Below are 56,044 nucleotides of genomic sequence, written 5' to 3' on the forward strand. Positions count from 1 at the left end.
CGGCTGGATGCCGGCGACCCGGAACAGACGATGCAGCCAGAAACTGTCGAACGTCCAGGCATCGCAGAACACCTGATCCGGAAGCAGCTCGTTGAGGCCATGTGCCACCTCTGGGATCGGAGTTCCCTCGGCGTTCAGGGTCTCCCGGTCAATGCCGTGTATCCGCTCAGCACTTTCAGACCAGTCCTGCCACAGCACATGAGGACGAATCAACCAGCTGTGCAATTGCCCATCAGGCAGGCAGATACCCACTTCAATCGGGTAGCTGGCAATAAGGTCGAGGCTTGATGCCTCGAAATCGATAAATGCTGGCCTGGTCTCGGAGTTCATTTTCTCTGATTTTTTATTGATGCGCTGTGTTTTGAGTTTACCCGCCCCGTTGTCCAGACGCGAACCCATCGTGTCATTCCACTGTTACAATATGCTCATCGAATGTAAAACCCCGATGACAGCCAGGCGGTTGCTGCGGGGATAATTGGGAAACACTGATGTCTGAAACTGTTGTTGTGATCTACTCCGGAGGCATGGACTCGTTCACCTTGCTGCACCTGGCCCGTGCCCGTGGTTACCAGGTGCATGCCCTGTCCTTCGACTATGGCCAGCGTCACGTCCGCGAGCTGGAGTGTGCCCGTCATGTCTGTGAGGACGCGAGTATTCCCCACAAGGTGATCGACATCCGGGCCCTGGGAGAGGTTATGGCCGGGTCGGCCCTGACCGCCGATGTCGATGTGCCGGAGGGGCATTACGAAGAAGAGTCGATGAAGGCGACGGTGGTGCCCAATCGCAATATGATCCTGCTGTCCCTGGCTACCGGTTATGCCGTTACTGCCGGCGCCAGCGCGGTCTGGTATGGGGCTCATGGGGGAGATCACGCCATCTACCCCGACTGTCGCCCGGAGTTCGTGGAGAAAATGGATGCGGTATGCCGGGTGGCAAACTATGAGCCGGTGGCGATCGAGGCGCCGTTCATGGCCATGGACAAAGCGGAGATTCTGGCGGAAGGGCTGAAGCTGGACCTGGACTATCGGCAGACCTGGACCTGCTACAACGGCCGTGACAAGGCGTGCGGCCGCTGTGGCTCCTGTGTGGAGCGTCGTGAAGCCTTTGCCGCCCATGGCCTGGTGGATCCGCTGCCATACGAGGACACTGCCTGATGTACAAGGTCAAGGAAGCGTTTTATACCCTGCAGGGGGAAGGTGCCCAGGCTGGTCGTGCCGCGGTTTTTTGCCGGTTCAGCAAGTGCAACCTGTGGACTGGCCGGGAGAAGGATCGCGCCGGATCTGTCTGTGATTTCTGCGATACAGATTTCGTCGGGACCGATGGCCAGAATGGCGGAACGTTCGACACTGCCGACGCGTTAGCCGACCATATTCGCAGCCTGTGGCCGGATGCGCCCGGACGGCCCTATGTTGTGTGCACCGGGGGGGAGCCCCTGTTGCAACTGGATGCCGACCTGATCACCGCATTCCACCGTCGGGGCCTGGAAGTCGGTGTGGAAAGCAACGGCACCTTGCCGGCGCCGGAGGGCATTGACTGGCTGTGTGTCAGCCCGAAAGCCGATGCGCCCGTGGTTATTGAGCGGTGTGATGAACTGAAACTGGTCTACCCTCAGCCCAAGGCCATGCCTGAACGGTTTCTGCACATTCAGGCGCAGCATTACTTCCTCTCGCCCATGGCCTCCCCATCCGCGCCGGAAACCGGCGTCGATCCTCTAAAGCAAAGCAACACCCGCAAGGCAACCGAATATTGCCTGGCTCATCCCCAGTGGCGGCTGACATTGCAGATGCACAAGATTGTCGGCATCGACTGACGTCGACAGCTCCCTGTTCAGGCCGTGGCTCTCATGGACGGAGCCTGGGGTTTGACTGGTTGCAGGGTCTGGCTGCGATAGTGGCTGGGGCTGGTGCCGGTCCAGCGCTTGAAGGCGCGGGTGAAATTGGCGGCGTCGGCATAACCCAGCACATCCGCAATCTGGCTCAGGTTCATGCCGGTGTTTTTCAGCAGTTCTCCCGCACGCTCCAGGCGTACTTGATCCACCAGATTCTGAAAGCTGGCGTTCTCTTCCTGTAACCGCCGTTTCAACGTGCGCTCGGAAACAAACAGGGTGGCCGCTACCCTGGCCAGCTTGGGCGGGAACGGGTGGCTGGTTTCAATCACGCGCCGCACCCGGCAGGCAAATCCGGCATCCTTGGTCAGTTGCTTCAGTGCCTCTTCGCACTTGGCGCGGGAAGAAGCCGCAAGCTGGGCATCACTGAAACGTATTGGCAGGCTCAATTGGGCGCGGGGGATGAGCAGGGCGTCCTCGCGGGAATCATACTTTACCGGAACCTGAATGTGCTGGCGGAAGCGGTGGAAATAGGCCGGTTCCGGTCCGCGTCGGAGAATGGCAGCGCCGGCTACGGGCGCGCCGGTCAGCTGGGTGCCCATGGACACGCAACCGAAAAGCATGGCGTCCATGATGAAACCGTGTAAAGGCCCGAGGTCCATGCTGCAGGAGACGTTGAACAGTACGTTGTCACCTTCCTCCCGGCGAGACACCTCCAGATGGGGGGCCCGCAGGGTCAGATAGCGCGTCATCAGTTCCAGGGCTTCGTCCAGCGAGCGGCTGCTCATGACTGCTGTGCCAAGGGCGCCGTGCAAGGGCAGTTTCAGCTCCCTGGACAGCATGATACCCAGACCGGATTCGCCACTTTCAATGATCGCCCGGGTAACAAATTCACTGGCCTGGGCCTGGCTGACACGCAGATCTGTGGATTTCAAACGGGCCGGGTCGAGACCGACACGCAGCAGGAGGGCCCGTTCATCAACACCTATGGAGTTGAGGAGCTCTGCCAGCAGGTGCAGGTATATAGCCGGCATGCCCAGATCCTGAACAGTCGATACTGAGGCGCGCATGGTTTTTCCTCGTTTTGTGCTGTTTTTGTTATGTAAGGGAACGATATTTAGGCACGATTATGACCGTTACCCTGGCCCAGCCCCATGACTTCAGTGACGGGTCAAGAGGCCATACAGGCCAATCAGTGCTGATGGCGGTGAATAAATTCGACCAGAGTGGCTGCCGAGCGCCCGGGATTTTCCAGCATGGGTAGGTGGCCAACGCCCCGGAACATGTGGATTTCGGCTTCCGGCGTCACGGTACGGAACCAGTCCACGCAACAGGTGGGGGTGATAACGTCGCGGTCTCCCCATTGCACCTGCAGTGGCGGAGTGTCTTGACCCAGGTAACGGGCCGGTGCCAGTGCATCCGCCAGCATGTCATCGAAAATATGTCGCAGCGCATCGCTGCGTTGCAGCAGATCCGGGCCCAGCAGGCCGGTCATTGCGATCCCCATGGCTGTGGGCTTGCCATTGCCGACGCTGTTGAACATGCGATAAACGCCGGACCAGTTTTTGGGAATCAGGATGTCGTCCCGGTCGGACTCGAACGGCGCATCGATATCCACGTCGGCATGTTCCGGTATGCCGGCACTGTTGAGTAGTGTCACGGAGCGGGGAGCCGGTTCCATGCGGTGAGCGAGAATGGCGGCAATTGCGCCACCCATGGAGCTGCCAGCGATGTGGATATTGTCGGAGGGGAAGGCCGCCAGCCAGTCCCGTAACCTCAGTGCCTGGGCTTCGTAACGGTAACTGGCATCGGAGCGGTAGTCGCTTTCACCCAGTCCGGGAAGGTCGGGTGCCAGAATGTGCCAGTCCCGGGGCAGCTTCTGCAGCCAGAAAGCCCAATTCTCTTTCATCGCCGCGAAACCGTGGATCAACAGTACCGTGGGCCTGTCAGGCGCCGGTGTTCCGCGCTCCAGGTACACCATACGGTGACCATCGATCATGACGTGCTTGCGTTTCGCCTGCAGCATCCAGCGCTGGCTGGTGCGTGCGAGGGGCCAGAGATTCGGGGCAGGTACTTTCATTGTTGTATTCCGATGTCATGGGATGAAGTCAGTGTACCGTTATGACATGGATGGGCGATGGCCTTGCCGCCAGTATCTGGCGGCAGCCGAGCAATTGTGGTGCCGAGTTTCAGAGAGCGAGATCGATGATGACCGGGTTGTGATCGGATGAACGCCAGGGCGAGGCTTCGGGGACTGGCACGGAACCCTGGTAACCCAGAGCCCTTGGTTCATCGGCATTGGCCGGCCAGCTCCAGGCACCGGTGACTTTCGGTGCCAGGGCTGTCGAGGCCAGCGCGTAATCCAGACTGCCATGGCGGCCTTTGTAGCGATAGGTGGCATGGGGACAACCAGTGGGGGAGCAGGGATGGAAACGGTGAACCATGCTGGTGTAGCCGGCGTCACCAAAGATCGTCAGTGGCGCTTCCTGCGCGTAGCTGTTCAGGTCGCCGGTAATAAGTGTACCGACCAGGCTGGGGTTGTCGGGCAAGTCATCCACCCATTGTGTCAGCGCCCGGGCAGCCATGGTCCGACGATGGTTATAACAGCCCTGACCATCCCCCTGGTCACGTTCCGGGCCGCTGGCGCCGTGACAGGCCTTTGATTTCAGGTGAGGCACAATAATTCGCACACTGGCCGCCCGCCCCAGGGGCCGAAAGATCTGGGCCAGAGGGCGACGCCCCAGCCTGTTATAGGGGGCAGAGCTTAGTCTGTATGCCTGACCCAGCGGTTCCACGCGGTCCGAGCGGTAAAGTAACCCGGTGCGAATGGCGTCACTGCCGGAGGTCTCCCGCGACACCACGTGGCGCCAGTCGGGCCCCAGAGCCCTTGTCAGTGTCGCGATGGCGCTGTCTTCACCCTGTCCGTCGTTTTCCAGTTCCGCGACCGCAACGATATCCGGGCCGGGGGCGGTCAGGGTTGCCGCCAGACGACGGCTCTGCTGTGCGAACTGCTCGGGTGTTTCGGCGCCGCGTGGCGTGGGGAATCCGCCGCCGTCGCCATCGCCGTTAAAGTAGTTTTCCAGGTTCAGGGTCACCACTCTCAGGGTGGTTTCCGGTGTCCGATCAGGCACCTGCGGGCGGCGGTTGTCCGCGTGGAAGCGCGGCCGGGTAATCGGTTGCAGGCGCCAGGCGCCAAAACGGTAATCGAGCACGCCGTCCAGCTGGCTGACGGTATCACCGGCGCGAACGGTGTTATTTGCCGCCAGGGCGGGCGTCGGCCAGGGGGGTGGCTCCGGGTAACGACTGCCGTGATTGTCGTCCAGTAACAGCCGGTGTAACTGCTGGTGTTCCTGCAGCTGGACTGCTTCGGGGCCGGGGGGCAGGCTATCCGTCGGTACGTTCTGGGGCTCACGGGCCAGCGTCAGTTCGCCGTAGCGGGCAAGGTTGTAATTGTCGATGACAGTGAGGGCCCCTGCCACGGTGATGCGCATGTTTTCCAGGTGTTCCGGCGCGCGATTGCCGGGCCAGGGCAGGCGAACGGTAGTGGGGGCCGGCAGTGTGGCCCGGCCACAATCTTCCAGTAGCTGAATATTGGTCAGCTCCGTCAGACCATGGAATTCCTTGATCCTGCCGCGTACCCGCACCCGATGGCCAACCTGGCCGGTTGGGCGGTTGGTATAGACGAACAGAGCTTCGGAGGTGGCCGGGTCGTTATCCGTTTCCGCATCGGCCTGCTGCAGGTAAAAGCCCCGGAAACCGTCCTGCTGACGGGAATCCAGAGTAATGATGCCCTCCACCGAAATGTACTGGCCTGCTAACGGGGATTGGGCCTGCCGGCCCTGCACGTGTGAAATGGCAGTTGCAGGCGCACCACAGCTATTGGCAGCTGCGGCGGCAGGTAGCCCGAGCATCAGGGTGGTTAACAGGGCGGTCAGGCGAGCGGTATGTGAGGTCACCGGTCGATTCTAGCAAAGCCCCGCCACCGCTTTCACGGTTTTTTGCTGATGCGGGGTGCCCCGGCCTACTACCTCTTCCGGGTTGGCCAGCTGCAGTTGCTGGACCAGAGGGTCCGGATGAGGCGTCTCCACTGCTACTCCCAGCCGTGACAGTACGTAGGGCGCCAGGGCCGCACGGGTGGTCAGCTCCAGGCGGTGATTGGTCATGCCGTAGTCAGTGGCAATGATATCCTGGCGCTCCCTGGTCAGACGGCTGTCCGGTGTCAGCACCAGGGTCAGTTCGCGATTCCATTCGTCATCCTGGTGAACCGTGCGGCGAGACCGCAGGCGCACCGCTTCCGGCTTGCCCCGGAATCGGCTCAGTGCGAAATCACTGAACTCCCCGGTGGTTTCGCACCAGGCACGCAGGTGCCAGTTATGGCCAACGCAGACCAGTGTGTGAGGCTCCAGGGTACGCTGACTGATGCCGGGCTGGGCCAGCGAGGCGTAGCCGGTTTTTAGCTGACGTCCGTGCCGGGTCGCCGTGACGACGGCCCGCATGACATCCGGTTGAACCACCCGGTGGGGGCCCTGAACAACAGTGCTGTCCGGAAGGCTGATGTTCAGTGTCTCAAAGGTATCGCTCAGGTGTTCCTGGCGGGCCAGCAGGTCCAGGTACTCACTGGCGTGGCCACGAGTAACGACCGGGCTGAAGTTTTCAGCCGGTACATAACCTTTCAGGTGACGGTCGTAGACCAGGTTGTCGGGAGCGAGCTCCCGCAAATAGGTGTTGATATCCTTGGAGGCCTGCTGCCGCCCAATGCCAAAACTGTGACAGATGTGGTTGGTTGTCAGCCGTCCTTCCCACAGGGCAATAATTTCAATCAGGCGGTAGCGAAGCAGCAGATCCCACCGGATGGGCCAGTCCGTTTTTTTCATAACAGGCGCTCACGGGTTTAGTGAATAGCTCGGATAATGTTACCCGCTACGTGTTGGCAGTTCTGTTACGTCACCTTAATGTAAAACAATGTCAAAGGCCGCTATGGTGCGTGTCTGGAGGGTGCGATTGGCCGAAATGCCATGCTGTGAACGGTTGCGGGAAGTGCTTAGTAGCCACAGAGAACGCGGGCTGGTCTAATTCGCCCCGGCAAAAAACGGCCCTTGCTGCTATGTTTTGTCACATCCCATGACCCTAAGCCAGCAATGTCCGGAGTTAGCCTGATGACCCGTATGGTCACGTCCCTCTCTGCGTTGATACTCAGTATTATCCTGTTGGTCAGCGGTAACGCGTTTTTGATGACCCTGCTGGGCATCCGGCTGAGCATCGAATCGGTGGCTCCGAACGTTATTGGCTGGGTTCTGGTCTGCTATTCCATTGGTTTTGTTCTTGGCACTCTCTATGTCCAGAAGGTCATTGCCCGGGTCGGCCATATTCGGACCTTTGCCGTATTCGCCGCTGTTGCTGCAGTGGCGTCCCTGATGTATCCGATGGCCATTTCCATGATTTTCTGGGCGATCCTTCGGGTATTGTCGGGGTTCAGCATGGCGGGCGTACTGGTGGTGATCGAGAGCTGGTTCAGCAGTCGTGCCACCAATGCCAACCGGGGAGCCCTGTTTGCCGTTTACCAGTTTGTGTTTTACCTGTCTGCCGCCGGTGGCCAGCTGGTGGTGAACATCGGTGATCCGGCGAACTTCATGCCGTTCTCGCTGGCAGCGGTGTTGCTTGTGCTGGCACTGGTCCCCCTGTCCCTGACGACCATGGAGGCACCGATCGTCGAACAGGTCGAGCGGATGTCGTTTTTCAAACTTGCGCGGGAATCCTTCAGTGGTGTTGCCGGGGCCCTGATATGCGGCGTGCTGATCGGCTCGTTCTATGCGCTCGGTCCGGTATACGCGACCCTGGTGGGGCTGGATGTCGCCCGGACGTCCACCTTCATGGCCAGCGCGATCATTGCCGCGATGCTGCTGGCGTGGCCTCTTGGTCGTGTGTGTGACCGCTTTGACCGGCGACGGGTGATGTGCTGGGTGGCGCTGACCGCAGCCACGTCAGCGGTTCTGGTTGGAGTGCTGGGGGCAGACAGATTGTGGCTGCTGACCTTGCTGGTAGGCCTGTTTACCGGTTTGTCGGCTATGGTTTATCCAATTGCGGTGGCGATCACCAATGACCGGATGGACAGTCATCGCATTGTGGCCGCCAGTGCGACGCTGTTGCTCAGCTATGGCATTGGTAGCGTGATCGGGCCGATTGTCATGGCAGAGCTGGTCAGCGTGTTGGGGCCACGAGGGCTGTTCCTCGGCAACGCCGGGTTCCTGGTGTTGCTGGCTGTGGTGACCAGTTACCGGATTACCCATACCGACGATGTGCCTGTGGAGCAACAGGAGCATTTCGTACCGGCAATGCCGGAAACGTCTGTTGTCCTGACGGAAATAGATCCCCGCAACGAGGACTTCCACGAATCTCCCGAGGTCGTGGAGATGCAGGAAGAAGACCAGTTTCGCCAGACCGGGTAAGGTTGCAAGCGACTGTTCTGGCGGACCTTTTCGGTCCGCCTTTCGGTTTTCCCCAATACTGTTTCGATGTTCCCATCTGTTTTCATTTCAATGGTTAGCTTACTATTGGTAATATTCCACGATTATTTAGCACCTAACCGGAGTCCCGACCATGAGAGATCAATTTCCCTTTGCTGTAGCCCGGGTCACCCGTCGCTGGCGTAAGCTGCTGGATGAGCGCCTGAAAGACCTGGGTGTGACACAGGCGCGCTGGACCACCATGGTTTATCTCAGGGAAGGCGGTGAAGGCCTGACCCAGCGTGAGCTGGCCAGCCTGATGGCAATTGAAAACCCGACTCTGGTTCGCTTGCTGGACAGCCTTGAGCAACAGGGACTCATTGAACGCCGGCCCTGTCCCAATGATCGCCGTGCCCGGCGTCTGCACCTGACTGATAACGGGCGCGCCTTTATGGAAGATCTGACCGTGCGTGCCGCGAAGCTGCGGGAGGAAATGCTGGAGGGGATTCCCGACAAGGAAATCGAGTGCGCGATCAAAGTCTTCCACAAGATCATGGAAAACGCCGAAAAGCAGAAATAAACACACCGATCCTGTCTGGGGGGCGTGGGCTCTGAGTAATAATTCGGTTGAAGGCCTGAGGGCCCGGTATGGTGAGAGCTGGCGCTGGCTGGCCGTGTTCACGGTGATGCTTGGCACCATGGCAACGGTACTGAGTGCCACGGTGGTTAACGTAGCGCTGCACGATATCATGCTGGAGTTCGGCATTCGCCAGGGCCAGGTCCACTGGCTGGCAACCGGGTTCATCGCGGCCATGACCACCACCATGCTGACGTCCAGCTGGCTGCTTGATCACTTCGGCCTTCGCAAGACCCTGGCAACTGCCATGGCCCTGTTCAGCCTGATTTCCGTGGTGGGTGGTTTTGCTTCATCCCCGGAGCAATTGATTGCGGCCCGTATTGGTCAGGGGGCCATGGCCGGACTGATGCAGCCCATGGGGATGTACCTGGTGTTCCGGATTTTCCCGCAGGAGCGTCGTGGCCAGGCGATGGGAATATATGGCATGGGGGTCATCCTGGCACCTGCGCTGGGGCCGGTTCTGGGTGGTTTTCTGGTGGACCAGCTGGACTGGCGTTATGTGATGTTTGCTCCTGCGCCGGTCACCTTGCTGGGTGTTTTCATGGCCTGGCGCTTTCTGCCGCTGCCGGTGTCGCGGCCGGCTCCCTATCGTTTTGACCTGCCCGGCCTGATTTTGCTTGGTTCCACCATTGCGGTGTCCCTGGACGCGCTGAATCGGCTGCAAAATGCGGCCGAAAGTCGCTATTGGCTGGTGCTTGAAGGCCTGGTGGCTGTGACGACCCTGTTGCTTTTCGTTTGGCGTGAGCGCAGGACCAGCCATCCGCTGCTGAATCTCCGTCTGTTGCGCCGGCCGGTATTCCTGTATGCCAATCTTGGCGCGCTCGCTCTAGGGCTGGCGTTGTTTGGTTCCACCTATCTGGTGCCCCTGTTCGTACAGACCGCCCTGAATTTCTCAGCCACCGAGGCAGGGCTATTGATGCTGCCGGCGGGTATCGCCCTGGGCATGACGTTTCCCCTGGCGGGGCGGCTGGCGGATAAGCACAGCGCCCGCGCTCTGGTCGTCTTCGGCATGGCGCTGTTTGCAACATCCGCAGTGTTGTTCGCGCTGTCAGACCTGGATCTTGCGTTTGGCTGGTTGGCGTTGTGGACCATTCTCGGGCGGGTTGGCCTGGGTTTCATGTTGCCTGCGTTGTCGACTGGCGCCCTGAATCCGCTTGAGGCCCATGAACTGGGGGCAGGCTCCAGTACCATTAACTTTACGCGACAGCTTGGCGGTGCCTATGGCGTCAACATTGTTGCCCTGACCATTGAGTTCGGGGACCACGCCGGGGGTATCCCCACCATCGGCGCGTTCCATTCGGCCTGGTGGCTGGTGGCACTGTTTGTGGCGGTGGCGGCCCTACCGGTATGGCGGATGCGGGCGTAATTGAACTGGAAAATGGCGTAGGGTAATATAGCGCTTCCTTCAGGGGAGTAGCCTCCGCCCACTGCCAATACAGCGGGCCGGATGGTAGTCAACATACTTGGGGCCCAACCCCATGGCTATCGTGTCCCGCCCTAACTTCAAATAAAGTGGAGTAGTGGCGAGATTGGCAAGACCTGAGGCAGACACCTCCAAAGGGCGGAAGGTGGCTGTCTCATGTCTGAAATTCCGCCCTGAGGCAATTCATGGACGCTTTTCTTTCTTCTACCCTCGCTGTGGCTATTGCCGAAATTGGTGACAAGACCCAGCTGCTTTCTCTTTTCCTGGTGGCCCGCTACGCCCAGCGATTGCCCATTATTCTTGGTATTTTCGTCGCCACGGTTCTGAATCATGCGCTTTCGGCCATGCTGGGAGCCTGGGTCGCCGAGTGGATACCGGAGGCCTGGCTGCCGTGGATCCTGGCAGTAAGCTTTGTCGCCATTGCCCTGTGGTTGCTGATTCCGGACAAGGATGACAGTGACGATTCGAAGTTCCTGGGCATGGGGGCCTTCATGGCCACCACTGTGATGTTCTTTATCGCTGAGATCGGCGACAAGACACAGGTGGCAACCGTGGTGCTGGCGGCGCGATTCACAGAAACCGTCTGGGTTATTATCGGTACAACCGTCGGGATGCTGTTGGCCAACATTCCGGTTATTATGGCGGGGAAATGGTTAATGGATCGTCTGCCGTTGGCAACGGCCCGTATTGGTGCCAGTGTTCTTTTTGTTGTCCTGGCGATTGCAACGGTCTGGGCGACCCTGGCTTCGGCCTGAGTGTCCGATTAACGGGATTTCTTTGTGGTGTGGAAAAAAGCTATGTGGTGTAAGAGAGTTCTGGCGATGATGACCGTCGGCCTTGTGCTTTCCTGGAGTGGTGCTTATGGCGCGGAACAGGACAAGACCCGGGTCATCGATGCCTCTGAAACGCCGGATCGCAAACCGCGGGTGCCGACGTTTGCCATTGATGGGGATCTTGCCGGTTCGCTGTCCGTGTTTACGACAAAGTACGAGGACACCTTCGCAGCAATTGGTAACGACCTGAGCCTGGGCTATCTGGAGCTGGTGAAAGCCAATCCCGGGGTTGATCCCTGGCTGCCGGGCGATGGCACACGCATCACCCTGCCCCGTCAGTATGTCCTGCCCGACGTCCAGCGCAAGGGCATCGTCATCAATCTGGCGGAGTACCGCCTGTATTACTTTACCGATGGGGGTGTGCAGGTATACCCGGTCGGGGTCGGCACGGATGACAACCCATCACCGCTGACGGATGCCGAGGTCACCATGCCGCTGGAATCTCCGGCCTGGTATCCGCCGGCCAGTATCCGTGCGGAATACGCAGCTTCCGGTGACTATCTGCCACGAATGATCCCTCCGGGGCCCGGTAATCCGCTGGGCAGTCATGCCCTGATGCTCAGCGAGGAGGGCTACCTGATTCACGGAACCAACAAACAGTTTGGCGTCGGTATGCAGGTCAGTCACGGTTGTTTCCGCATGTACAACGAGGACATTTCACGCTTTGTGTATCAGGTCAGCAAGGGAACGCCGGTACGGGTGATCAAACAGCCCGTGAAGATTGGTCTGTCCGGCGGGGAAGTCTGGCTGGAAGTGCATCGTCCCCATGAGGAATACAGCGACCAGGACCGTGAGTGGTTGTGGCAGGAGGTCACTGAAGCGCTGGATGACTTTCTCCAGCGCCGGCCAGGGGTTGAGATCCAGCGTCGTGCCATTGAACTGGCCGTGGATCAGGCGGATGGCATTCCCACCATGGTGGGAGAGCGGGTCAGGGGCCGCCAGTTGGCATCCGGCGACAGTAATGCGGAAGAACCGGCAGGTGTTGACGACAAGGACAAAGAGCAACAACTCTGGTTCTGAATTCCGTCTCTCCAACCATTCAAGAATACCAAGGACAACCCATGGCCAGTTCCGGTCCTGGCGGAAGGCTTGCGGGTGGAACTGGTGAAACAAACGTCTCCAATTCGAGTCACAACCTTGTATCCGGGCTATATTGGTACTGAGATTAATGAGAAAGTGAAAAAAACGCCCTTCATTGTGGATGCGGAAAGAGGCTGCATGGCCATGGCTAAAGCCATCAGGTCCGAGTAACGCGAATGTTCTGACCCATCACTCTGATCCAGGGAGGAGTTAATGAACGCGAGTCGTCCCATGAGATCACCGTCCTCCAGAGGGTTCACCTGGTCCCTGTTTGTTTTTCTGCTTGGGACCCTGCTGGCCCTGGGTTCCCTGACTTATTCCGTGTATGCGCAGAATAAAACCGCCGATACCGCACTGGTGCTGACGTTCGAGGGCGCCATTGGCCCGGCAACCATGGATTACCTGGTGCGTGGCATACAACGTGCGGAATCGGAGGGTGCCGGGCTCGTCATTATCCGGATGGACACGCCGGGGGGCTTGATGGAATCCATGCGTGGCATCATCAAGGAAATTCTCGGCTCAACCGTGCCGGTCGCCACTTATGTCTCGCCCGAGGGAGCCCGTGCGGCCAGTGCTGGCACCTACATCCTGTATGGCAGTCATATTGCCGCCATGGCGCCGGCCACCAACCTGGGGTCTGCAACCCCGGTCCAGATGGGCGGGGTTCCAGGCATGGATGAACCCCCGGCCGAAGAGCCTGACGAGCAAACCGGGGATGATAAGGACGCCGGGACGGCGGATAGCGAATCCGAGAAAGAGGCCAGTGAGAGTGAGAGCGACAGCAAGCGCCGTGGCGGGACAGCCATGGAGCGCAAGGTGCTGGAAGACGCTGTCAGCTATATCCGCGGCCTGGCGAAGCGTCACGGTCGCAATGCCGACTGGGCGGAAGAAGCCGTGCGCGAAGCGGTCAACCTGGGCGCCACAGAAGCCCTGGAAAAGAACGTGGTGGACGTGGTCGCCAGCACCCTACCCGACCTGCTGCGACAGATTGACGGTCGCACAGTAAGGATGGCGGGCGGTGAGCTCACCCTGTCGACGTCCAATCTCGAACTGGTGTACTCGGCGCCGGACTGGCGTACCCGATTACTGTCCGTCCTCACCAATCCCAATGTTGCTTATTTCCTGATGATCATCGGGTTCTACGGCATTATTTTCGAACTCTCCAATCCCGGCGCCATTTTCCCCGGAGTTATCGGCGCCATCTGCCTGATCCTGGCCCTGTTCGCTTTCCAGGTACTGTCGGTGAACTATGCCGGTCTGGCGTTGATCATGCTGGGGCTGGCCTTCATTGTCGGCGAGGCTTTCATGCCCAGTTTCGGCATATTGGGGATTGGAGGAATCATTGCCTTTGTTATTGGCTCGGTGATTTTGATGGACGGCAGTCACCGGGATATTTCACTACCGATGATTGGCGGAACCGCGGCCGTTGCCGGCGGGTTTATCCTGTGGACCGCAATGCGGTTAATCGGTCTGCGGAAGCGCCATCCGGTCACTGGTCCGGAACAGATACCCCATGAGCAAGCGCTGGCCCTGGATGATTTCAAGCCCGTGGAAGGTCACTATCGTGGCCATGTTCGGATGAGCAGCGAACGCTGGAACGCCACCAGCAGTTCACCGGTCAAGACCGGTGATGAGCTGAACGTCACGGCAATAGAAGGGCTGACGGTAGTTGTGGAGCCGGAAGAAACAACGAAGAAATAAATAAACGAAGGAGGCAGTATGATATTTGGAGATCTGATTCCTTATCTGGCACCCACTGTGGTGCTGCTTCTGATCCTCGGGTCAGCGATCAAGATCCTGCCGGAATACCAGCGTGGCGTGGTGTTCTTCCTGGGTCGCTTTCAGGGCGTCAAAGGCCCGGGCCTGATCATCGTTATCCCCGGCATTCAACAGATTGTCCGGGTGGATCTTCGGGTCATCACCCTGGATGTTCCGAGCCAGGATGTCATTTCCAAGGACAACGTTACCGTGCGGGTGAACGCCGTGCTGTATTTCCGGGTGGTGGATCCCGAGAGGGCGATCATCCGGGTGGAGGATTTTGCCGCGGCAACCAGCCAGCTGGCACAGACAACCCTGCGTTCAGTATTGGGCAAACACGATCTGGACGAGATGCTGTCGGAACGTGACAAGCTCAATAACGATATTCAGGAGATCATTGATGCGCAGACCGAGGAGTGGGGCATCAAGGTGGCCAACGTGGAAATCAAGCATGTTGATCTGAATGAGAACATGATCCGCGCCATTGCCCGTCAGGCAGAAGCGGAACGTGAACGGCGGGCCAAGGTGATCCATGCCGAGGGTGAATTGCAGGCGTCGAAAAAACTGGTGGAGGCGGCTGAGGTCATGTCCGCCAATTCAGGTGCCATGCAGCTTCGCTATTTGCAGACCCTCGCGGATATGAGTACCAGCAACTCATCGACCATTGTATTCCCGCTGCCCATGGACATGCTGAAATCGTTTATGGAAAAGCAGAAGCAGGGGCTTAACAAGCCGAAGGATTCGGAGCCCGAAGAATAATTACCGGTTCACAGACATGAAAAAGGCCGGAACATTCCGGCCTTTTTCATGTCGTATCAGCCTTACTTCTGGCTGGCACGCTCGAGCATACGCTTGGCACGCTCGTTTGCTTCGTCAGCAGCACGCTGTGCAGCTTTCGCAGCGGCCAGTGCTTCATCTGCAGTCTGCTGGGCAGAACGTGCAGCGCTGGAAGCGCTGTTGGCAGTGTTCAGAGCATTTTCAGCAGTCTGCTCGGCGGAGCTTGCGTTTGCATTAGCTTCGTCGATGGCTGCCTGGTTAGAGGCACAACCTGCTGTCAGTGCGGTGGCCAGTGCAAACCCTGCGATCGTCAGTTTACGCATATCTTTTTCCCCTTATTGGTCGTTTTATTTCCTGTGATCCAGAAGCCAGTCAGATGACATCCTGTCAAACCAGGCCCGATAGGCTTTGACTACCGGAGTCGTCAAACAGTGTAAAACACTCTGCAGGAAAATGTTAACTAAGGATACGTAAAAGTTCTGCCCTTATGACAACAACTTAATAAAAAGGAAAGCTGAATCCCGTGATAAAGGGCATTCTGAACGTGTCACGGAAGGATACGGATCGGGGTGCCATCGGACACCAGCCTCCAGATCTCATCCATTTCCTCGTTGGTGACGGCAATGCACCCGTTGGTCCAGTCCAGGCCGGTGTATGCAAACGCCATATCCCCTGCCTCGTTTGGCAAGCCGTGAATCATGATGCTGCCGCCGGGGTCGAGCCCCCAGGCTTGCGCCAGTTCCTGGTCCCGCTCGTTAGGGTAGGAAATATGAATCGACTTGTAGAAGTCGCTGTCGGCATTGCGCCAATCGAGCTGATAGTCGCCCTCAGGAGTGCGTTCGTCGCCCTCGTACAGCTTGTGGCCCTCCGGGTTTTCTCCCAGTGAGATCCGGTAGCTGCGGACGACCTCCTGATCATCCATCAGGTACAAACGGCGTTCACTCTTACGAACCAGTACTTTATTGATGACCAGGGCCTGATCCAGTGATGGATTATCGTCAGGCATCCGTGTTTCCGCACGTGCCAGCATTTCGGTCGCCGATGCACCGGAAAACGGCGCCACAAGGCAAACGACAAACATGAACAAAAAAAGCGACATCCGGACAGTCATGGGCATACGTTACTAATGATTAATATTGGTTTGGCACAGTTTATAGCATAGCCGAACGCAAGATTGTTAAGGGGTTTTGTTAACTTTTTTGGTTAGGCATTAACCTAGCCGCCGGTTTTCCGAGCTGTCCATCTTCAGGCCGACCTTGGTCACACGGTCGGCCTGGGTTGCACGAGCCACCAGGGTGACCGGCCCGAGAATCACTTTGTCACCGACAACCGGGTGTCCCTTGGTGCGTCGTGCGAAACACTCGGCCAGTGACAGTTCGGGCGGCAGTTCGTCAAACTCGATACCGTACACCTGCTCCACGTCTCCCAACAACGCGTCGCCATTGAGTACAAAGTCACCAAAGAAGGCACGTTCGGCCAGATGTTTGGGCGCCTGGCGGCCACTGAGGGCCTTGCCGAGTTCCGAAAGGTCCGACGGCGTTGCAAACATGGCGATGACATCGCCACTGAAGACCTCCATTTCCGGGCTTGGCTGGTAACACTCGCGCTTGCGGAACACGCCGGCAATCGCCGTATTGGGCGGAAGACGAAGCTGGCCCAGGGGGCGGGGGGTTTTCCAGCTATCACCCCGTAACGGAAACAGCATGAGTTCATGATCACCGGTGGCGGGCACATCCAGGGGTAGGCGACGATAGGGATCCTCCCCGGCGGGGACTTCCAGGCCGAGCTTGCGAGCCAGGGGGGCCATGGTAGTGCCCTGCACGACCAGTGACACCAGAACGATGAAGAAGGCCGCGTGGAAGATCAACTGGGCATCGGGCAGACCGGCGATGACAGGAAACAGCGCCAGCACGATTGGAACGGCCCCGCGCAAGCCGACCCAACTGATAAAGCCCAGCTCCCGGCGGTTGAAGCCGAAAGGCCAGAGAGTAATCAGCACCGTCAGCGGGCGGATCAGCAGTATGAGCGCCAAAGCCAGAATCAATCCGGCCCCGGCGAGCTGCCAGAGATCGGATGGTGTGACCAGCAAACCGAGGATCAGGAACAGGCTGATCTGTGATAGCCAGGCCAGGCCGTCGTGGACCTGAAGTATCATCGGCATCATTCGTACCGGACGGTTGCCGATGATCACGCCGGTCAGATAAATGGCGAGGAACCCGCTGCCGCCAATGGCGTTGGTGCCGGCAAACACGACAATGCCTGCCGCTGCCACCAGCAGTGGATACAGGGAGGGGGTCAGACGAATACGGTTGGCCAGTTGCACCACCACATGGCCGCCAATCAGGCCGGCGACGGCACCGATGCCGAACTGCTTGATCAGCATGACAAGCGCTGTCCAGCCGCTGTCGTGGCTGTCACTGGCAATCATGGTGACCAGCATCAGGGTCAGGAAGATGGCCATCGGATCGTTACTGCCGGACTCAATTTCCAGGGTCGCGCTGACCCGCTCATTGAGGTGCAGCCCCCGGCCCTGGAGTAACGAAAACACGGCGGCCGCATCGGTGGAAGAAATGATCGCGCCAATCAGCAGGGCCGTGAGCCAGTGCAGGTCGAAGACCCACCAGGCCACCAGGCCTGCGCCGCCGGCGGTCAGGAACACACCGAAGGTAGCCAGCATCAGCGCCGGCCGCAGACCCACACGGAAGGTTTCCGCCCGGGTGCGCATGCCGCCATCCAGCAGGATTACCCCCAGTGCCAGGTTGGCAATCACAAAGGCGAGCTCGAAATTGTCGAAGCTGATGCCGCCAGGCCCGTCTTCGCCCATCATCATCCCGACGATCAGGAAAATCAGCAGTACAGGCATGCCGACCCGGCTTGAAAGCGGGCTCAGTACGATGCTGATAACCAGCATCAAGGCGCCAATCAGGGTAAAGGTGGGGTCCATCAAATCTCCGTCCGTCAGTGTGTGAGCATAGCAGGACCGCCCCGTGGCCGGCGACGGAAAAATACCGTCACGGGGACTTGCCGGGCCGTGGCAAGTCCGCTTATATTGCCGTAGCGGAAGGTATTTTGCGGGTGTAGTTCAATGGTAGAACGGCAGCTTCCCAAGCTGCATACGAGGGTTCGATTCCCTTCACCCGCTCCACTCCACGCTTTCCGCACTCACTGATCCTTCCATGTTCGCTTTCCCTTGTAAAAACAAATGATTATAACATTTTGGCGTCATTGTAAGCTGTTGTCGTCCATTTTGTAACGACCCGTTTTGTGTACCAGGCGGGCACCCGGCCATGTTTGTGCAATCCGGAGGCTGTTGCTAGGTTTTATAAGAAGTGTTGAAAAAATAGCCGCTGTCTGCCTGTTGAGAGGGAAGCACATGTTGGAAAACGTGGTGAATGGCATTGCCGAATACTGGGCCACGGGGTTTTTCATCGTTGCGGTGGCTGGCCTTTGCGCCTTTATGGTGGGAGCGTCGAGTGTTCTTGGCGGGCGCAGCCGCGGCATAAGCAAATCCATTCCGTTTGAGTCCGGTATTGTCGGTGCCGGCAGCGCGCGCCAGCGTTTTTCCGTCAAGTTCTATCTGGTTGCCATGCTGTTTGTGATCTTCGATATCGAAGCGGTATTCCTGTTTGCCTGGGCCATTGTCATCCGTGATGTCGGCTGGACCGGGTTCTGGGGTGCTGCCGTGTTCATCTTTATCTTGCTGGCCGGTCTCATCTACGACAGCCGCACCGGCGCCCTGGACTGGGCCCCGCAAGCCGGGCCGGCAGACAGAATCGGCGATTAGCCACGTATCCGCTGAAGCGCCTGGCCTTTTGGGTGTCAGGTCGTGATGGCGGTGTGAACATCAATGGAGGCATCCATGGCCTATACCCTGACCCGGGCTGAGGATCCGACCGGAGGCGACGCCCGTTACCCGGTTGATCGTCGGGAAAAAGCCGAGGATCCAGTGAAACAGCAACTCGAGCGCAATGTGTTTACCGGCAAGCTCAGTGAGGTGCTTAACTCAGCGGTGAACTGGGGCCGGAAAAACTCTTTATGGCCCTACAACTTTGGGCTGTCCTGTTGCTACGTGGAGATGACCACCGCGTTTACTTCGCCCCACGATATTGCCCGGTTCGGCTCGGAGGTGATCCGGGCGTCGCCGAGGCAGGCGGATTTCATGGTGATTGCCGGCACCTGCTTCATCAAGATGGCCCCGGTTATCCAGCAGCTCTACGACCAGATGCTGGAGCCGAAATGGGTGATATCCATGGGCTCGTGCGCCAACTCCGGCGGCATGTATGACATCTACTCGGTGGTTCAGGGGGTGGATAAGTTCCTGCCCGTTGATGTGTATGTGCCCGGGTGTCCGCCCCGTCCGGAAGCGTTTCTGCAAGGGTTGCAGCTGCTGCAGGACTCCATTCAGGAGGAGCGGCGGCCCCTTTCCTGGGTGGTGGGTGACCAGGGCGTTTACCGGGCCGAGATGCCTTCGCAGCGGGAAAAATGGCGGGATCAGCGTATCCAGGCCACGGAATTGAGGAGCCCCGACAAGCTTTAAAGCCGCTTGCCGTCGTTTACAACTGATTGTCAGGAGTCAAACCACGAGCATGAGCAGTAGCGCAGAAAATGCCGACATTGAGCTGGTCGAATCCCTGCAGCGGGACTTTGGCGAGGGTGTGCTGCACTGTCAGCAGACCCGCACCGGCATGCCTGTGCTCTGGGTGATGCGGGCGGCACTGACCGATATCCTGGGCTATCTGAAGAGCCTGGATGCTCCTTTCGATCTGCTTTACGACCTGTCGGCGACCGACGAACGCCTCCGCGGCCACCGCCAGGGCCTGCCGGAAGCGGATTTCACGGTGTTCTATCAGTTGATGTCCATAGCCCGGAACCGCGACATCATGCTCAAGGTGGCCCTGAACGAGGAGGACCCGAGTCTGCCCACCGCTACCGGGGTGTTTCCGTCCGCCAACTGGTACGAGCGGGAAGTGTGGGACATGTTCGGTATCCACTTTGCCGACCATCCGCACCTGGAGCGAATTCTGATGCCGCCGACCTGGACGGGGCACCCGCTGCGCAAGGATTACCCCGCCCGGGCCACGGAGTTTGATCCCTACACCTTGACGGTGGAAGGCCAGCAGACGGAGCAGGAAGCGCTCCAGTTTGTGCCCGAGGCCTGGGGCATGGCGCGGGAGCGGGACGGGGTCGAGTTCATGTTCCTGAACCTCGGGCCCAACCATCCGTCCGCCCACGGTGCCTTTCGCATCGTGCTGCAACTGGACGGCGAGGAAATCGTCGACTGCGTGCCGGACATCGGCTACCACCACCGGGGCGCGGAGAAAATGGCCGAGCGCCAGTCCTGGCACAGTTTCATTCCCTACACCGACCGCATCGATTACACCGGCGGGGTCATGAATAACCTGCCCTACGTGCTGGCGGTGGAAAAGCTGGCTGGCATCGAGGTGCCGGACCGGGTGAAAACCATCCGGGTGATGATGGCGGAAATGTTCCGTATCACCAGCCACCTCCTGTTCCTCGGTACCTACCTGCAGGACCTTGGCGCCATGACGCCGGTGTTCTTCACCTTCAGTGACCGCCAGCGGGGCTACAAGGTGATTGAGGGTATCACCGGTTTTCGTATGCACCCGGCCTGGTATCGCATTGGCGGGGTGATGCAGGATCTGCCTCAGGGCTGGGAAAAGCTCGTCCAGGAGTTTCTGGACTGGATGCCGGCCCGCCTGCGGGAATACGAACGGGCCATGATGGAGAATGCTCTGGTCCGGGACAGGACGCGGAATATCGCTGCTTTTGACACGGCCGAGGCGTTGGCCTGGGGCGTCACCGGCCCGAACCTTCGGGCCACCGGCTGCAATTTCGATTTGCGCAAACAGCGCCCCTACTCCGGCTACGACAACTTCGAATTCGAGGTGCCCCTGGGCGACCGCGGCGATGTCTTCGACCGTGGTCAGCTCCGGATTGAGGAGATGCGCCAGAGCCTGCGGATCATCCAGCAGTGCGTGAATCACATGCCGGCGGGGGACTTCAAGGCGGACCACCCGCTGACCACACCGCCGCCCCGTGAACGCATGCTGGAACATATTGAAACCCTGATCACCCACTTCCTGCAGGTGTCCTGGGGGCCGGTGCTCAAACCCCAGGAATCGATGCAAATGGTGGAGGCCACCAAGGGCATCAACAGCTATTACCTGACCAGTGATGGCAACACCATGAGTTACCGGACCCGGATCCGAACGCCCAGTTTTCCGCACCTTCAGCAGATCCCCAGTGTGATGCGCGGCGGCTTCGTGCCGGACCTGATTGCTCACCTGGGCAGTATCGATTTTGTTATGGCCGACGTGGACCGTTGATGATGGAACCGACTCCGACCCCACAGACCATCACTACTGACGGCTTCCGGCTGCACCCGGAGGATGAGGCCGCCATGCGCGCCGAGGCCAGTCACTACGAGCAGCCCCAGGCGGCCTGCATTGAGGCGCTGAAGATAGTTCAGCGCCGCCATGGCTGGGTGCCGGATGACGCGATTCCGGCCATTGCCCGGATATTGGGTGTGGGGCCAGCCAGCGTTGAGGGCGTGGCCACCTTTTACAGCCTGATTTTCCGGCAGCCGGTGGGTCGCCATGTAATCCTGGTGTGCGACAGCAGTTCCTGTTTTCTCACCGGATCTGACCAGCTCCGTGAGGCGCTAAGTGAGCGTCTTGGTATCGGCCTGGGCCAGACCACGGCCGATGGCCGCTTCACCCTGTTGCCGGTGTGTTGTCTGGGCGCCTGTGACGGCGGGCCAGCCCTGATGATTGATGATGACGTCTACGGGCCGGTTGGGGCCGAGGAGCTTGCGGGTCTACTGGAGGGCTATCCGTGAACAGTCAGCGCCAGTCTCCGGTCTATCGCAGCCGCTTGCTACAGCCTGCCTCGGAACGCACGCCGGACAGCCACCCGCTGACCTGGCGGCTTCGGGACGACGGCCAGGTGGTGGACCTGAAAGACTACGAATCGAAGCAAGGCTACGAGGCCGTTCGGCTGGTACTGGATGAAGGGGATCCCCAGGCGGTCATTGCAGCCGTAAAAGAGGCCAATGTGCGTGGCCGCGGTGGCGCGGGGTTCTCCGCCGGCCTGAAATGGAGCCTCACCCTGCAGGGGGGCGACATACCCCGGGGGTATATCGTCTGCAATGCCGATGAGATGGAGCCGGGCACCTTCAAGGATCGCCTGCTGATGGAACAGCAGCCTCATCTGTTAATTGAAGGCATGATCCTGGCAGCCTTCGCCAACAACGCCCGCTTTGGCTACATCTTCTTGCGCGGGGAGTACGTGGAATCGGCCCGGGTTCTGACGGCGGCCCTTGCCGAAGCCCGGGAAGCCGGCTGGCTCGGTCCGGACATCGCCGGCAGCGGCTTTGATTTTGATATTGCCCTGCACACCGGAGCCGGGCGCTACATCTGTGGCGAGGAAACCGCCCTGCTCAACTCGCTGGAAGGCCATCGGGCCAATCCCCGAGCCAAGCCTCCGTTTCCCGGCCAGTCCGGGGCCTGGGGTAAACCCACGGTAGTGAACAACGTCGAAACCCTGTGCAACGTGCCGGCAGTGATGCTGCGGGGAGCTGATTGGTTTCAGGCACTGTCCGGGGATCGCACCGATGACGGCGGAACCAAGCTGTATGGCGCCTCCGGGCTGGTGAACCGGCCCGGTCTCTGGGAGTTACCCATCGGCACCACGGGCCGGGAGCTCCTGGAGCTGGCCGGGGGGGTGCGGGACGGCAGGGAGCTCAAGGCCTGGTTGCCCGGTGGCGCCAGTACCGGGTTCCTGTTGCCGGAGCACCTGGACCTGCCGCTGGATTTCGACACCGTGGGCAAGGAAGGCAGCCGCCTCGGTACCGGCCTGATCACCGTGGTGACCGAGGATCAGAGCATGGTCGCGCTGATGCGCAATCTGGAAGAATTCTTCGCCCGGGAGTCCTGCGGCTGGTGCACGCCCTGCCGGGAGGGACTGCCCTGGACCGTGAAGCTGTTGCTGGCCCTGGAGCGGGGCGAGGGTGAAGCCGGCGATGTGGAGCTGCTGGACAAGCTGGCGGCAGACTGCGGCCCCGGCCTGACCTTCTGTGCCCATGCGCCGGGTGCGGCCATGCCCCTTCAGAGCGCGTTGCGGCATTTCCGGCATGAATTCGAACAGGGCGTGCGCTATCCGAAGGGGAAGCCCCATGCCGATCCTATACCGGCGGGGGAAGTATGAAACGATCACTGACGGCCAACAGGGAGTAAACCGGCACCATGGCAACCATCCACGTGGACGGCCAGAGCTATCAGGTGAACGGGGCAGATAACCTGCTTCAGGCCTGCCTGTCCCTGGGCCTGGACATACCCTATTTCTGCTGGCACCCGGCCATGGGCAGTGTCGGCGCCTGCCGTCAGTGCGCCGTGCGCCAGTACAAGGACAACGAGGACAGCAAGGGCATGTTGGTGATGTCCTGCATGACCCCGGCCGCTGACGGCACCCGCATTGATATCGAGGATGAGGAAGCCCGGGCTTTTCGCGCCAGCGTGGTGGAATGGCTGATGATCAACCATCCCCACGATTGCCCGGTGTGCGAGGAAGGCGGCCACTGCCACCTTCAGGACATGACCGTGATGACCGGTCACGACCGGCGCCGCTACCGGTTCCGCAAGCGCACCCGTCGCAACCAGTATCTGGGCCCGTTCATCGCCCACGAGATGAACCGCTGCATCACCTGCTACCGCTGCGTGCGCTTCTACAACGACTATGCTGGCGGGACGGACCTGGGCGCGTTCGGGGCCAAGGACAACATCTATTTCGGTCGCCATGAGGAAGGCACTCTGGAAAGCCGCTTTGCCGGCAACCTGACCGAAGTCTGTCCCACCGGTGTCTTCACCGACCAGAGCCATTCCGATCAATACACCCGCAAGTGGGACCTGCAGTTCGCGCCGGGTATCTGCCACCAGTGCGCGGTAGGGTGCAACATCAGCCCCGGTGAACGCTATGGCGATATCCGGCGAATCGAGAACCGCTATCACGGAGCGGTGAACGGTTTTTTCCTGTGCGACCTGGGCCGCTTCGGCTACGGCTATGTGAACCGGCAGGACCGACCCAGAGTGCCGGAATTCCGGTCAGCCCGGGAGCGGGAACAGGAACCAGAGGCGCTGGGGGTGGATACGGCGCTGGCCCGGATAACGGAGGCCCTGCGCCACGCCAGCCGGGTTATCGGCATTGGCTCGCCCCGGGCCAGCCTGGAAAGCAATCACCAGCTACGGGAACTGGTGGGGGAGGCCAACTTTTCCACAGGCATCAACGAGAACGAACAGGTCTGCCTCGACCTGATGGGTGACCTGGGCCGCAGTTGCGGACTGCCAGCGCCCACGTTGCGGGAGGTGGAAGGGCATGATGCCGTACTCCTGCTCGGCGAGGACCCCATGGAAAGCGCGGCGCGGCTTGGTCTTGCCATCCGCCAGGCGATCACCGCACCTCCGGCTGAGTATGCAGCCAGGCTGGGGATTCCCCGGTGGAATGCCGAAGGCATGAAAACCCTGGCCCAGGATCATCGCCAGCCGCTATTCATTGCCTATCCGGCCGAAACCGAGCTGGATGCCCTTGCGCGGAAACGGCTGGCGCTTGCGCCTGAAGACATCGCCCGGCTCGGATTTGCGGTGGCCCACGCCATCGATCCGACCGCCCCCGACGTGCCCGATCTCGAGGAGACGCTGCGGTCCCGTGCCTCCGAGATTGCCCGCACACTGCTGGCCGCTGAACGGCCGCTGGTGGTCAGCGGTGGGGCGCTGGATTCCCCGGCCGTCATCAGGGCCGCCGGCAACATTGCCCGGGCGCTCTCCCGACGGGCCAGCCGTGGCAGTTTGCTCTTCGTCCGCCGGGAGGTGAACAGCACCGGTCTGGCGCTGCTGGGCGGCCAGCCCCTGGAGTGGGCACTGGATCAGTTGGCAGACGGAAGCGCCGATGCGGCGGTTATCCTGGAGAATGACCTTTATCAGCGCCTGCCGGAAACCCGCGTCGACGATGCCCTGACCAACGTCCAGACGCTGGTGGTGCTGGACCATCAGCGCACCCGCACGCTGAATCGCGCAACCTTCTCGCTGCCGGCGGCCAGCTTTGCCGAGGGCGATGGCACCCTGGTCAGCCTGGAAGGGCGGGCCCAGCGCTTCTTCCAGGTGTTCGAGCCGGGCTATCTCCGCCCGGAAGCCCGGATCCACGAAAGCTGGCGTTGGCTGCACGGTCTGTCGGCCAAACTGAACGGCGATACCCCGGGGGACATTACCCTGGATCAGGTAACGGCGGCCTGCAGCCAGGCCTGCCCGGACCTCATGAAGATTCCCGCTGCCGCCCCTGGTGCCGCGTTCCGGATCGAGGGGCTACGGCTGGCCCGGGAGCCCCATCGATACAGTGGCCGGACGTCCATGCGGGCAAACCGCAGCGTCAGTGAGCCCCGGGTGCCCCAGGACCCGGACACCGCCTTCGCCTTTTCCATGGAGGGCTACAGCGGCTTCCGCCATCCCCATCAGCAGGTGCCCTTTGCCTGGGCGCCGGGCTGGAATTCGCCCCAGGCCTGGAACAAATTCACTGATGAAGTTGGCGGCCATTTGCGCGGGGGCGACCCGGGCATCCGGATACTCGATCCCCGGCCAGGCCAGTATCACTACGAATGTGACATTCCGGCGGCCTTTCAGCCGTCCGACACGGATTACCGGGCCATCGTTCTGCCCCGCCTGTTCGGCGGCGAGGAGACCTCCGTCCGGGCGGAGCCCATTCGTCAGCGGATGGAGCCACCGATGTTGCTGCTTTCGGAAGCCGATGCCACGGCACTGGGTGCCGAGCCGGGTGGGCTGGTTGCAGTCACCGGTGAGCAGGCCTGCGTGACGCTGCCGGCCCGTATGCAGGCGGACTGGCCAAGGGGGCTGGTGGGCCTGCCGGCCGGCAGCGTTCCGGCGGGCATCGCTAATGGTCCGGTCATGCTCACCGCCGGCCCGGGTTCCCCGCCGACAGCCGGTGAGGAGGTGCGCCCATGAGCTGGTTGACGCCGGAATGGCAGGCGATTCTTTGGGCCATGTTCCAGGCCCTGGTGATTCTGCTGGGTGCGGTCCTGCTGGGCGCCGCCCTGACCATTGTCGAGCGTCGGCTGCTGGGGCTCTGGCAGGATCGGTACGGGCCTAACCGGGTAGGTCCGTTTGGCGGCCTGCAACTGGTGGCCGACATGATCAAGATTTTCTTCAAGGAAGACTGGATTCCACCGTTTGCGGACCGGTCGCTGTTCCTGTTGGCACCGGTAATTGCCTTTGCCTCCCTGCTGCTGTCGTTCATCGTCATTCCGATAACGCCCGAATGGGGCATTGCGGACTTGCACATCGGGTTGCTGTTTTTCCTGGCAATGGCGGGAATCAACGTCTACGCCGTGCTGCTGGGGGGCTGGGCCAGTGGCAACAAGTACGCGTTGCTGGGCGCTTTACGCTCGTCGGCCCAGACCATTTCCTACGAGGTGTTCATGGGTCTGTCGCTGATGGGGGTGGTGGCTCTGGCCGGTTCCTTCAACATGCGCGAGATTGTCGCCGCCCAGGAAGGACTCTGGTTCGTCATTCCCCAGTTCTTTGGCTTCTGCACCTTTTTGGTTGCCGGTATTGCCGTGACTCACCGCCACCCCTTTGACCAGCCCGAAGCGGAACAGGAGCTGGCGGACGGGTACCACATTGAATACTCCGGCATGAAGTTCGGCCTGTTCTTTATCGGTGAGTATGTGGGCATGGTGCTGGTGTCCGCCCTCATCGTCACCCTGTTCTTCGGCGGCTGGCACGGCCCCTGGTTACCACCGGTGCTCTGGTTTGCGATCAAAACCGGCTTCTTCCTGATGCTTTTCATCCTGTTACGGGCCTCATTGCCGCGGCCCCGCTATGACCGGGTGATGAGCTTTGGCTGGAAGATTTGTCTGCCCCTGACCCTGATCAATCTGCTGGCAACCGGCGCGGTGATGCTGCTGGTTGCACCCCAAAGTTGAGGAGGACCCAGTAATGGAGAAAGAAAAGGTCCCGTTCATCAAATCCGTGTTGTGGCTGGTACCGGCGACCTGGACCCAGCTGCGGACCCTGGGAATGGTGTTCATGCACAGCTTCCGCAAACGGGAGACCGTGAACTACCCGGAAGAGGCGGTCTATCTGCCGCCCCGCTACCGTGGCCGGATCGTGCTGACCCGCGATCCCGACGGCGAGGAACGCTGCGTTGCCTGCAACCTGTGCGCGGTGGCCTGCCCGGTGGACTGCATTTCCCTGCAGAAGGGGGAGCAGGAGGACGGCCGCTGGTACCCGGAATTCTTCCGGATCAATTTCTCCCGCTGCATTTTCTGCGGCATGTGCGAGGAAGCCTGTCCCACCTCGGCGATCCAGCTGACCCCTGACTTCGAGATGGGCGAGTACGACCGGCAGGAACTGGTTTACGAGAAAGAAGACCTGCTGATCAACGGGCCGGGCAAGGATCACGACTACCACTTTTATAAGGTGGCGGGCATGGCCATCGGAGGCAAGGACAAGGGCCAGGCCCTGAATGAGGAGGAACCGGTGGACGTAAGGTCTTTGCTGCCATAACCCGGGAGGCGAGAATCCATGGAACTGGCATTTTATCTGAGTGGGCTGGTGGCGGTACTGGCCACCGTGGGTGTGATCACCGGCAAGAACCCGGTGCATGCGGTGGTGTACCTCATTGTGTCGCTGATTGCCGTGGCGCTGGTGTTTTTTGCACTGGGCGCACCGTTTGCCGGGGCCCTGGAAATCATTGTCTATGCCGGCGCCATCATGGTCCTGTTCGTGTTTGTGGTGATGATGCTCAATCTGGGCCCGGACGAAGACAGCGCGGGCTGGCGTCACCCACGCCACTGGGTTGGCCCCTCAATACTGGCAGGAATCCTCCTGGCTGTGCTGGTGACCCTGCTGATACGGGGTGACCTGGTACAGGTCATCGAGGGCGACCTGCTGACCGCCCGGTCGGTGGCCCTGACCCTGTTCGGGCCCTGGCTCATGGTGGTTGAGCTGTCGGGGCTGCTGCTACTGGGGGCTCTGATTACAGCTTCTCACGTCGGGCGTCGTTCAAATCCGTCACGGAACAGGAGTGGTCACTGATGTCGGGCATCCCGGTGGAACACGGCCTGATCCTGGCCGCTATTCTCTTTGTGTTGGGCCTGGCGGGGCTGATGCTGAGGCGGAACATGCTGTTCGTACTGATGAGCCTGGAGGTCATGCTGAATGCGGCGGCCCTTGCCTTTGTGGTGGGTGCCACGGCCTGGAAACAGCCCGAAGGTCAGGCCATGTTTCTGCTGGTAATCACCCTGGCGGCCGCTGAAGCCGCGGTGGGGCTGGCACTGATGATTCAGCTCTTCCAGCGTGCGCGTTCCCTGAACCTGGACCTGACCAGCAGGATGCGCGGATGATGGAGTTGGCCGTTACCCTGTCGTTTGCGTTGCCCCTGATCGGTACCCTGCTGCTGGCGTTTTCCGGTGGTCGTCTGGGGCCCCGTCTGGCCTCCGCGATCGGTGTTGCCAGCATCGGACTGGCGGCGCTGGCGACGGCCTGGGCGATTGCTCTTCATGCCGGCGGCGACGAAACCCTGCGCTTTACGCTCTGGACCTGGATCGAGGCGGGTGCGTTCAGGCCGACCATCGGTCTGGCGGTGGATGGCCTGGCCCTGGTAATGATGGCGGTTATTACCGGCGTGGGTTTTTTCATCCACCTGTTCGCCGCCTGGTACATGGCGGGGGATGCGGGGGTCACTCGCTTCTATGCCTGGATGAACCTGTTCGTCTTCAGCATGCTGATCCTGGTGCTGGGGGATAACCTCTTGTTGCTGTTCCTGGGCTGGGAAGGCGTGGGGCTGTGCAGTTACCTGCTGATCGGCTACTACTTCCAGGACAGCGCCAACGGCCGCGCCGCGTTCAAGGCATTTGTGGTGACCCGGATCGGGGATGTCTTCCTGGCCCTGGGTTTGTTCCTGATCTTCCGGGACCTGGGAACCCTGGATATTCAGCAGGTGATGGTCCGGGCCTCCGAGGTCTGGTCGGTCGGCGACCCCACGGCGAGCCTGGTGGCGCTGCTGGTGCTCGGCGGGGCCCTGGGCAAGTCGGCACAGTTGCCGCTGCATACCTGGTTACCGGACGCCATGGCGGGCCCGACCCCGGTGTCGGCGCTGATCCACGCGGCCACCATGGTAACCGCCGGGGTCTACCTGATCGCGCGGCTGAACGGCATTTTCCTGCTGGCGCCGGACGTGCTCTGGCTGGTCGGTGTGATTGGTGCGGTCTCGCTGCTGCTGGCGGCGTTTGCCGCTCTCGCCCAGACCGACATCAAGCGGATCCTGGCCTATTCCACCATGAGCCAGATCGGCTACATGTTTCTGGCGCTCGGCGTCGGCGCTTTTGATGCGGCCATTTTCCACCTGGTTACTCACGCCTTCTTCAAGGCGCTGTTGTTCCTGTCGGCCGGCGCCGTGATCATCAGTTGTCACCACGAGCAGGATATGGGGAGACTGGGCGGACTGCGAAAGCGGCTGCCGGTGGCCTATGGCGGTTTCCTGGTGGGCGGCGCGGCCCTGGTGGCGCTGCCTCTGGTGACGGCGGGCTTCTACAGCAAGGATGAAATCCTCTGGCAAGCGGTGGCTGCCGGCCACCAGGGGCTTTTGCTGGCGGGCCTTATAGGCGCGTTTCTGACCTGTATTTACACGGTGCGTTTGATTCTCGGGACCTTCCACGGGGACTGTGGCAGCGACAACGCCCGTAATGCCGAGCCGGGTACCAACCCGTTGACCCATCACCTGCCCTTGGTGGTGCTGGCGGTATTATCCACTGCCCTGGGCGCCTGGCTTTACCCGCATCTCGGCGGCCTGTTCCCGGCGCCGCCCGGCGCCAGCACCGACGCCGGACACACCCTGCTCCAGATACTGGCCATCAGCACCGTGATCGCGGGTCTGGCAACGGCGGGCTGGCTGTTTCTGGCCCGTCCCCAGTGGCTGCGGCGACAGGCCGGGCATGGCCTGGGCGCCCTGTTGTGGTCGCTGTGGCACCGGGCCTGGGGATTTGATGCCCTGTATGACCGGCTTCTGGTCAGGCCCTGGCAGTATCTGGTCCGGATGCTGAGGTACGACCTGGTGAACATGACGATGAATCTTCCTGCCCTGTTGGCCAAACTCCTCAATGGTGGACTGGTGCGAACCCAGAACGGCCGGATCCGGAGCTACGCGACAGCGATGATTCTGGGCGCCACGGTAATGCTTCTGGCGCTGGTGCTGCTCCCGGGGGGTGTCGCATGATCCTGGTCTGGCTGATTCTGATTCCCTTTCTCGGCGGTCTCTTGTGCTGGCAGGCGGATCGTTGGGGCGAGCAGGCGCCGCGGTGGATTGCCCTGGCGACCATGCTGTTTGTGCTGGTGATCAGCCTCTGGTTGTGGGTTACCGGGGACTTTGCTTTTCCCCAGGGGGCCCAGAACCAGTGGCTACTGGAATGGCGGACGTCCTGGATTCCCCGCTTCGGCGTTGAGGTGCACCTGGCCATAGACGGCCTGTCGATGATTCTGGTGGCCCTCACCGGTTTCCTCGGCGCGCTGGCGGTGCTGTGTTCCTGGCACGAGATCACCCACCGCATCGGTTTCTTTCACCTCAACCTGTTGTGGATACTCGGTGGTGTCGTGGGGGTCTTCCTGGCGCTGGACCTGTTTCTGTTTTTCCTGTTCTGGGAAATGATGCTGGTGCCCATGTATTTCCTGATTGCGCTCTGGGGCCACAGTGGCTCGCCGGGTCAAACCCGCATTCGTGCCGCCACCCGCTTCTTCATTTACACCCAGGCCAGCGGACTGTTGATGCTGGTGGCGATCCTGTCGCTGGTGTTTATCCACTTCGGTAACAGCGGCGAATGGTCGTTCAGCTATGACGTCCTGCGCCGGGCGGACGTGCCGGAGGCGATGGCGCCCTGGCTGATGCTGGGCTTTTTCGTCGCATTTGCGGTCAAACTGCCAGTGGTGCCCTTCCATGGCTGGTTGCCAGACGCCCACGCCCAGGCTCCGACCGCCGGCAGTGTCGATCTGGCCGGCATCCTGCTGAAAACCGCAGCTTACGGCATGCTTCGGTTCGGTCTGCCGCTGTTCCCGGAAGAATCCCGGGCCTTTGCGCCGGTGGCCATGACACTGGGGCTGATCGGTATCATCTATGGCGCGGTGCTGGCGTGCGGCCAGCAGGACATCAAGCGGCTAATTGCCTACACCAGTATTTCCCATATGGGCTTCGTGCTGATTGCCATCTACTCCGGCTCGGAACTGGCCATTCAGGGGGCGGTGGTGCTGATGGTAGCGCACGCGTTCTCATCAGCCGGTCTGTTTATCCTGAGCGGGCAGCTGTATGAACGCATCCATACCCGTGATATGACCATCATGGGTGGCCTCTGGGGTCGGATACCGGCGCTGCCGGGCTTTACCCTGTGCTTTGTCGCGGCCTCCCTGGGCATGCCCGCCACCGCCAACTTCGTGGGCGAATTCATGATTCTGTTCGGCACTTTCCCGACGGCGCCGGTGGTTGTGGTGATTGCCAGTGCCGGTCTGGTGCTTGCGGCTATCTATTCCCTGATCCTGATGCAGCGGGTGCATTTCGGGCCCGTGTACCGACAGGGCGCGCTGGCGGGACCGGACTGGCGGGAGTACATCATGATGCTGAGTCTGTTGGCGCTGGTCATTCTGGTCGGACTGTATCCCCAGCCTCTGCTGGATATCACTGCTGGCCTGTCTGCTTCCATTGCCGAGCTGTTCGCCGAAGGCAGTCTGGCCGACGTTGCCGGAGAGGTGCGCTGATGCTGACGACCGCGGACCTTGTCACGGTATTGCCCCTGATCATTGTCGCTTCGACGGCGGTGATCGTCATGCTCGGGGTTGCCTGGCGGCGAAATCATGCGGTTACCGCGCTGGTCTCGGCGGCGGGCCTGGTTCTTGGTCTGTTGGCGCTGCCGCTGACCTTTCCCGCGACCAGCTCCCCGCCTCTGATGCAGGTGGATGGCTTGGCGGTCATGGCGGGCACTCTGGTCCTGGTCTCGGCGCTGGTGACGGTGATCCTGAGCCATCATTACCTGACCGGCTACATCGGACCGAAGGAAGAGTTTTATCTGCTGCTGTTGTGCGCCACTGCCGGCGCCCTGGCGCTGGTGGCCAGCGACCACCTGGCAATGCTGTTTATCAGCCTGGAGCTTTTGTCCATGCCTTTGTACGGCATGTTGGCTTACAGCTTTCGCGCGGAGCGCTCTCTGGAAGCGGGTATCAAGTATCTGCTGTTGTCGGCTGCGGCAACGGCGTTCCTGCTGTTTGGTATGGCGCTGATCTACGCCCGCACCGGTTACCTGGATCTGGCCGGTGTGGCTGGAGCGCTGGTACAGGCACCGGATGCCTGGATGCTCGCCGGCGCTGCCCTGATCGTGGTGGGGTTGGGTTTCAAGCTGTCCGTGGTGCCCTTCCACCTGTGGACACCCGACGTATATCAGGGTGGCCCGGCGCCCGCCACCATCTTCCTGGCCACCGTCAGCAAGCTGGCTGTGTTCGTGGTGCTGTTAAGGCTGGTGCTGGCGGCACCGTTCTTCAGCAGTGAGTGGCTGCAGACCCTGATTACGGTACTGGCCCTGCTGACCATGTTGGGGGGGAATCTTCTGGCCCTGTTCCAGGCCAATCTCAAACGCCTGCTGGGTTATTCCTCCATCGCCCATTTCGGTTATCTGCTGGTGGCGATTGTCGTCGGCAACGCCCTGGCCACGGAAACCACCGGGGTGTACCTGATCACCTATCTGGTCACTACCCTGGCGGCTTTCGGCGTGGTCACCCTGGTCTCAAGTCCGTTTGGTGGTGAAGATGCTGACGGGTTGCCGGTATACCGGGGTCTGTTCTGGCGCCGGCCTTACCTGGCGGCGGTGATGACAGTCAGCTTCCTGTCACTGGCGGGCATTCCGTTAACCGCTGGCTTTATCGGGAAGTTCTACGTGATTGCCCTGGGCGTTGCCGACAGTCGCTGGTGGCTGGTGGGCGGGGTTGTCGCAGGCAGTGCCATCGGCCTGTACTACTACCTGCGAGTGATGGTGACCCTGTACCTGCCGGAGCCCGGTATGCGTCGCCGGGATGTCACCAATGACTGGGGCAGTCGCATTGGCGGCCTGACCCTGATGGCCCTGGCTGTGGTCATTCTCGTGCTTGGTATCTACCCCGCCCCGATGATCGACTGGGTCCAAGGACTCAGCGGATTAACGAATTAGACTAGTGCAGTTTGAGCCGCGGATGCATGGCCCGGTTGATCCTGTCCATCAGCCAGATCACGCCGGTCCTCAGGAATCCGTGCAGGGCGACCTGGTGCATGCGGTACAGGGAAACATAGAACAGGCGGGCCACCTTGCCTTCAATGTACATGCTGCGCCCGGACAGGTTGCCCATCAGGTTGCCGACGGTGGTGTAGTGACTGAAGTTGATCAATGAGCCGTAATCATTGTAGACAAAGGGCACGGCCTCTTTGTCCTCAAGTCGGTTACAGAGCGTCTTGAACAACGCATCCGCCTGCTGGTGCGCGGCCTGGGCCCTTGGCGGTACGGGTCTTTCGGAATCCGGCTGGGGGCAGGCGGCACAATCACCCAGCGCAAAAATGCTGTTGTCACGGGTGGTTTGCAGAGTCTGCTCCACCACCAGCTGGTTGCCCCGGTTCACTTCGAGGCCATCCAGTTCCGCCAGGAAGCCGGGTGCCTTGATTCCGGCGGCCCAGATGGTCATTTCCGAAGGCAGTTCGGTGCCGTCCTTCATCACAATGCTTTGCGCGCGTACTTCGCTCACCGGTTGTCCGGTCATGACCTTGACGCTTTGCCGTTCCAGTTCCCGGGTGGCGGCTGCGGACAGGCGTTCGGGCAATGCCGGCAGGATACGGTCAGCCGCCTCGATGACAGAGATCGATACATCCGATGCCTGCAGATGACTCATGCCAAAGACCGGTAACTCCCGTGAGGCCAGGCGTAGCTCCGCTGCCAGTTCCACGCCTGTGGCCCCGGCGCCGATGATGGTGATGGGCAGTTCGTGGGTCTGACCCTGGTTCGCATCGTGGTTCTTGCGCAGGAAAGCATTGAGCAACAGGTTATGGAAACGGCGTGCCTGCATCAGGCTGTCCAGGAACAGGCAGTGCTCCTGGGCGCCGGGTGTGCCGAAATCATTGGCGGTACTGCCGACAGCCACCACCAGGGTGTCATAACTGATGCGACGCTCCGGAACCACTTCCACGCCCTCTTCATCGTGAAAGGGCGCGATCACCAGCTGTTTGGCGTCACGATCCAGTCCGCTCATGCAACCAAGCTGGAACTCATAATGGTGCTTTTGGGCGTGTGCGCGGTAGTTGATCTCGTTGGCACTGGCATCGAGTGACCCGGAGGCCACTTCGTGGAGCAGGGGTTTCCAGACATGGGTCAGGCCGGCATCCACCAGGGTAATGCGCGCCCTGCGCTTCCTGCCAAGTTTGTTGCCCAGGCTGGTGACGAGCTCAAGACCGCCGGCACCACCGCCGACTACGACAATGTGATGAAGTTTATCCATGACAATCAGACCTTTAAGTGAAGAGAGCCAAGCGCTCTTCGGGCAAAAGCGCTTGGCTGTCCTCACTGGAAACGAATGAAAGGTAGGGTGCTAATACTGGCGCGATAATACTAACGCGGAGAGGACAGCAGGTACAATTGGACCAATGTCCCGCTTTCCCTCAACTCTTACGGACGGGGTCAGTGGTGGGTGCGGTATCCATCCAGGATGGCTGCCATGTCGTCCCCGAGAGCCTGTAGTTGCTCACTCGTCAGGCCTCTCTCGGCCATGGCCCGCAGCGCCATGATCTGGGCCTGGATTAGCCTGGCCAGACGGCTGCAATCCGCTGTTGAGAGCAGTTCTCCCCGACCCTTTGCCTGCTCCAGTGCTGCTTTCAGGGCATGCTCAATCGCTGCAAGAATGCTGTTGGCCTGGGCTGCCAGTTCACTGTGTGTGTTGCTGGATTCCAGCAGGGTTTTGACGATCATGCAGGCCCGCGATGGCGCCTCTGTATCGGGGCCACAGCTGGCGGCAATGGTGCGCAGGTAATCCTGAAGGCCGTCCACGATGGAATCGTATTGTTCCAGGTGCGCGGCCATTTCCCGACCGCCCCGTTCGGCGTAGGAGGCCAGTGCTTCGGAAAACAGCCCATCCTTGCTGCCGAATGTGGCGTAAATACTACCGGGGCGCATATCCAGGGCGTGCTCGATTTGTTTCATCGAGCTGCCATGGTAGCCCTTCTCCCAGAACAGGCCAACGGCCTTCTCCAGGGCGACTTTTCGGTCATAGCGTGCGTGTCTGGCCATATCAGCAGTCCACCAACATTCTGTTTGAATGACTGCTCAATTATATCTTGAACGTCTGCTCAATAACAGATAGGGTTGAGTGGTAGTTGAATGGTCGCTCAAAAAAAGGGGATGGTTATGACTGATTTCACTCTTCACGATATGGATTCTGCCCCGGAACACGCCAAACCCCTGCTGGAAAACTCACTCAAGGGCTTTGGCATGATTCCCAGCCTCCATGCCGTGATGGCGGAAGCACCGGGTGTTCTGGAGGCCTACCAGAAGCTTCATCAACTGGTGCTGGACAGCAGCTTCGATAACGATGAGAAGACCGTGGTCTGGCAGACCATCAACGTCGAAAATGCCTGCCACTACTGCGTGCCGGCCCACACCGGCATTGCCAAGATGATGGAAGTGTCGGACGAGATCACCAACGCTCTTCGTGATGAAACCCCGCTACCGACCGAAAAACTGGAGGCGCTACGCACCTTCACTCTGGCAGTGATGAATAAGCGGGGTAACGTCAGCAAGGAAGATCTGGAAGCGTTTTACGGTGCAGGCTACAAGCGTCGCCAGGTTCTCGAAGTGATTCTGGTGCTCTCACAGAAAACCATGAGTAACTACATCAACCATATCGCCGAGACGCCGGTTGATGAGCCATTCAAAAAATTCGAGTGGCAGAAAAATCAGTAGGCCCGCAGTGGCATGAGTACGGATGTGGGCTCAGCCCGCATCCGTGGCCAGTATATTCGCCTGCCTTTCACGCTTCTTGTTCTGGATCCGCTTGTCCACGCACTGATCCTCGTCCCGCAGAATGACCACACACTCCAGACACTGGATGCATTCATCGTAATCCACCCGACCGTCCTTGCGGATAGCGTCAATCCCGCATTCGTTCTTGCAATGCTGGCAGGGATTGCCGCACAGCTCGACCCGATCCAGCCAGCTGAACAACCGGAACCGCCCCAGCACCGCCAACCCGGCGCCCAAAGGGCAGAGATACCGACAGTAGAATTTGTGGATAAACATACCGATCACCAGCAGTCCCACTGCATAAACAACAAACGGCCAGTAACGTACAAACAGCAGGGTAATGCTGGTCTTGAATGGTTCCACCTCCGCCAGTTGTTCCGCCAGAGTCAGTGAATAGAACGCCGTGCCCACCAGACTCAGGAGAATGGGATACTTGAGGAGGATGAGTCTACGGTGCCAGCGTTCCGGCACCCTGACTTGCCTGAACTTCAGCTTTTCGCCCAGCCAGGCGGCCATCTCCTGCAACGCACCGAACGGGCACAGCCAGCCACAGAACAGCCCCCGGCCCCAGATGAAGAGAGTGATGAAGGTGTAGGTCCAGAGAATGAAGATCACCGGGTCCAACAGGAAGACATCCAGTGAGAAGCCGTCCCAGATCGCCAGGAACAGGGTGTAGATATTCACCACCGAGAGCTGGCCCTGGGCATAGAATCCGATGAAGAACAGGGTAAAGAACAGGAAGCCCCAGCGGAAACGGCGCACCAGCCTGGGGTAGCGGCTGAGGGTCTTCTGTTTGGCGAAAAAAACCGTAAGAACCGCCAGGCCAATCACCAGAAGAGAGATTTGCCACCAGCGTTCCTTCCACAAACCGACCCACACCGGCTCCCGCGTGTCCTCCGGGGACGCGGCGATTTCAACGGTTTCGAACAGGTCGTTGTTGAACTGCACGGGGATGTCGAAGGTGGTGCGATCCACCATCAGGTGATTGCGCGCGAGGGTGACGTTCAGTTTAAGGTTCGCCTCTGCCCCTGGATTGAAGCCGAGGCTGCCGCCGACACGGAACAGGTGGCTGGCGTCGAAGGCCGGCATACCCTCCAGCTGCAGCTGGAGGGTCGGGCCCAGCAGGTTGAGATCCCGCATTTCCACGGCAAGGTTGTTCTGGGTCAGCCCAATGCGATCGGGTGTGCTGCCGGGCACAAAATCTTCTGCGACATGAAGGAAGCTGCCCCGGGAAAACACCGCCAATACCTGGGCGCCGCCTTCGTATCGCTCCATGAGTTGCTGATAGCCCTCGTCACCCAGCAGGTTGCGACCGACCATGGGAGCATTGATATAACCAAAGAACAGCTCACTGAAAGGTTCCCCCTCGGACGGCTGGATATCCATGGGGTAATCGGACAGCGGGCGACCGATGGCGTCTTCAACCGTTGCTGCATCCACCCGCCAATGGCCGATGTAGCCCCGGTCTAACAACTGATGCCAGGACAAAGGCTCATAGAAATCCGGTTTTGCCCGCGTTGGCGCGGCCTGGGCAAAGCCCTCCAGTTTCTGTCGCGCAACCTGCAATGCGGAGGACAGGACGGTGTCGTTCAGAATCAGGACCGATACCGTTGCCTTGCTGACCCCGTCAAAGTACACCACATTGCCGCCGGCATCCCGACCGGACCGGGTGGAATTCGAGGTGCCAACAATGATCTGCTCCCGCAGTGAACGGTTCTCGTACTGGTCGGTAAACTGAAACAGGGGCTCTTCGCCCAGGCCATGCAGAAAAACCGGTTCATGGTGATTCAGGACTTTCACGCCGGTAAACCGGCCACGGGTATCGAGTCCGATCAGCAGTTTGATCGGTTTACCGGCAAAACCCTGGAGACGGGTGAAGTCGGTAGACACGTAGGCGTAGCCGAGCAGTTCCTGTAACTGGTATACCGGATACACGGGGAAGTCCGGCAACTTGTCCTTGATGACGGTTGCTGAGGGGAACAGCTCCTGGATCAATGCCCGCCTCTCCCCGGAAAGCTCCGCGTGGGCCGTGGTCAACCAGAACAGACAGGCAAGAAGGAGCAAGATACGCCCGGCCATAGGGGACTCCTGCAGTTCTTGTTATTGAAACTTCCATGCTAGAGTTTTCGGCGGTTGGCTCAATGCGACCTCGGAGCCACCTGCCTGCTACTTTGTGAGGAGATTTGATGAAAATCGCTGTTTATTGCGGCTCCAGGAGTGGAAATGATCCGGTCTATGCTGACAGGGTCAGGGAGCTGGGTGCGTTCTTCGGAAGCCACGGTGCCGATATCGTATTTGGTGGCGGTCATGTCGGGTTGATGGGGATTGTGGCGGATTCCGTGCTGGCGTCCGGGGGGAAAGTCTACGGCGTGATTCCGGAACACCTGCGTGCCCGTGAGCTGGCTCACGGTAGCCTGACGGAACTGCATGTGGTGAAAGACATGCACGAGCGCAAGGCCAAAATGGCGGAGTTGGCGGATGGCTTCGTTGCCCTGCCGGGCGGTATCGGTACCCTGGAGGAGATCTTCGAGGCCTGGACCTGGGGGCAACTGGGCTTTCATCAAAAACCCTGCGCTTTGTTCAACGTCAACGGTTTCTACGATCCCCTGCTGACGATGGTGTCAGCCATGGAACGCGCGGGCTTCCTGAAGCAGGAATACATCGACATGCTCATCAAGTCGGAGGACCCCGAAACCCTGCTGAAGCAGATGCGGCAGTACCAACCTCCCCGGGAAAAGTGGACCTGAACAGCCTGGCTACAGCCGGTTAACCTTGGTCATCAGCTTGCGCCAATCGATGGGCAGACGATTTTCCAGCTCCGTCAGCAATGGATCTTTTGAATGCAGGGCATCGAAAGGATGCTTGCTGGCGTATATCACGGTGTTGTTGCTCTTGCTTCGGAACATCAGTAACACCGCAAAGTGCTTCTTGAGCTGGCGGAAATAAGGGCCTTCCGGATCCGGTGTGCGGTGATAGTTGAGCACCAGCCAGCCCCTGTCCGTCAGCGCCCGGCTGCACTCATCGACAAACTGACGCTGGGCCTGGGCGGGACTCATGCGGTCGGCGTTATAGAGGTCCGCCAGGATCATGTCGGTACTGGCATCGGGCACGGCTGCCAGGGCATTGCGTGCGTCAGCGATGGTGACGGCCAGGCGATCGTTATCCGGCAGGTCGAAAAACTCCAGGGCCACATCCAGCACGGCCTGTCTCAGTTCCACAGCATGAATGCGGCAGTCCGGGTACAGATGGTGGAACGCATTCACCATCACACCGCCGCCGAGTCCCAGGATGGTGACATGCCGGGGCCTGGCAAAGGCCGCAGGCAACATCATCGCGCGGTTGTATTCGTGCACCGGGAGATAAGGAAAACGACGGTCAATCTTGCTTTGCTCAAACACCGAATTGAAGGTCAGGACCCGGTGCTTGCGGTAATCGATCACCAGGATACTCCCCAGGGCATCGCGGGTGTGATGGATGATCTCGCCTTTGTTGAACATGCGGGATGACTGGCTCTCGGCTGGTTGCGGTGGCGTCTGCTAATCTGGACATAGCGACACCACCATTGTTAAAACCTTTTTATCACAGAACAGACGATATCCGGATAGAGTTACCGAGATAAAGGCCAACCAACAACAGGAGGCAGCACCGTGAAACTAGAGGTTCGAGGCATCGACGAGGGGAAACCCATCCCGGAAAAGTTCGCGTTTGGGGTCTACAGCCAGGAAGACCACATGAGTTTCGGTCCCAACCGCAACCCGGAAATCAGCTGGGAGGGCGCGCCGGAAGGCACCCGCAGTTTCGTGGTCATGATGTTTGATCCGGATGTGCCCAGTGTGGCAGATGATGTGAATCAGGAAGGGAAAACTGTTTCAAAGGACATCCCGAGGGTGGATTTCTTCCACTGGCTACTGGTGGATGTACCCGCCCACATCAGCCGGATTCCCGAAGGTGAGGACAGTGACGGCGTCATTCCCAAAGGCAAGGATCCGGGTCCCGGGCCAATCGGTATTCGTGGCGTGAATAACTACACCCAGTTCCTGGCCGGTAACCCGGACATGGCGGGTACTTACGCAGGTTATGATGGTCCATGCCCGCCCTGGAACGATGAAATCATCCATCACTATCATTTTGAAGTGCACGCGCTGGACAGGGAGAGCCTGGGGCTGGAGGGCGAGTTCGATGGTAATGATGTGCGAGAGGCCATGGCCGGGCATGTTCTGGCGAGTGCCAGGATAACGGGCACATACACCCTGAACCCGGAACTCCGTTAGTAGTTCTGCCAGACGAGGCATGCACACCTGCCGGACAGGAGGCCCATGGCAAACACCGCCTGATACAACGCAGAGAGCCCGCATGGTTAGTGGCGATACCCGTTTCAAACTCAGTATTGTGGCTGTAGTCGCCATCGTTATGGCCCTTCTGTGGCTACTCTTGCGCCAGTTAGGCATGCCCGCAAGCCTGGCGCCGGCAGAAATCTCGCTGTGGCTGAACAGTCAGGGTCCGCTGGGCCCGTTATTGCTCATGCTGATGATGGTCATGGGGGTTGTGGTCGGCCCGATTCCGACCCTGCCAATCAGCGCAGCTTCCGGTCTGGCCTATGGCATGTTGCAGGGCACACTGATTGCCGTGACCGGCGCTCTGGCAGGCGCAATGATCGCCTTCTGGCTGGCCCGGCTTCTGGGGCGTGACGTGGTTGCCCGTAAATTCGGCAACAACCCCGTGTTCTCTTCCGAAGGCTCCCAGAGGTTTCTGTTCATTGCGGTCATGCTTACCCGGCTGATTCCCCTGTTTTCCTATGCCCTGGTCAGTTATGCCGCCGGCGTGACAGCGATCCACGCATGGCGTTTTGCGGTGGCATCGCTTATCGGCATGCTACCTATGACGTTCGTGTTTGCCGGACTCGGGCATACCTTTGAGCTGAATCCGGTGCTGACGGTTCTGGCAGCTGTCGTCATCCTGGTTATCATGAGCGTGCTGCCCCTGTACCTGAGCAGAAAACCGGAATCTGCGCTGGCGCGCTGGTTGCACCTGTATCGAGGACCCGGGGACCAAAGGTGATCCGTCACCAGATTGTCGTCTTCCTGTCACCTTCCCGTCACCGCCTTTTGCAAAGGTGGCTGTATCCGGAATGGCTGAAAGGTGGGAGACGAAATGCGGAACTACCGGAGTGTGTTCATTTCCGATGTGCACCTGGGGACGGCGGATTGTCAGGCAGACTATCTGCTGGATTTCCTCAACAACGTCCGCTGCGAGACCCTCTATCTGGTAGGGGATATCGTCGACCTGATTGCGATGCAGCGGCGGGTACATTTCCCGCAGTCCCATCAGGCGGTCGTCCACAAACTTATGGACCTTGCCGCAACCGGTACCCGGGTGGTGTATGTGCCGGGCAACCACGATGAATTTGTCCGTCGCTTCTGTGGCCAGACCATCTCCGGTATCGACATCCGCTACAAGGCCATCCACACCACCGCCGATGGCCGGCGATTCCTGGTCTGCCACGGTGACCAGTTTGATCAGGTGGTGCGCTGCAGCCCGCTGATGCTGTTGGTGGGGGACCGTGCCCACGGCCTTCTGTTGCGCCTCAATCGTTGGTTTAACGCCTGGCGGCGGCTCAACGGCAAGCCCTACTGGTCATTGGCGGCCTGGGTCAAAAGCCGTATCGGTAAGGCACGTACCTTCATCCGCCGCTTTGAGCTGGCCGCCCTCACTGCGGCAGAGCGCGGCCACTATGACGGCTTCATTTGTGGTCACATTCACTCCGCCGGTTTCCTCAGAAGTGCCGAAGGCCTGTATTGCAACGACGGGGATTGGGTGGAGCACTGTACCGCATTGGTGGAGCAGGCCGATGGCGAGCTGCAGCTGCTGCACTGGTCGGAGAATCCGTCCATCATTGCCTCGGAACCGCAAACGCCGGCTCCGGAAATGAGCGGCGACCAGCGTCCGGTGATTGATGTGTTGCCCGCGGCGTTCGTGGAGCAGGTAAACCGGGTGATGAACTGATGCTTGTGATGTATTGGTTTGATCATGAGAATGGGAGGTAATACTATCAGGCCATCTCAGAAAGCGACGCCAATATGCCCTCCGATCGACATTCCGCCAGCCAACGATTCTGCTCTGTTGAAGGCCTGCGGGCTGGTGACCCACTGGCCGGCACCGGAACCCACGCGGTCAGCAATCTGTTAATCAGCTGGCCCCGTCCGAAATGGTCCCGCAGCCTGCGGCTGGCCCATGATATGGGTGAGGAGCTGACCCAGCGGTTAGAGCGTATTGCTGCCAGTGGTCGGCGGGTGAACATGATCGATCAGCGCGGCAGGTCGGCCTGTAGCCACAGAATCTATCTGCTGCCAGAAGGTCGATATTTCGATGTGGAGCGAAGCGAGCTTGCTGATTTTCTGGCAGCGGTGGAATCCGGCAGTGATCTGGCCAACTGGTCAGGTGAACCGATGAGCGAAGCGCTATTGCTTTGCTGTACTCATGGAAAGAAAGACAAGTGCTGCGCCAAGTTTGGCTATGCCGCCTATCGTGAGCTTGCGGCAACGGTCAAGAACCGTCGTTTACCCTTTGACGTCTGGGAGAGCTCACATCTGGGTGGATGCCGGTTTTCAGCCAGCGTCATGATCTTCCCGACCATGCGTAAGTACGGTCGCGTTGCGCCGGAACACGTATTGCCCCTCCTTGAGCATGAGGTTGAAGGGGTGCCCTATTTACCCTGCTATCGCGGCAATTCACGACTAAGCCAACCTCAGCAGTGCGCCGAAATTGCGGCACTGGAGTGGTTGTCGGAGCGGAACGTGACGGCGAGCCTTTCGGTCGAGGTTGAATCCATGTCCGGCAATGATGAAGCCTCTGTGCGAGTGAACTGGACGGCGGCTAACACATCCGGAACGCTGATCGTTGAATGCGGGGTTATCGAGGTGATGCGGGTGGATACCTGTGCCGACTTTGATGAGGGCCCCACGCCGTCCCGTTGCTGGGTCGCGAACGACATCAGGTCGCTCATCGGGTGACAACGTCGTGGGCCTTTGGTGCCCATGTGCGGTTCACCAGTGACTCGATATCCCTGAGGATTGCAGAGGCATCGGTCACCCGCGCCAGCCAGCTCAGGGGAATGCCTCGCTCACCCCCCACGCCGTGAATTGCGGCCATGGCCGGCCCGATGATCCAGGCCCGGCCGCAGGAGTCGCCCCCACACTGGATATTGGCGCGAACGGCGTCGGTAAAGCTGTTGGCATGGTGCAGGATGTGAAAGATCACCGGCATGGCTTCATGCAGATAACAGGTGCGGCCATAGGTATCGCCGGCGCCCGTTGCATCGAGAACGGAGCCGGAGCGGGCTTTGTTGAGGGTATCCGCGTCTGGCGCTTCATTGGTTGCGACATCCAGAGCTGTTGATATGGGGTCACCCCTGTAAATATGGTCCAGAAGTTGTGCAGCGCATTTTGCCCAGGCCACGGCGTCGTCATTGTGATTGGTCACCCGTACAGCGGCTTCTGTGATCGCCATCAGCCTGACGCTGCCGCAATAACTGGCCACCAGAGGCGGCAGTTTGGAGACAGCTGGTAACTGCATATCGTCGGCGCCGCTCTCGGGCAGCAGGTGTTGATCGATGGTCTCAGCCAGGTGCACACCGGCTTCCTGAATCTCCGGTTCCTGGTAGGTAAGGCTGATGGCCTTGCGGACCGGAGCAGCCAACTGATCGCCGCTCAGGCGCCGGGTGTAGGGCAAAACCTTCTGTACCAGAATGCGCTTCTGTTTATCGGTCAGTTCGGCCGTGGTAGTTGATAGCGCCTGTTCAATGGCATTCTGCTCGATGGTGCCCAGGTTGTTCAGGGTCACCCGGGTGGGGTTGTCGATGTAGCCCCGCCAATGACCGCCGGGGCCAAAGAAGGTACGAAAACGCCGCTGGTAATCGCGGACATCCAGGATGCCCTCACTGGCCAGCAGGCTGTCGGTCAGAACCCCGGTCGCGGCGCCATAATGACTGACATCACCGATCCGCTTGCCCTCGTGGGCGAAATAGCCAAGCCCGCCTTTGAAGTAATCGGCTGTCACGGGCAGGAATTCCGGGGACTGGCCGCCAACCTCGATGATGCGTTGGCTATCGTACAGCCAGTGCAGTCCGAGACTTGCGGCATCCGCGACCCATCCCCCGGCAATTGCATCGATAATGCGAGTGACTTGGCTGGCTGGGACATGGTTAGTCATGGAAGAGCCTCCAGATTCGGTGGCTGGCCGTCATACCGGATTAGTGGCCAGAATTTTTTTCAGAAAGTCCTTGGTTCGGGGATCCTGCGGATGGAAGAAGATCTCGCTGGGTGGCCCCTGTTCCACAATACGACCGCCGTCGATAAAGATCACCCGGTCGGCCACGTCCCGTGCGAAAGACATTTCATGGGTGACCACCATCATGGTCTGGCGCTCTGAGGCCAGCTGCTTCATAAGCCCCAGCACTTCCTCCACCCACTCGGGGTCCAGGGAAGACGTCGGTTCATCAAACAGGATGACTTCGGCGCCGGCGGCCATCGCGCGGCCAATACCGACCCGCTGCTGCTGGCCACCGGACATGGAGGCGGGGTAGGCGTCCGCCTTATCGGCCAGACCGATCTGTTCCAGTATTTCCCGGGCTCGCTGATACGCTTTTTCCTTCGGCCAGCGGTCCACCACCAGCAGACGTTCGGCGATGTTCTGCCGCGCGGTCTTGTTGGCAAACAATGCGTAGTTCTGGAATACGAACGCTGTCTGCCGGCGCATGGCGAGGACTTCCGCCCGGCTGGCACTGTCCGCATCTACGGTCAGGTCGCCGACGGTGATCGTGCCGGCGGTCGGTTGTTCCAGGAAGTTGATGCAACGCAGCAGGGTGGACTTGCCGGTGCCCGAAGGGCCGATGATCACCACGATTTCGCCCTTCTCAATGGTGAGGTCGATGCCATCGAGGACCACGGCCTTGCCAAAATGCTTGCTCAGTGACTGCAGTTTGATCATCGGCTATAGGCCTTGTTCAGACGGATTTCCAGGTAGTGCTGAAGCTTGGACAGCAGCTCCACCACGATCCAGTACATGATGGCGGCGACAATGAAGGCCTCGAAGTACAGGAAGCTACCGGAGGCTTCTTTCTGAGTGGCGCCCATCAGTTCGGTGACCCCCAGGGTGAATGCCAGGGAGGTGGCCTTGATCATGTCGATGAAGTAGTTCATCAGCGTGGGCAACGCGACCCGGGTGGCCTGGGGCAGCACGATACGTCGCATCAGCTGGCCATTGGTCATGCCGATCGACAGCGCGGCTTCGGTCTGGCTGCGATCAACTCCGACAATGGCGGCGCGGATGGATTCGGCCATGTAGGCGGAAAAGTGCATGGTCAGGCCCATGATGGTCGCGGTGATACCGTCGATGACCGTCAGTGCACTGACCAGCTGCGGCAACCCGTAATAGAACAGGAATAGCTGGACCAGCAGCGGAGTGCCCCGGAAGAAGGAAATGAATACGATGGTCAGTTGGTTGAGTACCGGGATAGCGAGTACCCGGACGACGGCAAACAGGCAGGCGAGAATCAGTGCCAGTACCATCCCGACAGTCGCCAGTTGCAGGGTAAGCGGCAGGTACCTGAGCAGCACAGGTACCAGCCCGAGCATGTAGTCGACGTTCAACACGTCCATAGGAAATCAGCCCTCGGTGTGCCCCTCAGGGCTGAGTGATGTCCGTGCCGAACCACTTCTCTGAAATGGAGGTCAGGGTTCCGTTTTCCCGCAGGGTCGCCAGGGCCTGGTTGACCTCGTCCCGCAGGGCCCGTCCGGCCTCGGTGTCGCGGAACGGGTAGGCATTGGTGATCTGGGAAAACGTTGGGCCCGCGAGTGCCAGCGGCAGCGGTTTTTCCTTGATGATCTGGCTGGCGCTGACACGGTCCATTACGAAGGCGTCAACACGACCGAGCGCCGTATCCCGCTCCAGGTTACTGTCATAGGTCTTGATGTTGATTTCATCGGCGTAGGGCAGCTCCCGCAGCAGGGCCTCGAAATTCGAGCCCAGGTTCACCGCGACGGTTTTGCCCTTCAGGTCTTCCACGCCCTGAATCTCGGTGTTGCCCGTCTTGACCACCACCTGGGCGCCGTCATAGACGTAGGGATCGCTGAAAATATAGGCTTTCTGTCGTTCCTCGGTGATGGTGATCTGGTTGGCGACGGTATCGATGCGCCCGGATTCCAGCATGCCAAACAGGCCTGAGAAGTTGGCGGTTTCGTACTTGATGTCACGCCCCATTTCCTTGCCCAGGGCATTCATGATGTCGACATCAAAGCCTTTGAGCTCATCCTGCTCGACAAAGGTAAACGGGAAATACTGGCCGGACATCCCGACTCTTAACGGGTTATCCTGCGCGAGCAAAGCTGTGCTTGCGGACAGGGAGATGATCATTAGCATTGTGGTCAATAGCGTTTTCATAATGCCTCCTTCCGACGTGTATCGTATCTAAAGCATAGACTGGGGTTAAAATTGGGCAATGACACTAAGGAGTTGTGCAGAGGCAAGGCCCCTTGAACACGTTTTCATAACTTGACGACAAAGCGAGGAATACCATGGTCCATGATCAGGTGAAGGACTATTACGGGAAAGTACTGCAGAAATCGGATGACCTGCAAACCAATGCCTGCTGCACTGACGATGCCATGCCCAGTCATCTGAAGCCCATTATTGGCAAGATCCACGATGAAGTGCTCACGAAGTATTACGGCTGTGGTCTGGTGGCACCGGAACAGTTGGAAGGTATGCGAATTCTTGACCTTGGCAGCGGCTCGGGTCGGGACGTATACGCACTGGCGGCCCTGGTCGGGGAATCCGGGGAAGTGGTCGGCGTTGACATGACCGATGAACAGCTGGAGGTGGCCCGTCGTCATGTGGATTACCATGCCGATGTGTTCGGTTTTGCCAAGCCCAATGTCCGTTTCCTCAAGGGCTATATCGAGAAACTGGACGAGCTGGATCTCGAGCCGGGCAGCTTCGACATCATCGTCTCCAACTGTGTGATCAACCTCTCTCCGGACAAGCCGGCGGTATTGCGAGAAGCCTATCGTCTGCTGAAACCCGGTGGCGAAATGTATTTCTCGGACGTCTACGCGGATCGCCGAATCCCCGAATCACTGGTCAACGACCCGGTGCTTTATGGCGAGTGTCTCAGTGGCGCGCTCTACTGGAACGATTTCGAGAATATGGCGAAAGCCTCCGGCTTTGCGGACCCGCGTCTGGTGACAGACAGCCCGATTACCATCAATAACAGCGCCCAAAAGGAGAAAACCGGCCCCATCCGCTTCTTCTCGGCCACCTACCGATTGTTCAAGCTGGAAGGGCTGGAGCCGGCCTGCGAGGATTATGGTCAGGCGGTGATCTATCGCGGCACCATCGCGCACCACCCGCATCAGTTCGATCTCGACAAGCACCACGCCATTCCGGCGGGAAAAGTGTTCCCGGTGTGCGGCAACACGCACCGTATGCTGAAAGACACCCGTTTTGCGGAGCATTTCGAGTTTATTGGTGAGGGTGACACTCACTTTGGCATTTTCAAGGATTGCGGTACCGATTTGCCCTTTGGGAATGGTGATGATCAGGGCGATGATGAAGGTACCGGTCAGGGAGGGTGTTGTTAAGCTCTACGTATCAGGGTTTTCGGGAGCGTCGCTGAGGTCGGTGTAGAGCGAGTGAATCATCGGGCACCGCTGAGGGTCCCGGCTGCAGCGACAACGTCCCACCAGATCATCCAGAGTGGCCTCCATTTTCTGCAGGCCGGCAATCTTGCTGCGCACATCGCCCAGCTTGTGTTCGGCCAGGGTCCGGGCTTCGTCGCAATGGGTGCCATCCTCCAGCTTCAGCAGTTCGCCGACCTCCTCCAGGCTGAAGCCCAGCCACTGGGCCGAGCGAATAAAGTGCAGGCGGGCCACCGCCTTCTCATCGTAACGCCGGATCCCACCAAAGGGTTTATCCGGTACCTCCACCAAACCCCGGCGTTGGTAATAACGGATGGTTTCCACATGGGTGTCTGCCATCTTCGCCAGGGTGCCAATGGTCATGGATTTTGTTGCTTCAGGCATGTGTTTGACTCCGTAGTCAGGTACGGAAGTAAGCTTAGATCATAGACCCACGAAGTGATACGGAGTGCCCTCATGAAGAACCCAAGTACGCTATTACGTGTCAGCGTAATCGGCACCGTCATCGTTGCACTGTGCTGTTTCACTCCGATCCTGGTGATCTTGTTTGGTGCCATGGGTCTGGCTGCTCTGATTGGCTATCTGGACTATGTGCTACTTCCGGCCCTGGCTATGTTCACTGGCTTGACCCTCTACGCTCTGTGGCGCAAGAAACAATACGACGCGCTTACCAACGAGGGTAACGGTAAATCCCCTGTCAGGGAGCCACACTCATGAGCGAAAAAAGTCCACATCTTGCCATTATCGGAAGCGGTGGCGCCGCCATGGCAGCTGCTCTGAAAGCCGCTGAGCGTGGTGCCGTCATTACCCTGATTGAGCGGGGAACCATCGGCGGCACCTGTGTGAATAGCGGCTGCGTGCCTTCGAAGATTCTGATTCGTGCGGCCCATATCGCGCACCTGCGCAGTGAAAGCCCATTTGATGCTGGTCTGAGCGCCCGGACGTCGGAGGTAAACCGCCCGGCCCTGCTCGCCCAACAACAGAGCCGTGTCGAGGAACTGCGCGATGCCAAGTACGAGGGCATTTTGCGTGACCACCCAGACATTACGGTATTGCAGGGCGAGGCCCGGTTTATTGATTCCAAAAGTCTGTCCGTCAGGCTGAATGACGGCGATGAGCAAATCGTTCACTTCGACCGGGCCCTGATCGGCACCGGCGCGCGCCCAGCGATACCGCCGGTGCCCGGCCTTGCGGATACGCCCTACCTGACGTCGACCAGCGCGTTGGTTCTGGAGGAGATTCCCCGGAGGATGATTGTTATCGGTGCCTCGGTAGTGGCCGTGGAACTGGCCCAGGCCTTTGCCCGCCTGGGCAGCCAGGTCACGGTGCTGGCCCGAAGCCGTCTGCTATCGCGGGAAGATCCGGCGGTCGGGGAGGCCGTGGAAGCGGCGTTTCGCCGCGAGGGCATCGAGGTGCTCAAACAGACCGAGGCAAGCCGCGTGAATTATCTCGATAATGAATTTTTAGTAGACACCGGTGCTGGCACTTTGCGGGCGGATCAGTTGCTGGTCGCTACCGGTCGCACTCCAAATACCGACAGCCTGAATCTGGAATCGATCGGCGTGGAAACCCGGGGCAGCAGCGTTGTCACGGACGATCACATGCAGACCACTGTGCCCGGAATCTATGCCGCAGGCGACTGCACCGACCAGCCCCAATTTGTCTACGTTGCCGCAGCAGGAGGCAGCCGGGCTGCCGTGAATATGACCGGTGGTGATGCCACCCTCGACCTCAGCGCCATGCCGGCGGTGGTCTTTACCGATCCCCAGGTGGCCACGGTTGGTCTGACGGAAGCAGAGGCCACAAATCAGGGCTTCAAAGTGGACACCCGCTCACTCGATCTGGAAAACGTGCCGCGCGCCCTGGTGAACTTCGAAATCAACGGCTTTATCAAGATGGTGGCGGAACAGGGTTCGGGGCGATTACTGGGCGTGCAGGCAGTCACCGGCGAGGCGGGTGAACTGATCCAGACAGCAGTGATGGCAATGCGGGCAGGCATGACGGTGCAGGAAATTGGCGACGAGCTGTTTCCGTACCTCACCATGGTGGAAGGTTTGAAGCTCTGTGCCCAGACCTTCAGCAAGGATGTCAGCAAGCTGTCCTGTTGTGCTGCCTAGAAGAAGGGAGTGCAGATTGACCTTGGAGCAGGTAAAGGGTTCTACACTGTTTATATACTCATAAGGACATTGCCATGATCAGAAAACTTACCCTGCTGCTGGCGGCTCTGATTACCAGTATTACTGTGCTGGCGGCCGATAATCAGTATGTTCTGGGCGTGGACGGCCTGGCCTGCCCGTTCTGTGGCTACGGCATCGAAAAACGTCTGAACAAGGTAGACGGCGTTACTGACGTGCAGGTCGATGTGGGCGAGAGTGTGGTCCATGTCACCATGCAGGAAGGTAAAGTGCTCACCGAGGATCGGGCGCGTCAGGCGGTTGATGAAGCGGGCTTTACGCTTCGATCCTACTCGGTAGCCGAGGGCAGGACAGGTGGTGGCAATGGGCAGTAGCCGTTATCCCGTCAGGGCGTCCTTGCTGGTTGGCGCCTTGCTGCTGGCCAGTGTGTATACGGTGCAGTCTGCCCCCAACACCTTCAACACCGCCCTGCCGGTAGCGGAGGGGCAGTACCTCTGGCGCGAACAGCTTGTACTGAGGGAGCGTTCCGATAACGGACCGATGGATCGCGACGTCTCGGTACAGGCTCTCGGCAGCGTCCTGGGGTACGGCGTCACTTCGAAGTTGGCCGTGTTTGGCGTGGTCCCCTACTTTTTCAACAAGGAACTCGATGTCACCACGCCCATGGGCCGGATTGAGCGTAACACCGGTGGTTTTGGCGACATTTCGCTGTTTGGCCGCTATACGCTGTACAAGAAGGATTTCACCGGAAGCACCTTTCGCATAGCGCCAGTGTTCGGCCTTACCGCCCCGACGGGTGATGATAATGACCGGGATCGGCTCGGCGAACTGCCACGCCCGCTGCAGACTGGCGATGGCGCCTGGGACGGTTTCGGTGGTGTGGTCACCACTTATCAGACACTGCAGTACCAGGTGGATGGGCAACTGCTCTACCGCGAAAACGGCCGTCACGACGGTTTCGCACGAGGCGACGAGACCCGCTTCGACACTTCACTGCAATACCGGATCTGGCCGCGAAGCATGAAGGGGGTGCCTGGCTCGCCGAGCTTCATCTATGCCCTGCTGGAATCCAATGTCATCCATCGCGAGCGCGACGAGCTGCGGAGCGGGACCGATGCCGATTCCGGTGGTACCCAGTGGCTGCTGGCGCCGGGACTGCAATACGTCAGCCGGAGGTGGATCGTCGAAGGCACGGTACAGCTGCCCGTGGCCGAAGACTTCAATGGCGATGCCCTTGAGGACGATTACATTGTGCGCGTCGGTTTCCGCCGCAGTTTCTAGTTTGCAGGACCGAACATGACAAGAATCGGTAAATGGTCGGGCTACAGTATTCTCGGTCTTGTGGTAGTGCTCGCCTTGCTCGGTTGCGCAGGCGGGGCCATCAACTGGAATCAGGAGCCGCCGTATGCTCTTGTTCACAGCTGGGGTGAAAAAGGCAGCGGCCCGGGGCAGCTAAGCGATCCCACCGGCATTGCCGTAACGGACACTGAAGTCTTTGTATCCGATGCCCGCAACGGGCGGATCCAGGTTTTTGATCACGAAGGGCAGTTCAAGCGGGCATTTGGTACCGTCGGTGATGGCTTCGGCGAGCTTGGGCGACCGATGAACCTGACCATCCACGGCGACATGCTCTACGTTCCCGAGTACATGAATGACCGTATTCAGGTGTTTAGCCTGGCTGGCGATCCCCTGGAAACCATTGGTGGCCCCGGTGAAAGGCCAGGTCAGTTCGATGCCCCGGGAGGGGTTGCCGTTGCTGGCAATGGCGATCTGTTCGTGACCGACTTCTACAATCAGCGCGTACAGCACTTGCGGGCCGATGGCTCTTTTGTCCGGCAGTGGGGAACCACCGGGGAGACGGGAAGGGGCGCCGGCGAATTTACTTACCCTACTGATGTAACGTTCGCCGATGATGGAACTCTCTATGTGGCAGATGGCTATGGAAATCGTGTCCAGGCTTTCAATGCCGGCGGCGATTTCCTGGACAAATGGGGAGGGCCGTTTGCCCTGGGGCTCTACGGGCCGTTCAAGGGCTGGTTCACCACCGCGACGTCCATTGCCGTTGGTCCCGACGGCAATGTCTTTGTAGCCGATTTTTATAACGATCGTATACAGAAGTTCGCGGCGGATGGGGACTACCTCACCGCATTCGGCAGCGAGCCGGAAAACCCCGGCCACACGGCCATGGCCGTCGCCATCGGGAGTGACGGCGCCGTGTGGAGCGTGAACTTTGCCGACAACCGGGTCGAGAAGTGGGAACCCGTAAAGTAAGCTGGCAAAGAGGGGATCAGAAGACAGATGCTTCACTTACGAAGAAGATCGAGGAGAGTCACCATGGGTAAAACCTATCAATCAATTGTGGTCAACGCACCGGCTGAGACAGTCTGGGCAAAGCTTCGAGACTTTCATGACGTGAGCTGGGCGCCGGATGTGGTAACCAATGTTGATGTTGTCGGGGACAAGAAGGGCGACCAGCCGGGCGCCAAACGGGTGCTCAACGGGGCATTTCACGAGACCCTGAATGCGCTCGACGACGACAACCGGGAGCTCACCTACAGCATCGACGAGGGCCCTTCTCCGGTTTCTTCAAATGACGTCAGCAGCTATGAGGGGCATGTTCGGGTTCGTCCGGTCACGGAAGGCGACGGTGGCACCTTTGTGGAGTGGTATTCACACTGGAAAGGGAATGATGAGTCGGCCGCTGAATTCTGTCACGGCATCTATGCCGGACTGCTGGAGCAGCTCAAGAAGACGCTGGAGGGTTGAAGGGCTCAGTTTGGTGGCAGCCGGGCGGGGTGCCCGGTGTTGACCATGCTGATTTGCCGTGGTGACCCTGGTGCTAGCCGATCTCTAGCTCTGACCGAGCCGACTTGTCCGACAGTGCAAAGGCAGAACCGACAAGGTAGGCAACGGCTAGTGGGCACAATCGTCCCACGAACATCAGAGCCATGATGATTGCCTGACCGGCGCCGGATAGTTCGGCGGTCAGGCCGCGGGTCAGTCCTACCGTGCCGATTGCGGAGGTAGCTTCAAAGGCTATGGCCAGCAGGTCGGCGTCCTCGGTTATGGACAGGGCGAGAGTGCCCATAAAGATCCCGGTAACGGCCATGACCGTTACCGCCATGGCCTTGAGTAGACTGGTCATCGTCAACGGCTGTGAGAACAGCGTGGGAGTGTGCCGCTGACGAAGGTAGGACCAGGTTGCGGCCAGAAGGACAAATAAAGTGACCATCTTGATACCGCTGCCGGTTCCGTTGGCACCGGCTCCTACAAACATCAGGAACATCAGCACCAGCGCAGTGGCCTGGGTGACGCTGGCAATGTCGACGCTGTTGAACCCTGCTGTCCGCGGTGTCGTGGCCTGCAGCCAGGCCGCCCAGAGCTGGTCAGAAAGATTGGGTAGCGCACCCAGGGTAGCGGGGTTATCCGACTCCAGCTGGAAAATCATCAAGGTACCCAGAACACTTAATATCGCCGTACCCAGAAGCACCACTTTGACGTTGATGTTCAGATAGCGGGTACGCGGGTAGTCCAGCAATCCCACGATCACGATGAACCCCGCCCCACCAATGATGTACAGGCTGGAAATCACGGCATTGATTACCGGATTGCCCGCGTAGCCTGTAAGGCTGTCGGGGGAAAGGGTAAAGCCGGCATTATTGAATGCCGAAACACTGTGGAACAGGGACCACCACAGTCCCTGCAACCAGCCATGCTCGGGAATCCACACCAGGGCCAGAGGAACAAGAGCGATGCCTTCCACTATCAGCGCCAGCCTGACCACCTCTTTGGCCGTCTGCATCAGGTCGCGGGGATGGGTTTCGTTATGACCACCACTGGCGACCATCTGGTGCCTTCCCCGTATGCGCCCGCCTAAGGCCAGCAGCGCGAGCACAGCGAAGGTCATCAGCCCCAGGCCACCTGCCTGAATCAAAAGCAGAATGATCAACTGGCCCCAGAAGCTGAAGGTGGTGCCGGTATCGGTTACTATCAGCCCGGTGACGGTTACCGCCGAGACAGAGGTAAACAGGGCATCGCTCCACGACAGTGCCCCATTCAAGGAAAACGGCAGCTTTAGCAGCCCGGCACCCACCAGGATCAATACCATGAACCCCGCTGCCAGCAGCAAGGGTGGGCTGATACGCCAGGCGCGAAGGTGTTCTGCTTGTTTAATCACGCTCGCTTTCCAGATACTTGGCCAGGCCTCTTCCTGGCGCTGCCCATCAACCATAAGTCGTTCATCAGAGCTCTGCAAAATCGCCAGGGCAAAGTGCACCCCGTCATTCCAGCCACCTCATTGGCAATGCAGAAACACTTTTAGGTACCGGGCCCCTTGCTAATGTCAGGATGTTTGGAAGTGGCAGTACACCCATACTGACACTGGTCTTCGGCAGGTGTTACGGAATCTGTTCTCGTAACATTCACTCTGGTTGCGTGTCCTGATCATCAGGATACGGAGGCCGGCATCTGGTCCAGGTGCAGTAACGCCTGCACCGGCTTCGGGGGAGCACCATGGACTTTAGCCCATTCGCCGCCACCGTACTTCGATCGGAACATGCCACCCTTGAAATCCGGGACGGTGGGATAAAGCTCTAGCAGTAAGTAAGACCGAAATCGGAGAACCCTATGACCAAATGGACTGAAACTACGCCCATACAAGCAGGCACAGTGACAGGTGAAATCACCTTCATGGTGCCCACTGAGCAACGCCCATATGTGCATACGGAAGCGCTCACCGGCGAGACCGAGCCTCACTACCACGCTGAGCTCCAGCGCCGCGAGGTGAGCATCCACGATGCAAGAGCTCAGGCGCCCGAGCTGTCACTCGACCGCCATGGTATAGAACTGCGTCAACGTCCGAGTGCCGTCAAAGACTTCTACGACAATACAAGCGTCGAACAGGAATACTATCCGGAGATCGAGGCTCTGGTGCGGGAAGCCACGGGCGCCTCCAGGGTGCTGATCTTCGATCATACCCGGCGCCGTGACGATGGCAGCGGCAACGCCAAGACGCCGGCCGACCGTGCCCATAATGATTATACAGAGTGGTCGGCACCGGAGCGGGTTCGGGACTTGCTTGGTGAGGAAGAGGCACGCCACCTACGAGATGTACCGTTTGTCCAGGTCAACGCATGGCGACCGATCCGGGGGCCTGTCAGGCGCTCACCTCTGGCGGTGCTGGATGCCGCCACAATCGATCCGGAGGACCTGATTGCCACTGACATGGTCTATCCGGAGCGCACTGGCGAGATCTACCACCTTGCCTTCAATCCTGGCCAGCGCTGGCTCTACTTCCCTGCCATGCAACGCGATGAGGTTCTGCTGATCAAGGGCTATGACTCCCGCACCGACGGTCGCGCCCGCTTCGTGCCTCACACCGCCTTCCAGGATCCGGGCACCCCTGCAGACGAACCGCCCAGGGAAAGCATTGAAGTGCGCACACTGGCGTTTTTTGAATAGCGATCGCCCCCAACCCTGCTCAATCCCAGGCGGCTTTCTTGAGAGGCTGGATCAGCATCTGGTCCAGGCGCAGGTCCTTTACTTTGTGAAAATCCTTGATGCCGATGGTCATTTTGCAACGATGGAAGTAAGAGGGGCTGTGGAAAAAAGCCAGACAGAGAATCGCTGTAACAATCTGCGTTGGTGATGGTCAGTAAATCGTAAGGCTCATAACGGCGATTGCCGTAGGAGGCACGATATGAAAGCTGCGTATGTTGTCATCATCGCATTGTTGTTTACCGGTTCCGTTTTTGCTGCTGGAGTTAGCGCTGAGAACGAACCCGGTTACCTGAATTATAGTTATGCTCCAGAGGATACCGGCCAGCCGTTTGGCATCCTGCACACGGGGGTAATGGTTGCGCCAGGGATTTATGAACCGGGCTATGTCAATTATCGATACGAACCTTCCGGAAAGCCGGGCCCGAAGCAAGCGCGCACAGGAAAGTGGCTGGCTTCAGGGGTCTTCGAGCCCACCTACCTTAATTATTGTGTTGAACCCATGTAACGCCGGCGTTGAAGATTGGAAAGCGCTTTGGGTGGAGCTTGTCTCCACCCTTTTTTGTCAGTTCATCCGGGGCAGTCCCTTGCCCGTACACCCGGAATAATCACCAGCCTCAAGGCGCGGCTTTTCGGACACTATGTCTTAGGCGGGCACGCTGCCAGAGATAGAAAATCACCGGAATCAGCAGCAGGGTCAGTATCAGGGTGGTGATCATGCCGCCGATCATCGGGCCGGCAATCCGTTGCATCACCTCCGAACCGGTGCCACTGCCGAGCATGATTGGCACCAGGCCGGCAACGATGGCGGCGAAGGTCATCATGATCGGACGAACCCGCTGGGCAGCGC

The 56,044-nt window shown here is 59.5% G+C and carries 56 protein-coding genes and 1 tRNA gene (2 of these 57 cut by a window edge); 38 read left to right on the forward strand and 19 right to left on the reverse strand.

The window, feature by feature from the left end:
• Positions 1-330 carry the 5' portion of a hypothetical protein gene (locus tag Q0Y21_RS15485; RefSeq protein ID WP_297797827.1) on the reverse strand. It extends 222 nt beyond the left edge of the window, so 330 of the gene's 552 nt are visible here — the first part of the coding sequence; its start codon is at positions 328-330; its stop codon lies off the left edge, out of view.
• 158 nt (positions 331-488) lie between these two features.
• Between Q0Y21_RS15485 and queC the strand changes: the two genes are divergently transcribed.
• Both queC and queE read left to right on the forward strand, forming a co-directional pair.
• Positions 489-1,154 carry a 7-cyano-7-deazaguanine synthase QueC gene (queC, locus tag Q0Y21_RS15490; protein WP_297797426.1) on the forward strand — a complete coding sequence of 222 codons (666 nt, stop codon included), beginning with the start codon at positions 489-491 and terminating at the stop codon, positions 1,152-1,154.
• Positions 1,154-1,810: a 7-carboxy-7-deazaguanine synthase gene (gene queE / locus Q0Y21_RS15495; protein ID WP_297797428.1), complete on the forward strand. Its 657-nt coding sequence runs from the start codon at positions 1,154-1,156 to the stop codon at positions 1,808-1,810. Before queC ends, queE begins: the two co-directional genes overlap by 1 nt.
• 17 nt (positions 1,811-1,827) lie before the next feature.
• On the opposite strand, the gene Q0Y21_RS15500 is transcribed toward queE, so the two are convergent.
• From Q0Y21_RS15500 to Q0Y21_RS15515, 4 genes are all read right to left on the reverse strand, one after another.
• A complete protein-coding gene (locus Q0Y21_RS15500) occupies positions 1,828-2,895 on the reverse strand; it encodes an AraC family transcriptional regulator (RefSeq protein WP_297797430.1) in 1,068 nt (355 codons plus the stop codon).
• Positions 2,896-3,017: 122 nt separating this feature from the next.
• Complete coding sequence (locus Q0Y21_RS15505; protein ID WP_297797432.1) at positions 3,018-3,905, reverse strand: alpha/beta fold hydrolase; 888 nt, start codon at positions 3,903-3,905, stop codon at positions 3,018-3,020.
• 109 nt (positions 3,906-4,014) lie between these two features.
• Positions 4,015-5,781: an ExeM/NucH family extracellular endonuclease gene (locus Q0Y21_RS15510; RefSeq protein WP_297797434.1), complete on the reverse strand. Its 1,767-nt coding sequence runs from the start codon at positions 5,779-5,781 to the stop codon at positions 4,015-4,017.
• A gap of 9 nt (positions 5,782-5,790) precedes the next feature.
• A complete protein-coding gene (locus tag Q0Y21_RS15515; protein ID WP_297797436.1) occupies positions 5,791-6,699 on the reverse strand; it encodes a WYL domain-containing protein in 909 nt (302 codons plus the stop codon).
• Positions 6,700-6,981: 282 nt separating this feature from the next.
• Here Q0Y21_RS15515 and Q0Y21_RS15520 point away from each other — a divergent pair, with 282 nt between their 5' ends.
• The 7 genes from Q0Y21_RS15520 (at position 6,982) to Q0Y21_RS15550 (ending at position 14,758) form a co-directional block, all read left to right on the forward strand.
• Positions 6,982-8,271, forward strand: a complete 1,290-nt coding sequence (locus Q0Y21_RS15520; protein WP_297797438.1) for an MFS transporter — start codon at positions 6,982-6,984, stop codon at positions 8,269-8,271.
• A gap of 151 nt (positions 8,272-8,422) precedes the next feature.
• Positions 8,423-8,848, forward strand: a complete 426-nt coding sequence (locus tag Q0Y21_RS15525) for a MarR family transcriptional regulator (RefSeq protein WP_012138227.1) — start codon at positions 8,423-8,425, stop codon at positions 8,846-8,848.
• A gap of 31 nt (positions 8,849-8,879) precedes the next feature.
• Positions 8,880-10,271 carry a DHA2 family efflux MFS transporter permease subunit gene (locus Q0Y21_RS15530; RefSeq protein WP_297797829.1) on the forward strand — a complete coding sequence of 464 codons (1,392 nt, stop codon included), beginning with the start codon at positions 8,880-8,882 and terminating at the stop codon, positions 10,269-10,271.
• Positions 10,272-10,513: 242 nt separating this feature from the next.
• The gene (locus tag Q0Y21_RS15535) at positions 10,514-11,083 is read left to right on the forward strand and encodes a TMEM165/GDT1 family protein (protein ID WP_297797441.1); all 570 of its coding nucleotides are present in this window, start codon (positions 10,514-10,516) and stop codon (positions 11,081-11,083) included.
• A gap of 42 nt (positions 11,084-11,125) precedes the next feature.
• On the forward strand, positions 11,126-12,181 hold the full coding sequence (locus Q0Y21_RS15540; protein WP_297797443.1) for a L,D-transpeptidase family protein: 1,056 nt from the start codon (positions 11,126-11,128) through the stop codon (positions 12,179-12,181).
• A 273-nt stretch (positions 12,182-12,454) separates the two neighbouring features.
• Positions 12,455-13,942: a nodulation protein NfeD gene (locus Q0Y21_RS15545; protein WP_297797445.1), complete on the forward strand. Its 1,488-nt coding sequence runs from the start codon at positions 12,455-12,457 to the stop codon at positions 13,940-13,942.
• Between the two features lie 18 nt (positions 13,943-13,960).
• Entirely contained in the window at positions 13,961-14,758 is a 798-nt protein-coding gene (locus tag Q0Y21_RS15550) for a slipin family protein (RefSeq protein ID WP_297797447.1), read from the forward strand.
• A 62-nt stretch (positions 14,759-14,820) separates the two neighbouring features.
• Here the strand turns inward: Q0Y21_RS15550 and Q0Y21_RS15555 are convergent, their stop codons facing one another.
• The 3 genes from Q0Y21_RS15555 to Q0Y21_RS15565 all read right to left on the reverse strand — a co-directional run bounded on the left by Q0Y21_RS15555 (position 14,821) and on the right by Q0Y21_RS15565 (position 17,720).
• Positions 14,821-15,099 (reverse strand): Lpp/OprI family alanine-zipper lipoprotein, encoded by a 279-nt coding sequence (locus Q0Y21_RS15555; protein ID WP_297797449.1) that lies wholly within the window; start codon positions 15,097-15,099, stop codon positions 14,821-14,823.
• 224 nt (positions 15,100-15,323) lie between these two features.
• A complete protein-coding gene (locus Q0Y21_RS15560) occupies positions 15,324-15,875 on the reverse strand; it encodes a L,D-transpeptidase family protein (protein ID WP_297797451.1) in 552 nt (183 codons plus the stop codon).
• 111 nt (positions 15,876-15,986) lie between these two features.
• Positions 15,987-17,720, reverse strand: a complete 1,734-nt coding sequence (locus tag Q0Y21_RS15565; RefSeq protein ID WP_297797452.1) for a potassium/proton antiporter — start codon at positions 17,718-17,720, stop codon at positions 15,987-15,989.
• Positions 17,721-17,847: 127 nt separating this feature from the next.
• On the opposite strand from Q0Y21_RS15565, the gene Q0Y21_RS15570 reads away from it, so the two are divergent.
• From Q0Y21_RS15570 to nuoN, 14 genes are all read left to right on the forward strand, one after another.
• Positions 17,848-17,921 (forward strand) — tRNA-Gly (locus Q0Y21_RS15570).
• A 228-nt stretch (positions 17,922-18,149) separates the two neighbouring features.
• A complete protein-coding gene (gene ndhC, locus Q0Y21_RS15575) occupies positions 18,150-18,560 on the forward strand; it encodes an NADH-quinone oxidoreductase subunit A (RefSeq protein WP_297797454.1) in 411 nt (136 codons plus the stop codon).
• A gap of 75 nt (positions 18,561-18,635) precedes the next feature.
• Positions 18,636-19,313 carry an NADH-quinone oxidoreductase subunit B gene (locus tag Q0Y21_RS15580; RefSeq protein WP_297797456.1) on the forward strand — a complete coding sequence of 226 codons (678 nt, stop codon included), beginning with the start codon at positions 18,636-18,638 and terminating at the stop codon, positions 19,311-19,313.
• 49 nt (positions 19,314-19,362) lie between these two features.
• Positions 19,363-21,123, forward strand: coding sequence for an NADH-quinone oxidoreductase subunit C/D (gene nuoC, locus Q0Y21_RS15585; RefSeq protein WP_297797458.1), 1,761 nt, complete (start codon positions 19,363-19,365; stop codon positions 21,121-21,123).
• Positions 21,124-21,125: 2 nt separating this feature from the next.
• Positions 21,126-21,635 carry an NADH-quinone oxidoreductase subunit NuoE gene (gene nuoE, locus Q0Y21_RS15590; RefSeq protein WP_297797831.1) on the forward strand — a complete coding sequence of 170 codons (510 nt, stop codon included), beginning with the start codon at positions 21,126-21,128 and terminating at the stop codon, positions 21,633-21,635.
• Entirely contained in the window at positions 21,632-23,002 is a 1,371-nt protein-coding gene (gene nuoF, locus Q0Y21_RS15595; protein WP_297797460.1) for an NADH-quinone oxidoreductase subunit NuoF, read from the forward strand. Before nuoE ends, nuoF begins: the two co-directional genes overlap by 4 nt.
• A gap of 38 nt (positions 23,003-23,040) precedes the next feature.
• Positions 23,041-25,803, forward strand: coding sequence for an NADH-quinone oxidoreductase subunit NuoG (gene nuoG, locus Q0Y21_RS15600; protein WP_297797462.1), 2,763 nt, complete (start codon positions 23,041-23,043; stop codon positions 25,801-25,803).
• The gene (gene nuoH / locus Q0Y21_RS15605) at positions 25,800-26,783 is read left to right on the forward strand and encodes an NADH-quinone oxidoreductase subunit NuoH (protein WP_297797464.1); all 984 of its coding nucleotides are present in this window, start codon (positions 25,800-25,802) and stop codon (positions 26,781-26,783) included. Before nuoG ends, nuoH begins: the two co-directional genes overlap by 4 nt.
• A 13-nt stretch (positions 26,784-26,796) precedes the next feature.
• The gene (gene nuoI, locus Q0Y21_RS15610; protein ID WP_297797466.1) at positions 26,797-27,366 is read left to right on the forward strand and encodes an NADH-quinone oxidoreductase subunit NuoI; all 570 of its coding nucleotides are present in this window, start codon (positions 26,797-26,799) and stop codon (positions 27,364-27,366) included.
• Positions 27,367-27,384: 18 nt separating this feature from the next.
• On the forward strand, positions 27,385-27,897 hold the full coding sequence (nuoJ, locus tag Q0Y21_RS15615; protein ID WP_297797468.1) for an NADH-quinone oxidoreductase subunit J: 513 nt from the start codon (positions 27,385-27,387) through the stop codon (positions 27,895-27,897).
• Complete coding sequence (nuoK, locus tag Q0Y21_RS15620) at positions 27,897-28,205, forward strand: NADH-quinone oxidoreductase subunit NuoK (RefSeq protein ID WP_297797470.1); 309 nt, start codon at positions 27,897-27,899, stop codon at positions 28,203-28,205. The genes nuoJ and nuoK overlap by 1 nt, the downstream gene beginning before the upstream one ends.
• Positions 28,202-30,076, forward strand: a complete 1,875-nt coding sequence (gene nuoL / locus Q0Y21_RS15625; protein ID WP_297797472.1) for an NADH-quinone oxidoreductase subunit L — start codon at positions 28,202-28,204, stop codon at positions 30,074-30,076. The genes nuoK and nuoL overlap by 4 nt, the downstream gene beginning before the upstream one ends.
• On the forward strand, positions 30,073-31,602 hold the full coding sequence (gene nuoM, locus Q0Y21_RS15630; protein WP_297797474.1) for an NADH-quinone oxidoreductase subunit M: 1,530 nt from the start codon (positions 30,073-30,075) through the stop codon (positions 31,600-31,602). Before nuoL ends, nuoM begins: the two co-directional genes overlap by 4 nt.
• Positions 31,602-33,041, forward strand: a complete 1,440-nt coding sequence (nuoN, locus tag Q0Y21_RS15635; protein ID WP_297797476.1) for an NADH-quinone oxidoreductase subunit NuoN — start codon at positions 31,602-31,604, stop codon at positions 33,039-33,041. The genes nuoM and nuoN overlap by 1 nt, the downstream gene beginning before the upstream one ends.
• 1 nt (position 33,042) lies before the next feature.
• On the opposite strand, the gene Q0Y21_RS15640 is transcribed toward nuoN, so the two are convergent.
• A complete protein-coding gene (locus Q0Y21_RS15640) occupies positions 33,043-34,353 on the reverse strand; it encodes an NAD(P)/FAD-dependent oxidoreductase (protein WP_297797478.1) in 1,311 nt (436 codons plus the stop codon).
• A gap of 179 nt (positions 34,354-34,532) precedes the next feature.
• Positions 34,533-35,138 carry a TetR/AcrR family transcriptional regulator gene (locus tag Q0Y21_RS15645; protein ID WP_297797479.1) on the reverse strand — a complete coding sequence of 202 codons (606 nt, stop codon included), beginning with the start codon at positions 35,136-35,138 and terminating at the stop codon, positions 34,533-34,535.
• 117 nt (positions 35,139-35,255) lie between these two features.
• On the opposite strand from Q0Y21_RS15645, the gene Q0Y21_RS15650 reads away from it, so the two are divergent.
• Positions 35,256-35,810 carry a carboxymuconolactone decarboxylase family protein gene (locus tag Q0Y21_RS15650; protein ID WP_297797481.1) on the forward strand — a complete coding sequence of 185 codons (555 nt, stop codon included), beginning with the start codon at positions 35,256-35,258 and terminating at the stop codon, positions 35,808-35,810.
• Positions 35,811-35,840: 30 nt separating this feature from the next.
• Here the strand turns inward: Q0Y21_RS15650 and Q0Y21_RS15655 are convergent, their stop codons facing one another.
• Positions 35,841-37,949, reverse strand: coding sequence for a NosR/NirI family protein (locus Q0Y21_RS15655; RefSeq protein ID WP_297797483.1), 2,109 nt, complete (start codon positions 37,947-37,949; stop codon positions 35,841-35,843).
• A 107-nt stretch (positions 37,950-38,056) separates the two neighbouring features.
• Here Q0Y21_RS15655 and Q0Y21_RS15660 point away from each other — a divergent pair, with 107 nt between their 5' ends.
• Positions 38,057-38,617 carry a TIGR00730 family Rossman fold protein gene (locus Q0Y21_RS15660; protein WP_297797485.1) on the forward strand — a complete coding sequence of 187 codons (561 nt, stop codon included), beginning with the start codon at positions 38,057-38,059 and terminating at the stop codon, positions 38,615-38,617.
• Between the two features lie 9 nt (positions 38,618-38,626).
• Here the strand turns inward: Q0Y21_RS15660 and Q0Y21_RS15665 are convergent, their stop codons facing one another.
• Positions 38,627-39,367 (reverse strand): methyltransferase domain-containing protein, encoded by a 741-nt coding sequence (locus Q0Y21_RS15665; RefSeq protein ID WP_297797487.1) that lies wholly within the window; start codon positions 39,365-39,367, stop codon positions 38,627-38,629.
• Between the two features lie 150 nt (positions 39,368-39,517).
• On the opposite strand from Q0Y21_RS15665, the gene Q0Y21_RS15670 reads away from it, so the two are divergent.
• The 4 genes from Q0Y21_RS15670 to Q0Y21_RS15685 all read left to right on the forward strand — a co-directional run bounded on the left by Q0Y21_RS15670 (position 39,518) and on the right by Q0Y21_RS15685 (position 42,880).
• Positions 39,518-40,141: a YbhB/YbcL family Raf kinase inhibitor-like protein gene (locus Q0Y21_RS15670; RefSeq protein ID WP_297797489.1), complete on the forward strand. Its 624-nt coding sequence runs from the start codon at positions 39,518-39,520 to the stop codon at positions 40,139-40,141.
• A gap of 82 nt (positions 40,142-40,223) precedes the next feature.
• Entirely contained in the window at positions 40,224-40,928 is a 705-nt protein-coding gene (locus tag Q0Y21_RS15675) for a TVP38/TMEM64 family protein (protein WP_297797491.1), read from the forward strand.
• Positions 40,929-41,021: 93 nt separating this feature from the next.
• Positions 41,022-41,873: a UDP-2,3-diacylglucosamine diphosphatase gene (locus Q0Y21_RS15680; protein WP_297797493.1), complete on the forward strand. Its 852-nt coding sequence runs from the start codon at positions 41,022-41,024 to the stop codon at positions 41,871-41,873.
• Between the two features lie 74 nt (positions 41,874-41,947).
• Positions 41,948-42,880 (forward strand): sucrase ferredoxin, encoded by a 933-nt coding sequence (locus tag Q0Y21_RS15685; RefSeq protein WP_297797495.1) that lies wholly within the window; start codon positions 41,948-41,950, stop codon positions 42,878-42,880.
• Here Q0Y21_RS15685 and Q0Y21_RS15690 read toward each other — a convergent pair.
• From Q0Y21_RS15690 to Q0Y21_RS15705, 4 genes are read right to left on the reverse strand one after another with little or no spacing between them, the layout of a single operon-like run.
• Positions 42,870-44,078 carry an ADP-ribosylglycohydrolase family protein gene (locus Q0Y21_RS15690; protein WP_297797497.1) on the reverse strand — a complete coding sequence of 403 codons (1,209 nt, stop codon included), beginning with the start codon at positions 44,076-44,078 and terminating at the stop codon, positions 42,870-42,872. The two genes, Q0Y21_RS15685 and Q0Y21_RS15690, sit on opposite strands and share 11 nt — an antisense overlap.
• Before the next feature lie 30 nt (positions 44,079-44,108).
• Positions 44,109-44,855, reverse strand: coding sequence for an amino acid ABC transporter ATP-binding protein (locus Q0Y21_RS15695; protein ID WP_297797499.1), 747 nt, complete (start codon positions 44,853-44,855; stop codon positions 44,109-44,111).
• On the reverse strand, positions 44,852-45,526 hold the full coding sequence (locus Q0Y21_RS15700; protein WP_297797501.1) for an amino acid ABC transporter permease: 675 nt from the start codon (positions 45,524-45,526) through the stop codon (positions 44,852-44,854). Before Q0Y21_RS15700 ends, Q0Y21_RS15695 begins: the two co-directional genes overlap by 4 nt.
• 25 nt (positions 45,527-45,551) lie before the next feature.
• Positions 45,552-46,307, reverse strand: coding sequence for an amino acid ABC transporter substrate-binding protein (locus Q0Y21_RS15705; protein ID WP_297797503.1), 756 nt, complete (start codon positions 46,305-46,307; stop codon positions 45,552-45,554).
• Positions 46,308-46,441: 134 nt separating this feature from the next.
• Here Q0Y21_RS15705 and Q0Y21_RS15710 point away from each other — a divergent pair, with 134 nt between their 5' ends.
• Complete coding sequence (locus Q0Y21_RS15710; RefSeq protein WP_297797505.1) at positions 46,442-47,506, forward strand: methyltransferase domain-containing protein; 1,065 nt, start codon at positions 46,442-46,444, stop codon at positions 47,504-47,506.
• Positions 47,507-47,509: 3 nt separating this feature from the next.
• Here the strand turns inward: Q0Y21_RS15710 and merR are convergent, their stop codons facing one another.
• Positions 47,510-47,947 (reverse strand): Hg(II)-responsive transcriptional regulator, encoded by a 438-nt coding sequence (merR, locus tag Q0Y21_RS15715; RefSeq protein WP_297797507.1) that lies wholly within the window; start codon positions 47,945-47,947, stop codon positions 47,510-47,512.
• Between the two features lie 72 nt (positions 47,948-48,019).
• On the opposite strand from merR, the gene merF reads away from it, so the two are divergent.
• From merF to Q0Y21_RS15745, 6 genes are all read left to right on the forward strand, one after another.
• Positions 48,020-48,280, forward strand: coding sequence for a mercury resistance system transport protein MerF (merF, locus tag Q0Y21_RS15720; RefSeq protein ID WP_297797508.1), 261 nt, complete (start codon positions 48,020-48,022; stop codon positions 48,278-48,280).
• Positions 48,277-49,680, forward strand: a complete 1,404-nt coding sequence (gene merA / locus Q0Y21_RS15725) for a mercury(II) reductase (RefSeq protein ID WP_297797510.1) — start codon at positions 48,277-48,279, stop codon at positions 49,678-49,680. The genes merF and merA overlap by 4 nt, the downstream gene beginning before the upstream one ends.
• Positions 49,681-49,754: 74 nt before the next feature.
• Entirely contained in the window at positions 49,755-50,072 is a 318-nt protein-coding gene (locus Q0Y21_RS15730; protein ID WP_297797512.1) for a heavy-metal-associated domain-containing protein, read from the forward strand.
• Positions 50,062-50,979: a transporter gene (locus Q0Y21_RS15735; protein ID WP_297797514.1), complete on the forward strand. Its 918-nt coding sequence runs from the start codon at positions 50,062-50,064 to the stop codon at positions 50,977-50,979. The genes Q0Y21_RS15730 and Q0Y21_RS15735 overlap by 11 nt, the downstream gene beginning before the upstream one ends.
• Before the next feature lie 15 nt (positions 50,980-50,994).
• Positions 50,995-51,969 (forward strand): NHL repeat-containing protein, encoded by a 975-nt coding sequence (locus Q0Y21_RS15740; RefSeq protein WP_297797516.1) that lies wholly within the window; start codon positions 50,995-50,997, stop codon positions 51,967-51,969.
• 63 nt (positions 51,970-52,032) lie between these two features.
• Positions 52,033-52,464 carry an SRPBCC family protein gene (locus tag Q0Y21_RS15745; RefSeq protein WP_297797518.1) on the forward strand — a complete coding sequence of 144 codons (432 nt, stop codon included), beginning with the start codon at positions 52,033-52,035 and terminating at the stop codon, positions 52,462-52,464.
• A gap of 73 nt (positions 52,465-52,537) precedes the next feature.
• Here Q0Y21_RS15745 and Q0Y21_RS15750 read toward each other — a convergent pair whose 3' ends face one another.
• Positions 52,538-53,875: a potassium transporter TrkG gene (locus Q0Y21_RS15750; RefSeq protein ID WP_297797520.1), complete on the reverse strand. Its 1,338-nt coding sequence runs from the start codon at positions 53,873-53,875 to the stop codon at positions 52,538-52,540.
• Between the two features lie 449 nt (positions 53,876-54,324).
• On the opposite strand from Q0Y21_RS15750, the gene Q0Y21_RS15755 reads away from it, so the two are divergent.
• Together Q0Y21_RS15755 and Q0Y21_RS15760 are read left to right on the forward strand one after the other, a co-directional pair.
• The gene (locus Q0Y21_RS15755; RefSeq protein ID WP_297797522.1) at positions 54,325-55,158 is read left to right on the forward strand and encodes a CmcJ/NvfI family oxidoreductase; all 834 of its coding nucleotides are present in this window, start codon (positions 54,325-54,327) and stop codon (positions 55,156-55,158) included.
• Positions 55,159-55,396: 238 nt separating this feature from the next.
• The gene (locus Q0Y21_RS15760) at positions 55,397-55,702 is read left to right on the forward strand and encodes a hypothetical protein (protein ID WP_297797524.1); all 306 of its coding nucleotides are present in this window, start codon (positions 55,397-55,399) and stop codon (positions 55,700-55,702) included.
• A 109-nt stretch (positions 55,703-55,811) separates the two neighbouring features.
• On the opposite strand, the gene Q0Y21_RS15765 is transcribed toward Q0Y21_RS15760, so the two are convergent.
• Positions 55,812-56,044 carry the end of an efflux RND transporter permease subunit gene (locus Q0Y21_RS15765; protein ID WP_297797526.1) on the reverse strand. The gene runs 2,911 nt beyond the window's last position, so only the last 233 of its 3,144 coding nucleotides appear in the window; its start codon lies beyond the right edge, outside the window; its stop codon occupies positions 55,812-55,814.

This window comes from uncultured Marinobacter sp., assembly GCF_947259545.1.
Taxonomy (GTDB): Bacteria; Pseudomonadota; Gammaproteobacteria; order Pseudomonadales; family Oleiphilaceae; genus Marinobacter.

Bases quoted from the DNA above. Each gene is read 5' to 3' on its own strand.
- queC (WP_297797426.1), top strand. From the start codon at position 489: ATGTCTGAAACTGTTGTTGTGATCTACTCCGGAGGCATGGACTCGTTC.
- queE (WP_297797428.1), top strand. From the start codon at position 1,154: ATGTACAAGGTCAAGGAAGCGTTTTATACCCTGCAGGGGGAAGGTGCC.
- Q0Y21_RS15500 (WP_297797430.1), bottom strand. From the start codon at position 2,895: ATGCGCGCCTCAGTATCGACTGTTCAGGATCTGGGCATGCCGGCTATA.
- Q0Y21_RS15505 (WP_297797432.1), bottom strand. From the start codon at position 3,905: ATGAAAGTACCTGCCCCGAATCTCTGGCCCCTCGCACGCACCAGCCAG.
- Q0Y21_RS15515 (WP_297797436.1), bottom strand. From the start codon at position 6,699: ATGAAAAAAACGGACTGGCCCATCCGGTGGGATCTGCTGCTTCGCTAC.
- Q0Y21_RS15520 (WP_297797438.1), top strand. From the start codon at position 6,982: ATGACCCGTATGGTCACGTCCCTCTCTGCGTTGATACTCAGTATTATC.
- Q0Y21_RS15525 (WP_012138227.1), top strand. From the start codon at position 8,423: ATGAGAGATCAATTTCCCTTTGCTGTAGCCCGGGTCACCCGTCGCTGG.
- Q0Y21_RS15535 (WP_297797441.1), top strand. From the start codon at position 10,514: ATGGACGCTTTTCTTTCTTCTACCCTCGCTGTGGCTATTGCCGAAATT.
- Q0Y21_RS15540 (WP_297797443.1), top strand. From the start codon at position 11,126: ATGTGGTGTAAGAGAGTTCTGGCGATGATGACCGTCGGCCTTGTGCTT.
- Q0Y21_RS15545 (WP_297797445.1), top strand. From the start codon at position 12,455: ATGAACGCGAGTCGTCCCATGAGATCACCGTCCTCCAGAGGGTTCACC.
- Q0Y21_RS15550 (WP_297797447.1), top strand. From the start codon at position 13,961: ATGATATTTGGAGATCTGATTCCTTATCTGGCACCCACTGTGGTGCTG.
- Q0Y21_RS15555 (WP_297797449.1), bottom strand. From the start codon at position 15,099: ATGCGTAAACTGACGATCGCAGGGTTTGCACTGGCCACCGCACTGACA.
- Q0Y21_RS15560 (WP_297797451.1), bottom strand. From the start codon at position 15,875: ATGTCGCTTTTTTTGTTCATGTTTGTCGTTTGCCTTGTGGCGCCGTTT.
- Q0Y21_RS15565 (WP_297797452.1), bottom strand. From the start codon at position 17,720: ATGGACCCCACCTTTACCCTGATTGGCGCCTTGATGCTGGTTATCAGC.
- ndhC (WP_297797454.1), top strand. From the start codon at position 18,150: ATGTTGGAAAACGTGGTGAATGGCATTGCCGAATACTGGGCCACGGGG.
- Q0Y21_RS15580 (WP_297797456.1), top strand. From the start codon at position 18,636: ATGGCCTATACCCTGACCCGGGCTGAGGATCCGACCGGAGGCGACGCC.
- nuoC (WP_297797458.1), top strand. From the start codon at position 19,363: ATGAGCAGTAGCGCAGAAAATGCCGACATTGAGCTGGTCGAATCCCTG.
- nuoE (WP_297797831.1), top strand. From the start codon at position 21,126: ATGGAACCGACTCCGACCCCACAGACCATCACTACTGACGGCTTCCGG.
- nuoG (WP_297797462.1), top strand. From the start codon at position 23,041: ATGGCAACCATCCACGTGGACGGCCAGAGCTATCAGGTGAACGGGGCA.
- nuoH (WP_297797464.1), top strand. From the start codon at position 25,800: ATGAGCTGGTTGACGCCGGAATGGCAGGCGATTCTTTGGGCCATGTTC.
- nuoI (WP_297797466.1), top strand. From the start codon at position 26,797: ATGGAGAAAGAAAAGGTCCCGTTCATCAAATCCGTGTTGTGGCTGGTA.
- nuoJ (WP_297797468.1), top strand. From the start codon at position 27,385: ATGGAACTGGCATTTTATCTGAGTGGGCTGGTGGCGGTACTGGCCACC.
- nuoK (WP_297797470.1), top strand. From the start codon at position 27,897: ATGTCGGGCATCCCGGTGGAACACGGCCTGATCCTGGCCGCTATTCTC.
- nuoL (WP_297797472.1), top strand. From the start codon at position 28,202: ATGATGGAGTTGGCCGTTACCCTGTCGTTTGCGTTGCCCCTGATCGGT.
- nuoM (WP_297797474.1), top strand. From the start codon at position 30,073: ATGATCCTGGTCTGGCTGATTCTGATTCCCTTTCTCGGCGGTCTCTTG.
- nuoN (WP_297797476.1), top strand. From the start codon at position 31,602: ATGCTGACGACCGCGGACCTTGTCACGGTATTGCCCCTGATCATTGTC.
- Q0Y21_RS15640 (WP_297797478.1), bottom strand. From the start codon at position 34,353: ATGGATAAACTTCATCACATTGTCGTAGTCGGCGGTGGTGCCGGCGGT.
- Q0Y21_RS15645 (WP_297797479.1), bottom strand. From the start codon at position 35,138: ATGGCCAGACACGCACGCTATGACCGAAAAGTCGCCCTGGAGAAGGCC.
- Q0Y21_RS15650 (WP_297797481.1), top strand. From the start codon at position 35,256: ATGACTGATTTCACTCTTCACGATATGGATTCTGCCCCGGAACACGCC.
- Q0Y21_RS15655 (WP_297797483.1), bottom strand. From the start codon at position 37,949: ATGGCCGGGCGTATCTTGCTCCTTCTTGCCTGTCTGTTCTGGTTGACC.
- Q0Y21_RS15660 (WP_297797485.1), top strand. From the start codon at position 38,057: ATGAAAATCGCTGTTTATTGCGGCTCCAGGAGTGGAAATGATCCGGTC.
- Q0Y21_RS15665 (WP_297797487.1), bottom strand. From the start codon at position 39,367: ATGTTCAACAAAGGCGAGATCATCCATCACACCCGCGATGCCCTGGGG.
- Q0Y21_RS15675 (WP_297797491.1), top strand. From the start codon at position 40,224: ATGGTTAGTGGCGATACCCGTTTCAAACTCAGTATTGTGGCTGTAGTC.
- Q0Y21_RS15680 (WP_297797493.1), top strand. From the start codon at position 41,022: ATGCGGAACTACCGGAGTGTGTTCATTTCCGATGTGCACCTGGGGACG.
- Q0Y21_RS15685 (WP_297797495.1), top strand. From the start codon at position 41,948: ATGCCCTCCGATCGACATTCCGCCAGCCAACGATTCTGCTCTGTTGAA.
- Q0Y21_RS15690 (WP_297797497.1), bottom strand. From the start codon at position 44,078: ATGACTAACCATGTCCCAGCCAGCCAAGTCACTCGCATTATCGATGCA.
- Q0Y21_RS15695 (WP_297797499.1), bottom strand. From the start codon at position 44,855: ATGATCAAACTGCAGTCACTGAGCAAGCATTTTGGCAAGGCCGTGGTC.
- Q0Y21_RS15700 (WP_297797501.1), bottom strand. From the start codon at position 45,526: ATGGACGTGTTGAACGTCGACTACATGCTCGGGCTGGTACCTGTGCTG.
- Q0Y21_RS15705 (WP_297797503.1), bottom strand. From the start codon at position 46,307: ATGAAAACGCTATTGACCACAATGCTAATGATCATCTCCCTGTCCGCA.
- Q0Y21_RS15710 (WP_297797505.1), top strand. From the start codon at position 46,442: ATGGTCCATGATCAGGTGAAGGACTATTACGGGAAAGTACTGCAGAAA.
- merR (WP_297797507.1), bottom strand. From the start codon at position 47,947: ATGCCTGAAGCAACAAAATCCATGACCATTGGCACCCTGGCGAAGATG.
- merF (WP_297797508.1), top strand. From the start codon at position 48,020: ATGAAGAACCCAAGTACGCTATTACGTGTCAGCGTAATCGGCACCGTC.
- merA (WP_297797510.1), top strand. From the start codon at position 48,277: ATGAGCGAAAAAAGTCCACATCTTGCCATTATCGGAAGCGGTGGCGCC.
- Q0Y21_RS15730 (WP_297797512.1), top strand. From the start codon at position 49,755: ATGATCAGAAAACTTACCCTGCTGCTGGCGGCTCTGATTACCAGTATT.
- Q0Y21_RS15735 (WP_297797514.1), top strand. From the start codon at position 50,062: ATGGGCAGTAGCCGTTATCCCGTCAGGGCGTCCTTGCTGGTTGGCGCC.
- Q0Y21_RS15740 (WP_297797516.1), top strand. From the start codon at position 50,995: ATGACAAGAATCGGTAAATGGTCGGGCTACAGTATTCTCGGTCTTGTG.
- Q0Y21_RS15745 (WP_297797518.1), top strand. From the start codon at position 52,033: ATGGGTAAAACCTATCAATCAATTGTGGTCAACGCACCGGCTGAGACA.
- Q0Y21_RS15755 (WP_297797522.1), top strand. From the start codon at position 54,325: ATGACCAAATGGACTGAAACTACGCCCATACAAGCAGGCACAGTGACA.
- Q0Y21_RS15760 (WP_297797524.1), top strand. From the start codon at position 55,397: ATGAAAGCTGCGTATGTTGTCATCATCGCATTGTTGTTTACCGGTTCC.